We start from the raw sequence: 47,746 nt of genomic DNA on the forward strand, positions 1-47,746 counted from the left end.
CGGCCGCGGCTGGTATCGTTACGAAGACGGCAAGCGCAGCCCCGATCCGGACGTCGAGGCGATGGTGCGGGCTCATGCCGCCGCGACCGACCGACCCCAGAAGGACTTCACGCAGCAGGAGATCCAGGACCGGGTCGTCGCGGCGATGGTCAACGAGGGCGCTAAAATCCTGGCGGAGGGAATCGCGGCCCGCTCCTCCGACATCGATCTCGTGCTGGTCAACGGCTACGGTTTCCCGGCCTGGCGCGGCGGGCCGATGCAGCATGCCGACACCGTCGGCCTGCCGGCGGTGCTGGCCGTGGCCGAGGCGACGGCGGCGCGCGACGGGCAAGGCTTCGAGCTTTCATCGCTCCTCGCTGAACTTGCAGGGCGGGGCGGCCGCTTCTCCGATCGCGCGATCTGACATCGCCGATTTCTTCCTAGAGGATCAGCCATGAGCAAAGCCTATCTCGTCGACGGAGTGCGCACGCCGATCGGCCGCTATGGCGGCGCGCTGGCCGGCGTCCGGCCGGACGATCTCGCTGCGCAGGTGATCAGAGCCTTGCTCGCCAGGCATCCGGCGTTGCCGCCCTCGGCCCTAGACGAAGTCGTCTTCGGCTGCGCCAACCAGGCGGGCGAAGACAATCGCAATGTGGCCCGCATGGCCGTCCTGCTCGCGGGCCTGCCGGTCGAGGTGCCCGGCACGACGATCAACCGCCTGTGCGGCTCCGGCCTCGACGCCGTCGGCACTGCCGCGCGCGCGATCAAGGCGGGCGAGGCCGAGCTTGTGCTGGCCGGCGGCGTCGAGAGCATGAGCCGGGCCCCCTTCGTCATGGGCAAGGCGGAGACGGCGTTCCAGCGCGCCGCCGAGATCCATGACACGACGATCGGCTGGCGCTTCGTCAATCCGCTGATGAAGGCGCAGTACGGTGTCGATTCGATGCCGGAGACGGCGGAGAACGTCGCGGAGGAGTTCCAGGTCTCGCGCGAGGACCAGGATCGTTTCGCGCTGCTGTCGCAGACCCGCGCCGCGGCTGCCCAGAGGAGCGGACGCTTCGCCAGGGAGATCGCGCCGGTCTCCATTCCCCAGCGCAAGGGCGAGCCGATCCTCGTCGAGAAGGATGAACATCCGCGCGAGACCACCCTCGAGAAGCTCGCCGCGCTGCCGACGCCGTTCCGCGAGGGCGGGTCCGTCACCGCAGGCAATGCCTCGGGCGTCAATGACGGCGCGGCGGCGGTGCTGCTCGCTTCGGAAGCGGCACTGGAGCGTCACGGCCTGACGCCGCTCGCCGAGGTCGAGGGCCTGGCGACGGCCGGCGTCCCGCCACGGATCATGGGGATCGGCCCGGCTCCTGCGACGAAGAAGCTCTGCGAGCGCCTGGGCATCCGCCCGTCAGATTTCGACCTGATCGAGCTCAACGAAGCCTTCGCTGCCCAGGGGCTCGCATCGCTGCGTCTGCTCGGCCTGCCGGATGCGGCCGAGCACATCAACCCGAACGGAGGCGCCATCGCACTGGGGCATCCGCTCGGCATGTCCGGTGCACGCCTTGCACTCACCGCGGCGCTGGAACTGCGCGAGCGCGGCGGGATGCGCGCCTGCGCCACCATGTGCATCGGCGTCGGGCAAGGCATCGCCCTTGCCCTGAAGCGGGTCTGAAACTGCGAAAGCCGGCATCCCGTCGGGACGCCGGCTTTCCTCCTCTCCGCAGGTCCTGCGATCCGGTTCAGTCCATGGTGATGCCGGCCGACTTGATCACCTTGCGCCATTTCTCGGTTTCGGAGGTGATGAGCGCGCCGAATTCCGCCGCGGATATCGCGTGCGGGGTGAGGCCGGTCGGAGCGAGCTTGGCGACGAGCTCGGGGTTGGCGAGGCCGGCGTTCAGCTCCTTGCTCAGCGCCTCGATCACCGGTTGCGGCGTGCCTTTCGGAGCGGAAAGCCCGTAGAAGTTCGTCGCTTCATAGCCGGGCAGGATCTCGCCGATGGCGGGCAGATCAGGAAGGATCGTAAGCCGCCTGGCGCTGGTGACCGCGATGCCGCGCAACGTGCCTGCGCGGATATACTCGGCCGAGGAGGCCGAGGAGGCGAAGGAGGCCTGCACATGGCCGCCGATGAGATCGTTGATGACCGGGCCGCCGCCTTTGTACTGCAGGAATGGCAGGTCGATTCCTGTCATCGTCTGGAACAAAGCTGCCGACAGGTGCTGCGGACTGCCGATCCCTGGCAGCCCGACGCTCAGCTTGCTGGCATTGACCTTCGCGTAGGCGATGAACTCGGACAGCGTCTTCACCGGCACCGACGGATGGATGACGAGAACGTTGGGCAAGGTGCCAATTAGGCCGATCGGCTCCGAGTCGCGGATGAAGTCGAATTTCAGCTTCGGATAGAGCGTCGCGTTGACCGCGTTCGCCGTGCTGGCCAGCAGCAACGTGTGGCCATCGGGATCGGAGCGGAGTGCGGCTTCGGTGCCGATATTGGAGCCGCTTCCGGCGCGGTTCTCGACGAAGAACGAGCCGTTCAGTCGCTCGCCCAGCCATTGTCCGATGAAGCGGGCGATGATGTCGGTCGCGCCGCCGGCCGCATAGGGCGAGATCAGTTTGACTGGGCGTGATGGATAGGCCTGCGCGAGCGCCGCGACGGGCCGAAGCGCCGCTGCCGGCATGAGGCCGGCGGCAGCAAGTTGCAAAAGTCTCCTTCGCGAGATCGTGCTCATCGTTTCCTCCATGGTTTTTTGAGTTCTCATGCGGCTCCCGAAGAAGCCGCGGCTGCCGCCGCGCTGGCGGCGGTCGTCAGTCGTCCTGGAAGGCCTGTTCGCGCGTTCTGGAGAAGGACGGCAGCAGCACGAGCGTCAGCAGCACGGCGGCGAGGGCGAGCATCGCGGCGCTGATCGGGCGGCTGACCAGCACCGTCGGGTCACCCTTCGACAGCAGAAGGGCGCGCCGCAGGAACTCTTCCATCATCGGGCCGAGGATGAAGCCGAGCAGCAGGGGCGCCGGCTCGCAATCCAGCTTCTTGAAGACGTAGCCGACCACCCCGAACAGGGCCATCAGGTAGAGGTCGAAATGCGCATTGTTGAGGCTGTAGACGCCGATCGCGCAGAACACGACGATCATCGGGTAGAGATAGCGATAGGGGATGGTGATCATCCGCACCCAGATGCCGATCAGCGGCAGGTTGAGGACGAGCAGCATCAGATTGCCGAGCCACATCGAGGCGATCACGCCCCAGAACAGGGCCGGCTGCTCGGTCATCACCGATGGCCCGGGTTGGATGCCTTGGATGATCATCGCGCCGATCATCAGCGCCATGACCGGGTTGGAGGGGATGCCGAGCGTCAGCATCGGAATAAACGACATCTGGGCGCCGGCATTATTGGCGGCTTCCGGTGCGGCCACGCCCTCGATCGCGCCCTTGCCGAATTCGTGGCGGTTCCGGGAGACCTTCTTTTCCAGCGCATAGGCACCGAAGGAGGCAAGGGCGGCGCCGCCACCGGGCAGGATACCGAGAATAGAGCCGAGCGCCGTGCCCCGCAGCGTCGGCGCGACCATGCGGCGGAAATCCTCGCGCGTCGGGAAGAGCCCCGTGACCTTCTTGATCGTGACGTCGCGTGTCGCCTCGTTCTCGAGATTGGCGACGATCTCGCCAATGCCGAACATGCCCATCGCCACGATGACGAAGCCGATGCCATCCGAAAGTTCGGGCAGGCCGAAGGTGTAGCGCTGCGTGCTCGAATTCACGTCGGTCCCGATGAGCCCGAGCAGCAAGCCGAGCACGATCATGCCGAGCGCATGCAGGATCGAGCCATGCGCGAGCACGATCGACGCGATCAGGCCGAGCACCATCAGCGAGAAATACTCGGCCGGGCCGAATTGCAGCGCGATCTCGGCGAGCGGCGGCGCAAACAGGGCGATCAGCAGCGTGCAGACCGTGCCGGCGAAGAAGGAGGACAGCGCCGCAGTCGCCAGGGCCCGACCCGCCTTGCCCTGGCGAGCCATCTGATAGCCGTCGAGCGCGGTCACGACGGAAGAGGTCTCACCCGGCAGGTTGACCAGGATCGCCGTGGTCGAGCCGCCATACTGCGCGCCGTAGAAAATGCCGGCGAGCATGATCAGCGCCGTGACCGGCGGCATGACGAAGGTGGCCGGCAGCAGCATCGCGATGGTGGCGGCGGGGCCGAGCCCGGGCAGCACGCCGATGGCGGTGCCGAGGAACACGCCGACCAGTGCGTAGAGCAGGTTGACGGGCGTGATCGCGGTTTCGAGGCCGAGCCCCAGATTGGCGAAGAGTTCCATGTCCGTCTCGCCCTCAGCGCTGCCAGGAGGGTGGGACGAGCCCATCGAACCACGAGCCGAGGATCGGCATCGGGACGCCGAGCCCCTTCACGAACACGAGGATGCAGAAGACCGTCAGCGCGATGAGCGCCAGCGCCGAGCGCAGATCGTAGACCGTCTGACGCGAAGCGGTTGCCGAGATGACGACCAGCGCCGGCAAGGCGAATATCAGCCCCGCTGTGGGGACGAGCGCAGCGAAGGCGATGACCGCGAGCGTGATCGCGACGAGCGGCCTGAAGCCGATCCCCCCGACCCGCTCGCCATCGGTCCAGAAGGAACGCAGCAGCGAAAGGGCGCCGAAGGCGAACAGGATCCATCCCAGCACCAGCGGGAAATAGCCAGGCCCCATGCGCGATGCTGTGCCCAGCCGGTAGTCGCGCCCGAGCCAGAGAAAGCCTGCCGCGATTGCGAGATATAAAAATCCCGCCCAGAAATCCTTCTCGGCCCGGATCCTCATGCGGGTGACCTCCCGAATTCTCTTGCTCTCGCGCTGGTCAGGCTCGGGTTTCCCGATCCCTGTCCGATCCGCATTTCCGGTCAGGATATGGACAGGTGGGGCAGCATGCGCCTATTCAATTCCACTGAATGGAATTGGTGGAGGCGATGGCGCGCCAGGGATTCAGCGACCAGAACCGCTCTCTTGAGCGTGGCATCGCCATTCTCAGAGCGTTCCGCCCCGGCGTGAGCGAGCTCGGCAATGCCGAGATCGCGGAACGGACCGGCCTCGCCAAGGCGACCGTGAGCCGGCTGACGCAGACACTGCTCGGCGTCGGCATGCTGGAACGCCATCCGTCGCGACGCTCCTATCGCCTGGCGCCGGCCGTCCTCAGCTTCGCGCATGCGATGCGGCTTGGCTCGCCGATCCTGCCGGCGATCGCCCCATTGATGCGGCAGGAAGCGACGCGCCGGCGCGTCAATGTCGGGCTGGCCGCGGCCGACGGCGACATGATGGTCTACCTCGAATCCTTCCGCTACAGCCCGCGCAGCAGCTTCCGCACTGTCGTCTCGGGACAGCGCGTGCCGATCGAGCTGACCTCGCTCGGCCGAGCCTATTTGTGGGCTTTGCCCGAGCGGGAACAGCGCCGCGAACTGGGCGTGATCGCCGAACGCCGGAGCCGTGCCTGGCCGCAGCTCGAGGCGGACATCCAGGCATCTTTCGCAGAGCTGGAAGCCGATGGATTTTGTATCGTCCGCTGGCAGCCTGGCGTTGCTGCGGTCGCTGCTCCGGTCCTGCTGCCGGGCTTGGCGCCGCATGCTCTCAACATGAGCGTGGCGAGCTCGGAGCCGCTGCCACGGTTACAGCGCACGCTCGGTCCCTGGCTCCTTGACCTGAATAGGCGGTGTGTGGCGGAACTCGAGGCGAGCCTGCTCCCGGAGAATTGACCAGATCCAATAAATTCCACTGCGTGGAATAGAGTAGGCCCGTCCGCCATTGAAGGCGAATAGGGTCGCTTCCGCCAGAGGCGCAGTCGAACTGCGCCCGCTCCCGAACAGTCGGGGAATGGAGGAAGCGCAATGTCCCGCAGATTCAGCTCATCCATCTTGTCTTGCTGCGCCGTCGCACTGCTCGCGGCGATCGCCGCCGCTTCGCCGGCGCGCGCCGAATATCCCGAGAAGCCGGTTCGACTGATCGTACCGTTCGCGCCGGGCGGCGGAACGGACACGGTCGCGCGCAGTCTCGGCGCGCTGATGGCCAAGGAGCTCGGCCAGCCCGTGATCATCGAGAACAAGCCTGGCGCCAGCACCATCATCGGTTCGGAAGTCGTCGCCCACAGCCAGCCGGATGGCTACACGCTGCTGGTCGCGACGCTGGCGCATGCGGTCAATCCCAGCATGCAGCCGAAGATGCCTTACGACACCGACAAGGCCTTCGCCGCGGTGACGCTGATCGGCAGCTCCCACAACGTGCTGGTCGTCAAGCCCGACAGCCCGTTCAAGACGGTCAAGGACGTGCTCGACGCGGCCAAGGCCAAGCCGGCCCATTACAGCTTCGCCTCGCAAGGCGGCGGCACCTCGGCCCACCTCGCCGGCGAGATGCTGAAGAACCTCGCCAAGATCGACTTAGTCCATGTGCCCTATCGCGGCGCCGGCCCGGCGCTGACCGATCTGCTCGGCGGGCAGGTTGACATGATGTTTGCCACGAACGCTGCCGTCGCCGGTTTCATCGCCAACAAGCGTCTGCGGCCGATCGCGGTGAGCGCCCCGACGGGGCAATCGAAGATGCCGGGCGTGCCGACGATCGAGGAGAGCGTACCCGGTTATGTCGTCGACAGCTGGTATGCGCTCTATGCGCCCGCCGCGACGCCGCGGCCGGTGATCGACAAGATCATAGCGGCGGCGCGCGTCGCCGCGAAGGACGCCGGCTTCATCAAGCGCGCGACCGACGAGGGCATCACCTTGCGGATGAGTTCGCCCGAGGAGCTCGACACCTATGTGCGCGCCGACATGGCGCGCTGGAAGAAGATCGTCGTCGAAAACAAGATCGTCGCTGACTGAAAGCACCACTCCATGACAACCGACCTCATCCTGAAGAGCGTCGCCGATGGCGTCGCCACCCTGACGCTCAACCGGCCGGACAAGCGCAATGCCATGAGCGACGACATGCGGAGCGCCTTCATCGATCATCTCGAAGAGATCGCTGCGGATCGCTCGGTCAAGGCGCTCGTGCTGACCGGCGCCGGCAAGGGCTTCTGCGCCGGCGGCGACATCGCCGGGATGAAGCGGCGCATGGAGGCGCCGGCCGGCGAGGTCGCCTTCAATGGCTGGAGCCGCCAGCAGCGCGTGCACCATGCGGTCGGCCTCCTCGTGAACATGCCGAAGCCGACCATCGCTGCGGTCAACGGCGCGGCCGCAGGCCTCGGCGCCGACACCGCGCTGGCCTGCGATTTCGTGATCGCCAGTCCCGCTGCCAATTTCGCCTGGTCCTATATCCTGCGCGGTCTCATCCCGGACGGCGGCGGCATGTATTTCCTGCCGCGACGCGTCGGCCTGGCGCGGGCCAAGGAGCTGATCTTCACGGGACGGCGCGTGAATGCCGACGAGGCGCTGGCGCTCGGCATCGCCGATCGCGTCAGCGGTTCCGAAACGCTGCTCGACGAGGCGCAGGCCTGGGCGCGGGAGCTCTCGCAAGGCTCCGGCACGGCGCTGGCGCTCGGCAAGACGATCCTGAACCGCTCGCTGGAGAGCAGCGCCGAGGAGATCTTCCAGAGCGGCAGCCAGGCCCAGGGCATTTGCTACACGAGCAGAGAGCATCGCGAGTCCGTTCTCGCCTTCCTCGCCAAGATGGGAGCCTGAGCGATGAGCGCGATCGAGACCCTGTTCCGCCCGCGCAGCGTCGCCGTCGTCGGCGCCTCGACGGATGCCACAAAGACCTCCGGCCTGCCGATCCGCTTCCTGCGCCAGCAGGCCTTCGGCGGCGAAATCTATCCGGTCAATCCGCGTGTCGGCGAGATCGACGGGTTGCGCTGCTATGGCAGCGTCGACGCGCTGCCCTCGGAACCCGACGTCGCGATGGTCCTGCTCGGCGCGGCGCGAACCGTCGAGGCGGTCCGCGATCTCGCCGCCAAGGGCACGCGATACGCCATCGTGCTGGCGAGCGGGTTCGGCGAGTCGGGCGCGGATGGCAGGAGCCGGCAGGCGGAGCTGCTCGAAGCAGCCGGGCCCATGCGCATTCTCGGCCCGAACACGATCGGCCTCGTCAATGTCAGCGACGGCGTTCCGCTCTCGGCGAGCGGCGCCCTCGCCGCCGGTCAGTTCCAGAAGGGCCCCGTCGGGGTGGTCTCGCAGAGCGGCGGCATCCTCGGGGCGCTCCTGTCGCGCGCTGCGGCCCGCGGCATCGGCCTGTCCAAGCTCGTGGCCACCAGCAACGAGGCCGATCTGGAGATCGCCGACTTCATCGACTATCTCGCCGACGACGCCCGGACCTCGGTGATCGCGCTCTACATCGAGACGATCCGCAACCCCGAGACCTTCCGCCGTGCCGCCGCCAAGGCGCGCGCGGCCGGTAAGCCGATCGTCGCGCTCAAGATCGGCCGCTCGGACGCCGGAGCGCGCGCCGCCGCCTCCCATACCGGGGCAATGGCGGGCTCGGACCGGACCTATGACGCCTTCTTCCGTGACCTCGGCGTCATCCGCGCTCAGAGCTTCGGCGATCTCGTCGACGTGCCGGCCGCGCTGGCGACGCAGCCCGTGCTCAAGGGGCGGCGCGTTGCGGTACTCACCTCGACGGGCGGCGCGGGCACGCTGGTCGCCGACAGCCTCGGGCTAACCGGCTTCGATGCGCCGGTTCCCGACGAAGCGACGGTCGCTAGGCTCAAGCAGGCGATGCCGGAGGGCCATGGTGCGCTCGACGGCAATCCGGTCGACATCACGCTCGCGGGTCTGCAACCCGACGTGCTGAAGGGCTGCATCGGCGCGCTGCTGGAAAGTCCATCCTATGACGCGCTGGCCGTGATCGTCGGTTCTTCCAGCGTCGCCCAGCCCGAGCTGATCGGTGATGCGATCCGCGCCGCTTCGCCGAGCGGCAGCAAGCCGGTCCTCGCCTATGTCAGCCCGCACGCGCCGGAGGCGGCGGCGCGGCTGACCCGGCAGGGCGTCCCGGCGTTCAATACGCCGGAAGCCGTCGCGGCCGCGCTCTCGGCGCTCTGGGCTGCCGGGCAGCCCCCGGCGAAGGCCGAAGCGGCCACTGGGCGGCAGGTGGCGGAGGTTCCTGCCGACTGGCGCGGATCGCTCGACGAGAAGCGGGCCAAGGAGCTTTTCGCCCGCTTCGGCTTGCGCTGCGTGCGCGAGGTCGAGGTCAGTAACGCGGGCGAAGCAAGCGCCGCCGCCCGCAATTTCGGAGGCTCGGTCGTGCTCAAGATCCTGTCCTCGACGATCACGCACAAGAGCGATGTCGGAGGTGTTGCGGTGTCGCTCGATGCCGAGACCATCGGTCCTCGCCTGGAGCGGATGAGGCAGGAGGTCGAACGACGCGCCGGTGTCGCGCCCGAGGGCTATATCGTCCAGGAGATGGTGCCTCCCGGTGGGCTCGAGCTGATCCTGGGCTGCCATCGCGATGCGCTCGGTAGCGTCCTGCTCCTCGGCCTCGGCGGCGTGACGGCGGAGCTGATGAAGGACACGACGATCCGGTTGCTCGCGCCCGGCACCGTGCTGAGCCGGGAAGAGGCGCTCGCCATGGCGCAGGAGCTCAAGGGCTGGCCGCTGCTCGACGGCTATCGTGGCCGGCCGAAACTGGACGTCGATGCCCTGGTCTCGGCCATTGTCGACTTCTCCGCCATGGTCGCCCAGCTCGGCGAGCGGCTGTCGGAAGCCGAGATCAATCCGCTCTTTGTGTTGCCGCAAGGGAGCGGCGCCGTAGCGGCGGACGGTGTCGCCGTCCTCTCCGGCCGAGACTTTGCATGACAGGACCGAATGAGACCCTTGCAGCGGCGGGCTGGTCGCGGATCGAGGATGAGGGCTTCATCGGCCTGATCGGTCCGTTCTGGCAGCGAGATCAGGGAGGCGACCTCGAGCTCGCGCTCGCCACCGCCGAGAAGCATCGCAATCGATCCGGGATCGTGCAGGGGGGGCGACCTGGGCGGTTGGGCGCCTGCTCCACCTCGTGCAGGTGCACCTGCACGACGCGCATGGCCGCGCGACAGCCTCTTGCGCTTGGGCAGCCGATTGCTGAGATGGCCGTGCCAGCGCGCCGGGTTCTCCCAGGGCGATGCGATCAGCCCGCGCGCTTTTGCAGCATCGAGGACACGCTCGATCCGGCCGCGGATCCGCGAAGCGGTTTCCGGCTTGCTATGCCAAATCGGGACAGGGCCTTCAGAACCAGATCTGTCGTGATTTTGCGGATATCTTCGCGGACCTGCGTGACGGTGACGCCGGTGAGCAGGAACTGCAGTTGCTGTCCAACCTCGGCAGGCGAGAGACCGATCAGATTGAGGCGGTCCTGACCCACGAGAACGGGCTTGCTTCTGCCGCCGCGGCGTGGGCGTGTAGCGCCACTCGCGGGCAAGCAACGAAGGCGCCCGCCTCGACACTCACTCCCGCGGCAGGCTGCGGGCGCTGAAGTCACAGGATTGCTGCGCGATTGCCGCAACGCGCTCGGCCAGGGGCGACACATCGCCCTTGCGATGGACGGCGTAGTAACGCAGTGGCGGAATCGGCGGATCGGTCCTGATGATGCGCAGGTGGCCGCGGGCGATCTCCGGTGCGAAATAGCTGGCCGTCAGGAAGGTGACGCCCAGCCCGGCGGCGGCGAGGCCGGCCAGAACGTTCAGGCTGTTGCACTGCACGGCGCGGTTGATCTCCAGCCCATTCGCCACCGCCCAGTCGAGTACCAGCTTCTGCAGGCCCGAACCCTGGGTCTGCGTCAGGATCGGATAGCGTGCCATCTCCCGCAGCGGGATAATCTCCTCCGCCGGGCCGAAGCCGGGCGCAGCCACCCATTCCAGCTGGGCGGCGTCGAGCGGCAATCTGGAGAACTCCGCCGTCTGCGGCGGGTCGAGCCCAATGACGAGATCGAGCTCGTTGCCGCCGAGCTTGCCGAACAGGTCGACGCTGGCCGCGACCTCCGGAACCGGCACGACATTGGGGTAGTCGCGCTTCATCGCGACGATCAGCTTGGGCAGCCAGGTCAAGGCGACGAGCTCGGTGGTGCCGAAGCGGAACGGCCCCGAGAAGGTCGCCGCGCCGCCCGCCGCCTCGCGGAAACGCGGCTCCAGCGCCAGCATCTCGGCGGCGAGGGGCAGGCTCGCCTCGCCGGCCCGGGTCAGGCACAAGGCATGGCTGGCGCGATCGAAGAGCGGCCCGCCGATGACCGCCTCGAGTTCGATGATCCGTTTCGAGACGGTCGACTGGGCGAGGTGAAGATGACGCGCCGCCTCGGTGAAGCCGCCGAGCCTGGCGGTCCAGTAGAACGCCTCGATCTGCCTCAGGCTCGCCGGCATCGCTTCGCCTCCACCTGCCAGCTCTGCTAATGAAGAAAAGCGATGGCTGGCAAGAAATTAATTCGCTTTCTGTCATTCGGAACGTGTCACATAGTTTTCACAACGACGCCTGCCGGGACAGAATCTTCCATGCCGCTGATCGGTCATCGCAACAATCCGAGCGGCCCCGCCGTCCCCGGCACGATCCTCGACGGCTTCCGCGATGCCGCCGTCTCGATCATCTCCGACGTGATGAATCGCCTGCACGGCACGAAGGCCCTGCGGCCCTATCATCGCTCAGGCCGCCTCCTCGGTACGGCTGTCACGGTCAAGACCAGGCCCGGCGACAACCAGGTCCTGCACCGCGCCTACGAGCTGCTGCGTCACGGCGACGTCCTCGTCGTCGACGGCGGCGGCGACCTGACCCAGGCGCTTGTCGGCGAGATCATGATGAGCCGTGCGCGCCAGATGGGCATCGCCGGCTTCGTCATCGACGGTGCGATCCGCGACGTCGATGCGTTCCTGCGATCGGACTTCCCTTGCTATGCCCGTGGCGTGACGCATCGCGGCCCGTACAAGAGCGGGCCGGGCGAGATCAACGTGCCGATCGCGGTCGACGGCATGGTGGTGATGCCGGGTGATGTCGTGGTCGGGGACGCTGATGGGGTCGTCGCCTTCGACCGCGCCGACGCGGCCGAGCTCCTCGCGCTGGTCCGACAGCAGGAAGAGCGTGAGGCGAACGCGCTCGCCGCGATCGCCGAGGGCAAGGTCGACACGTTCTACATGGGCGCGGGAAAGGCCACGTCATGACGCTTGCTGCGATCCCGCTTTCCGCGCGCGTCAGCCGGATCAAGCCCTCGCCCAGCATGGTGGCGCGCATGCGCGCCCAGGAACTGAAGGCGCAGGGGCGGGACATCGTCGACCTCACCACCGGCGAGCCGGACTTCGACACGCCCGCCCATATCAAGCAGGCGACAACCGCCGCCATGGCGGCCGGCGAGACGCGCTATGCGCCGGTCAACGGCACGGTACGCTTGCGCAAGGCGATCATAGCCAAGCTCGAGCGCGAGAACGGCGTGACCTATGCCGCCGACGAGATCGTGGTCGGCAGCGGCGCCAAGCAGGTGATCTTCAACGCGCTGGCGGCGACGGTCGGGGAGGGTGACGAGGTCATCGTTCCCGCGCCCTATTGGGTGTCCTATCCCGACATGGTGCTGGCCTGCGACGGCACGCCGGTGATCGTCGCCTGCGGCGAGAATGCCGGCTTCAAGCTCACTGCCGATGCCCTCGAAGCGGCGATCACGCCGCGCACGCGCTGGCTGATCCTGAACACGCCGTCGAACCCGAGCGGCGCCTTCTATTCCGCCGCCGAGATGCAGGCGCTGACCGGGGTGCTGAAGCGCCACCCGCAGGTCGCCCTGATGACCGACGACATCTACGAGCACATCCGCTTCGACGGCGGCGCGCCGGTCTGCCCGGTCGCGCTTGCGCCTGAGCTGCGCGAGCGCACCCTGCTCGTCAACGGCGTCTCCAAGACCTATGCGATGACCGGCTTCCGGATCGGCTACGGCGCCGGGCCGAGGGCGCTGGTGAAGGCGATCAACATCATCCAGTCGCAGACGACTTCGGGCGCGGCCTCGATGTGCATGGCTGCGGCCGCCGCGGCGCTCGAAGGCGATCAGAGCTTCGTCGCGGAGGCGCGGACCGCCTATCGCCAGCGTCGCGACCGCGCCGTCGAATTGCTCGACGCGATCGATGGGATGAGCTGCCTGAAGCCGGATGGAGCCTTCTATGTCTATCCGAGCTGCGCCGGGCTGATCGGCCGACGGCGGCCGGATGGACGCGTGCTGCAAAGCGATCTCGATGTCGCGCTGTACTTCCTCGAGGAGGCCGGCGTCGCCGTCCTCGACGGCTCGGCCTATGGGCTCTCGCCCTATCTGCGCCTGTCGATCGCGACCTCGCTCGGCGCGATCGAGGACGCCTGCGCCCGCATCAAGACGGCCTGCGACGCACTGCAACGATCATAACGACAGGGGATGATGATGAAGCTCTTTTCGGTTCTCGGCCTCGCGGCCGCTCTCGCCGCCGGCATCTCCGGCGTCGCCCGGGCAGACCAGCTCGCCGACATCAAGGCACGCGGCAAGCTGATCTGCGGCACGCTCGGCACCTCCGAGCCGTTCTCCTTCCAGCATCCGCAGACCCGCGAGATCGTCGGCTACGACGTCGACATCTGCAAGAAGGTCGCGGATGCGATCGGCGTCCCGCTCGAACTGAAGACGATCGCCGTCGAGGCCCGCATTCCCGAGCTGCTGCAGGGCCGCGTCGACATCCTCGCCGCCAATCTCGGCTACACGCCGGAGCGCGCCCAGCAGATCGACTTCTCCTATTCCTATTTCGTCAGCCAGCAGAAGCTGCTGACCACCAAGGAGGCCGGCATCACCACCGCCGAAGGGCTCGCCGGCAAGAAGATCACCGCCATCAAGGGCTCCTCCTCCGAGCAGGGCGTGCGGCGGCTGATCCCGACCGCCGAGACCGTGACCTTCCAGGATACCTCGTCGGCCTTCCTGGCGCTGACGCAGGACAAGGTCGACGCCTTCTGCGCGTCGGAGCTGATCCTGGTGAAGCTCGCCAAGCAGTCCAAGGTGCCGATGGTCGTGATCGAGAAGTCGCTCTTCGTCGAGCCCTGGGGGCTCGGCCTGCGCAAGGGCGAGACCGCCTTCAAGACGCTGGTCAACGAGACCCTCGCCAAGGCGGCCGGCTCGGGCGAGATCGACAAGACCTTCTCGAAGTGGTTCGGGCCGGAGACAGCCTTCAACATCAAGCGCGACTACAAGATCGAAGAGATCAAGGGCTGAGCCGAGGGCGGACACCAGGAAGCCGGCCGATGGGTTATGTCTTCGATCTCGGCAGCGTGCTGAGCGGGAAATATCTCGACTGGTTCCTGATCGGCGTCGCCACCACGCTGGCGCTGACCGCGGCGGCCTGGTGCCTCGCCATGGCGATGGGGATCATCCTGACGCTCGTCCGGATGATCCCGTTCCCGCCGTTCGGCTGGTTCGTGGCTCTTTATGTCGAATATCATCGCAATGTCCCGCTGCTGGTCCAGATCTTCGTCTGGTATTTCGGCGTGCCCGCGCTGCTGCCACGGCCGGCCCGGCAGTGGATCAATGCCCATCACGGCGAATTCCTGCTGGCCATGATCGCGCTCGGCCTCGCCGCGGCGGCCTATGTCGCCGAGGATATCCGCAGCGGCATCCGCTCCATTCCGAAGGCCCAGTACGAGGCCGCCCGCTCGATCGGCTTCGGCTATCTCGGCGCCATGGGCTATGTCGTCCTGCCGCAGGCGATGCGCATCGCGGTGCCGCCGCTGATCAACCAGACGCTGCTGCTGTTCAAGAACACCAGCCTCGCCATGGCGATCGGCGTCGGCGAATTGACCTACCGCACCCGCGAGGTCGAGAGCTATACCTTCAAGACCTTCGAGGCCTTCGCGGTCGCGACCGCGATCTACCTCACCATCTCCTTCGGCATCATGGCGCTCGGCAGCTGGTCCGGGAACCGCCTCAAGCTCGAGACACGCTGATGCTCGAGATCCTGCAGAACAACTGGCTGCTCTTCCTCATCGGGCAGTATCCGCACGGACCGATCGGCGGTCTCGCCATGACGCTGTTCATGGCGTCGATCTCGCTGGCGCTGTGCTTTCCCTTCGCGATCGGCCTGGCGCTCGCCCGGCTCAGCCCCTATCGCTGGCTGCGGCTGCCGGCGACCGCGATCGTGCACACGGTCCGCGGCCTGCCGCTGATCATGTTCATCTTCTGGACCTATTTCTTCTCGCCGCTGATCATCGGCCGGGCCGTCGGCGGGGTCGAGACCCTGGTGATCGCGCTCGTCGTCTATGAAGCGGCCTATCTCTCCGAGATCATCCGGGCGGGCATCGAGGGCCTGCCGAAGGGCCAGGTCGAGGCGGCGACCTCGCTCGGCCTGCGCTACTGGCCGACGACGATCAAGATCGTGCTGCCGCAGGCGCTGCACAACATGCTGCCGAGCATGGTCAGCCAGTTCGTCTCGACCATCAAGGAGACCTCGCTCGGCTATGTCATCAGCGCCCATGAGCTGACCTTCGCCGCCGCGCAGGTCAACAATGTCCTGCTGACCCAGCCCTTCGAGGTCTACGGCATCCTGGCGCTGACCTATTTCGCCCTCTGCTTCGCGCTGACCTCGCTGGCGCGCTTCATCGAGCGGCGCATTTCGGCCGGCCGCGGCGGCACGCCCGGCGTCATGGTCGCGGCATGAGGCAGCCATGATCCGCTTCGAGAACGTCGAGAAATGGTTCGGGCCGCTGCAGGTGCTGGCCGATGTCTCCGGCGAGGTCCGGCGCGGCGAGGTCAAGGTGCTGGTCGGCCCGTCCGGCTCGGGCAAGTCGACCCTGATCCGCACCGTCACGCGGCTCGAGCGCATTCAGGGCGGGCGCGTGCTGGTCGGTGGTGCCGATATCGCGGCCCGCGGCCTCGACATCAACCGGCTGCGCCAGCGGGTCGGCTTCGTCTTCCAGGCCTATAACCTGTTCCCGCATCTCAGCGCGCTCGGCAACATCACGCTCGGCCTCACCAAGCTGCGCCGCATGTCCAGGGCGGCGGCGCGCGAGCGCGCCATGGAGGAACTCGCCCGCGTCGGCCTGACCGAGAAGGCGAACGAGATGCCCGGCATGCTGTCGGGCGGGCAGAGGCAGCGCGTCGCCATCGCCCGCTCGCTGGCGATGGACCCCGAGGTGATGCTCTTCGACGAGCCGACCTCGGCGCTCGACCCCGAAATGGTCGGCGAAGTGCTCGTGGCGATGAAGCGGCTCGCGGCCGGCGGCATGACCATGATCTGCGTGACCCACGAGATCGGCTTCGCGCGCGAAGTCGCCGACGAGATCTGGTTCATGGAAGCCGGCAAGGTGATCGAGCGCGGCAGGCCGGCCGAGCTGGCCAGCGCCTCGGCCCATCCGCGGCTCGCCGGCTTCCTGCACATGGTCGGCCATCACCGATAGGTCCGGCCGCCCGGCTATTGCCGCCCGAAGGGTAGGCCGGGACGATGCCCACGTCGGTACGGTCTGATGTCGGACTGCATCCTCGCCAGGGCAGGCCGGGACGAGAGAAGGATCCGGCCACCCGAGGCTGCATCCGCGGGCTCAAGTCATGTTGTCGCGCAGGAAGATTTCGATACGGATGCGCTCCTGGTCGGGCAGGATGGGTTCGCCCGTCGCCTGCGCCATCAGGACGCGCGCGGCCGAGCGCGCCTCATGGCCCGGGTCCTGGTTGATCACGGCGGCGACCGTCCCTGAGAGAAGGCCGCGCCGCGTCGCCTCGGTCAGCTCATGCGCGATGAAGACGAGCGGCCTGCCGGCGGCCTCGAGCGCCGCGACGATACCCTCGTTGCCGGCGCCGATATTGTAGAGCCCGATCAGGTCGGGATGGCCCGCGAGGAGCCCGGTCACCGCCGCCTCGTTGCGCTCGCTCCGGTCGCGCCCCTCCAGGGCCGGCAGCAGGGTCAGCCCGGGATAATCGCCGGAGAGCACTTGCTGGAAGCCGTAGAGCCGCTCGACATGGTCACGCAGCGACATCGAGCCGAGGATGACGCCGACCTTGCCGCTGCGGCCGCCGAGGAAGCGGCCCATCAGCGAGGCGCTGGTGCGGCCCGCCGCCGGATTGTCGATGCCGACATAATGGGCGCGGCGGGAGGTCGGGGCGTCCGAGACCAGGGTGACGACGGGAACGCCGCGCGCGACGAGGTCGTCGATGGCGGCGCGGACCTTGGGATGGTCGAGCGCCACGGTGGCGACGCCATGAAAATGCTCGGCGAGACCGGCGAGCCCGCTCGCCAGCGCCTCGGGATCGAAGACGTCGAGCTGCAGGATGTCGACGAAGGCGTTCTGCGGCTCGAGCCAGTCGCTGATCCGGCGCACCTGCTGCATCAGCCCGGCCATGAAGGCGTTGGTGCTGGAGGGCAGGATGAAGGCGAAGCGGAAGGACTGGCCGCGCGCCAGCCGCGCCGCGGCGGGATTGGCCCGGTAGTCGAGCTTGGCGATCGCGCGCCTGACGCTCTCGACGGTCTTGGCGCGGACACCTTCGCGCTGGTTCACGACGCGGTCGGCCGTGGCGAGCGAGACGCCGGCCTCGCGCGCCACATCCTCCAGCGTCGCCCTCCTGATCGGGGTCCGGATCCGATCCACCTCGTCCTCCACGAACTCTCCTCTCGTCTGCGCCACGGAATCGCCTTGCATCCTGTCTCGCGGCGCAGGCCTTGGCATTGCCGGGCAGCCTGAGTCCAGCCTCCCGGCGGGACTCGCCGCCGCGCCTCAGCGTGCAGCCCAGAGCAGGCCACGCGTCATGATCGAGCGGATCTCCGGCACGTCGAGCTCATAGGCGCGATGGCCGAGCGAGGAATAGAACACCCGTCCCTCGCCGTAGCGCTTGCGCCAGACCACGGGCATCACCACGCCCTCGATCCAGGGCGCATGCTCGCCGGTGAAGGTCGTGGTCGCCAGCACTTCGTTGGCCGGGTCGACATGCATGTAGTACTGCTCCGAGCGGTGCTCGAAGCTGGCGATGCCCTGCATCAGCGGATCGTCCGGGCGGGTGATGTCGACGGTGTAGTCGATGATCCCTCCGGGATGGGCCACCCACTGGCCACCGCACATGAACTGATAGTCGACGGAGTCGCGGAAGGCGTCGCACATGCCGCCATGATGGCCGGCGAGGCCGACGCCGCCGGCGACCGCCTCGCACAGGGCGAGCGCCTCCGGCTTCTCGATCTTCGACATCGTGTAGATCGGCACGATCAGCGAGTAGTTGCGGATCTCGGGATCGAGGAAGGCCGAAGTCGCGGTCTCGACGCGCACGTCGAAGCCTTCCGCCTTCAGCCAGCCCCGGATCATCGAGCTGCAGAGGTCGGGGTCATGGCCGCTCCAGCCGCCCCAGACGATCAGCGCAGTCCTTGTCATGTCGATCCTCGTTCAATCCAGAGTGCCGGTGGGCAGGCCGGGCGGCAGCATGGCCGGCCGCTCGACCGTGGTTGCGAGCGTGACGCGCCGTCCCTCGTCGGAGGCGGTCTGGAAGGCTTCCATCGCTTCGAGCACATGCAGCGCCAGCGCGCCGCTGGCCCGGTGCGGCCGGCCGGAGATCAGGCCCGCCGCCATGTCGGCGACGCCGATCGAGCGGAACTCGCCCTCGCTGTTGCCGTGGCTGAGGGTCTGCGCCTGCCAGTCGCCGCCGGCCTTGGCGACCAGGACCTCGCCGCCGAACCGGTTCGGGTCGGGCACGGACAGGCTGCCCTCGGAGCCGTAGATCTCGATCGGGCGGTGGCTGTGCTTGGGAACGTCGAAGCTCATCGTGATCGAGACGACCGCGCCGCAGACGAATTCGAGCACGCCGGTGACATGGGTCGCGACCTCGACCGGGATCAGCGTGCCGTTCATCGGCTGGCTGGTGACGAGACGCTCGGCCCTGGGCCGCGTCGCGAAGCCGACGACGGAGGCGATCGGCCCGAGCAGGTTGACCAGGTCGGTGATGTAATAAGGGCCCATGTCGAGCATCGGGCCGCCGCCGCGCAGATAGTAGAAGCCCGGCGCCGGGTGCCAGCGCTCATGGCCGGGGCAGCCGAAGAAGGCGTTGCCGGCGACGGCCTTGCCGATGGCCCCGTCGTCGATCAGCTTGCGGGCGGTTTGGTGGCCGCCGCCGAGGAAGGTGTCGGGCGCGGAGCCGACGCGCAGGCCCTGCTCCTGCGCGAGATCCATGACCTTGCGCGCCTCGGCGACATTGACGCCGAGCGGCTTCTCGGAGTGGACGTGCTTGCCGGCCCGCAGCGCCGCGAGGCTGACATCGGTATGGGCGAGGGGCACGGTCAGGTTGACGACGATCTCGACGTCGTCGCGCTTGAGCAGCTGGTCGACCCGCATCGCCGGCACGCCGAACTCGGCGCCGCGCGCTTCGGCCGGGGCGGTGCGCATGTCGGCGACGGCGCGCAATTCGATGGTCGAGAACTGCTGCATCGCCGTCATGTATTTCGTCGAGATGTTGCCGCATCCGATGATGCCGACGCCGATCTTTCGCATGGGACGCTCCTTGATAGCCGGATGGGCAGCCGCTCAGCCTTTCACCGCGCCGGCGGTCAGGCCGGCGACGATGTGCTTCTGGGCGAAGAGGAAGAGGATGATGGTGGGCAGGATGGTGAGGGTGATGAAGGCCAGCACCAGGTGCCACTCGGTCGAGTACTCGCCCTGGTAGACCATGATGCCGAGCGGCCAGGGATAGAGGCTGTCGCTGTTCAGCATCACCAGCGGGATCAGATAGGCGTTCCAGCTGTGCACGAAGGTGATGGTGCCGACCGTCGCCAGGATCGGGCGCGACAGCGGCAGCGTCACGTAGCGGAAGAACTTGGGATAGGAGCAGCCGTCGACGAGGGCGGCCTCCAGCAGCTCGGTCGGCAGGTCCTTGAAGAAGCGCCGCAGCAGGAGGATGCTCATCGCCAGCGCGAAGGCGACCTGGGGCAGGACGACGCCGAGATGGCTGTCGAGCAGGCCGAGATCGCGCACCTTGATGAACATCGGGAGGATCGCGGTGGCGGCCGGGAAGAGCAGGCCCATCGTCAGGTAGTTCAGCAGCATGTCGCGCCCGAAGAAGTGCAGATGGGCGAAGACGAAGGCGGCCATGGCGGCGCAGATCAGCGTCAGCAGCACGGTCAGCGTGGCGATGGCGAAGGAGTTGCCGAGGAGCTGCCAGTAACGCCGCGAGAGCAGGATGTCGGCGTAGTTGCTCCACTCCCAGACGCTCGGCAGCCCGAACGGGTTGACGCGCAGTTCGCCGAGCGATTTGAAGCCGCCGAGGACCGTGGCGATGAGCGGCGTCATCACGAACAGGACGATGGCGGCGAGATAGAGCGCCTTGCCGATCGCGACGGCGCCGAAGCCGTCATCGCTGAAGGTGGCGGTGGAGGCGGGCTCACTCATCGCGCATGATCCAGCGCTTGTAGGTGAAGGCGAAGACCACGCAGATCAGGAACAGGATGACGCCGACGGCGCTGCCGAAGCCGACGCGCATGCGCGTGATCCCGAAGGTGTAGAGGAAGCTCACCATGGTGTGCGACGAGTCCGAGGGGCCGCCGCGCGTCAGCGGCATCACCAGGTCGAAGAGCTGCAGCGAGCCGACGATGGCGAAGAAGACCGAGAGGCGGATGGTCGGCGCCAGGGCCGGGATGACCACATAGCGCAGGCTCTGCCAGCGGCTGGCGCCGTCGATCCTGGCGGCCTCCAGCATGGAGCGGTCGATGGTCTGCAGCGCCGCGATGAACAGCATCATGTGGAAGCCGAAATACTTCCAGACCACGACGACGAGGATGGCGGCGAAAGCCGTCTGCGGACTGGCGAGGAGATGCGGCGCTTCGGCTCCGAAGCTCTTGTAGAGCGCGGCCAGGAGACCGTAATCGCCGTCATAGACGAAGCTGAAGATCAGGCCGGTGGCGATCTCCGCCAGGATATAGGGCAGGAAGAACACCATCCGCAGCGCCACCGCGCCGCGGAAGCGGTCGGCCAGGATGATCGCCAGCGAGAGCGCCAGCGGCAGCTGGATCAGCAGCGAGACGGCGATGATCAGCAGGTTGTTCTTGAAGGCTGTGCCGAAGGCGCGGTTGTCGAAGACGAAGCGGTAGTTGTCGAGGCCGATCCAGTTGGTCGGCGCACCGAAGCCGTTCCAGTTGAAGCCCGAATACCAGGCGGCCTCGCCGACCGGCAGCACGACGAACAGCGTGAACAGCAGCAGCGCCGGCGGCAGGAACAGCAGGATGGTCGAGAGCTTGCCGACATCGGCGACTCTGCGTCCGGCGAGAGCAGCCATGATCACCTCGCGCGATGACGGGATGGCAGGGGAGGTCGGTCGGCGGCGGGAGACCGCCGCCTGATGATCCGATCGGCCGGGAATCTGCCTAACGGGTCGTCGTTGTTTGCGTCAGTTACCCTGGCGGAACGCGTCCTGGATCGCCTTGGCCGCCTGTTTCGGCGTCATCGTGCCGGCGGCGATCTCGGTGGTGGCATCATTGACGACGCGGCCGACGGAGGGGCCGAGATCCTGGTCGTAGAAGTTCTGGTGATAGGTCGAGTTGGCGATGTTCTGGGCGATGTTGCGCATGAAGGCGCTGCCGAGGCCGGCTTCGGCGCCCTTGTAGACCGGCACGATGAAGTTGCCGGCGGCGAGGCGCTTCTGCGGCTCGGCGCTGACGAAGTGCTTCAGGAAGGCGACCGCCTCCTTCGGCGCGCCCTTGGTGACGAGCCAGCCATTGATGCCGCCCAGCGTATCGCTCGGCAGACCCTTGCCGCCGGGAACGCTCGGGAAGCTGATCCAGGCGAGCTTGTCGTCCGGCACGCCCGTCTTGTCGACCGCGAAGACCTTCTGGGTGTGGTAGAAACTGGAGATGGCGAGCAGCATCGCCGCCTTGCCGTCGCCGAAATGGCCGATGGCCTGCTGGCTCTTGAAGCCGAGAAATCCGTTCTGGAAGGGCTGGAGATCGACGAGCTGCTTGAACAGCTCGCCCGACTTCTGGAAGGTCTCGCCCTCGAAGCCGCCATCCTGCCCCTTGAGTGCCGCCTGCATCGCCGCCTTGCCGCCGAGGCGCACGGCCAGGTGGGTCCAGTAGAAATGCACCGGCCATTTGTCGGCGCCGCCGACCGCGAGCGGCGTGATGCCGGCGGCCTTGAGCTTCTTCACCGCATCGAGGAAGTCGTCATAGCGCACGATCTTGCCGGCATCGACGCCGGCCTTCGCCAGCAGGTCCTTGTTCGCCATGAAGCCGACCTGCGAGACGCCGTAGGGCACGCCATAGATCTTGCCGTCGAGCGTGAAGGCGTCGACCGCGCTCCCGGACAGATTGTCCTTGTATCCCTGCATGGCCGCGGTGACGTCCTCGAGGACGCCGGCCTCGACCTGCGACTTCAGCACGCCGCCAGCCCAGCTGTAGATGATATGCGGCCGATCCCTGGACTGCAGCAGCGTCGGCGCCTTGGCCTTGTAGGCCTCGTTCTCGAGATACTGCATCTCGACTTTCACGCCTGGGGTCTTCGCCTCGAACTCGCGGGCAACCTCCTCCCAGATCTTCACCACGACAGGGTTGGCCTCGATGTGCAGCCATTTGACCGTGGTCTGGGCGAGGGCGCCGCCGCCGGTGAAGGCAAGCGCGGCAATGCCGGCGAGCAGGCGCTTGAAACGAGCCATGGCTTCCTCCTGGGGTTCGGCCTCTGGCGGGCCGTCGTTTGCGGAGACCGTAACCTCAGGATTTGAGGTGCGCAACTCAAATGCTGATGCTATTCGAATCCCTGGAACTCCGCGATACGTGCGCGGCAGAGATGAAGGAGGCGGTCTTGGCGGGTGCGATTTATCCCGATCTCGCGGGCAAGGTGGTGCTGGTCACGGGTGGCGGTTCGGGGATCGGCGAAGCGATCGTCCGGGCTTTCGCCGGGCAGGGCTCGAAGGTCGGCTTCATCGACCTGAAGGAAGACGAGTCCCGAGCCACCGCGGCAGATCTCGCCGCCGGCGGGGCGAGCGTGCATTTCGAGCGTGCGGACCTGACCGACATCGCCGCGCTGCGCCAGGCGATCGCCGCGATCCGCACGGCGCTCGGCCCGGTCGACATCCTGATCAACAACGCCGCGCACGACCAGCGCCATGACGCGCTGGAGATCACGCCCGAATACTGGGACGAGCGCATGGCGGTGAACCTGAAGCACCAGTTCTTCGCGGCGCAGGCGGTGCTGCCCGACATGATCGCGCGGAAAGGCGGCGCGATCGTCAATTTCGGCTCGACCTCCTGGATGATCGGCCAGGGCGGGATGCCGGCCTATACCGCGGCCAAGTCGGCCGTGCTCGGGCTGACGCGCTCGCTGGCGCGAGATTTCGGCGTGCACAACATCCGGGTCAACGCGATCGCGCCGGGCTGGATCATGACGCCGCGCCAGATCGAGCTGTGGCTCACGCCGGAAAGCGAGGCTGAATTGATGCGCCGGCAATGCCTGAAGCGGCGGCTGGTGCCCGAGGACATCGCCCGCGCGACGCTGTTCTTCGCGTCGGAGGAAGCGGGAGCCTGCACCAACCAGCACTACGTCGTCGACGGCGGCTGGGTTTGAATTCGGGCATTCCGCCGGAGCGGCCCGCCGCCGCGACCGGCGGTCTTCCTTGCGAGGAACGCTCATAAGCGCCGCTGGGCGAAGCGTGAGCGCAGGACGGCATGGCTGCGGTCCCCGGACATGCGGCGGCCCAGCATCAGGCGGAGCCTGACCGGTGCGCCGGGCCGGGAGCGGAACCTGCGCGATTGCCTGAAAGCGGACGCGGACCTTCTCCGGTCGGAGACGAGCATCGCGAACGGCACGAACGGACTGAGCTGTTGCGACGCACTTCCTCTGCGGCGCATCCGGCGCTATGCAGGGAGCGGGGGAGCATTCGTGTCGCACAGGCCCAAGCCGCGCTGGAGATCATGGACCGCGATGCTCGCGGCCTATCTGCTCGTGGCTCAGGCGCTGTTCGCCGGCTTCGCGGCCGGCGCCTATGCGAACGGTCTCTCGCTCGACCGGACGCTGGCGCTGTCGCACTGCGCACCGGGCGGCGATATTCCGGGCGGTGGCGATCATGACAGGTCGCAGGCGCATGCCGGCATGAGCTGCTGCACCGCCGGCTGCCCGATGCTGACCGGAGCCGATCCGGCGCTGCCGGATTTCCAGGTCCTGCCGCTGCGGCCGGCCGACCGGGTCGCCTTCTCCCGCAGGCTCGACCGGCCGGTCGGCTTCCTCTCCGGCCATTCGCCGGGCAATCCGCGCGCGCCGCCCGCGGGCATCTGAGCCGCCGTCCGGCGCCTGCCGGCGTCCGCGACGGCTGATTCAGCCTGCCGCTGGCTGTCGTGACGGGCCCGGACCCGCCCGACGCCATGGCGGCGCGGATTCCGACACCATGCCCTTCCCTGCCTCGCCCGCCGCGCGGGCTCGCTCGCGCTCGTCGCGCTCCGCTGCGCGGCGGGCCGTCGCCAGCGCCGCGGCGCGCGGCGCGCCTTTCAGGCCGGCCGGCGCCAGCCGCGGCCGTTTCCCGCCATCATTTCACGGAGACCACCATGCATAAGCTCATGTCGATCGCGCTCGGCGCGATCTCCCTGTCGCTGTCGGCAATCGCCGCGCTCGCGGCGCCGACCGAGATCACGGACGCGCTCGGCCGCAAGGTCACCGTCGACCTGCCGGTCAAGCGCGTCGCGGTGAATTTCAACTTCGAGGAATTTACGGCCGTGGCCGGCGTCGACGGCTGGCGGAAGGTCGTCGGCATCTCGCGCGCGCCCTGGGAGGGCTGGCGGCCGCTGATCTTCAACCGCTACAAGGCGGTGATCCCGAACCTCGCCGCGATGCCGGACATCGGGCACAGCGAGGACGGCAGCTTCAGCGCCGAGAAGGTGATCGGGCTGAAGCCCGACGTGCTGCTGATCGCCGACTGGACCTACAAGTCGGCGCAATCGCAGGTCGCCCAGATCGAGGGCGCCGGGATCCCGGTCGTCGTCATCGACTACAACGCGCAGCTGCTCGAGCGGCACCTCGCCTCGACGCGTGCGCTCGGCAAGGTGACCGGGCAGGAGGCGCGGGCCGAAGAGCTCGCGACGCTCTACAAGAGCCGGTACGACGACATCCTGGCCCGCGTCGCCAAGGCCAAGGCGGCGGGCGTGCCGGCCAGGAAGGTCTATGTCGAGCTCGGCCAGGCCGGCGCCGACACCATCGGCAATACCTACAACAACACGATGTGGGGCAAGATCATCACCACGCTGGGGGCGGAGAACATCGCCGCCGGCAAGATCCCCGGGCCCTGGGGTCCGTTGAACGCCGAAGCCGTCATCGCCGAGAACCCGGACATGGTGATCTTCGCCTCCTCGTCCTGGGTCGGCAAGCCGAAGGCGGTCCGCACCGGCTACGACATCCCGGCCGACGAGACCCGCGCCAGCCTGAAGCCCTATGTCGAGCGGGCGGGCTGGGCCGAGCTCAAGGCGGTCAGGGCCGGGGAGATCAACGCGATCGAGCACGGGCTGTGCCGCACGCTCTATGATTTCGTCGCGATGCAATACATCGCCAAGCGGCTCTATCCGGAGCAGTTCGCGGACATCGATCCGGTCGCGAGCTTCAAGGCCTATCACGAGAAGTACCTGCCGCTCGCCTTCAACGGTACCTGGATGCTGGCGCTGAAGCCATGAGCGCGACCCTGTCGGCGGTCTCCGGAGGCGGCGTCGAAGCCGTCTATGCGCGGCTGGCGCGCAAGCGCCGCGCCGTGCTTCTCGCGGGGCTGGCGGCGCTCGCCGTCAGCCTCGTCTTCGACGTGGCGACGGGCCCGGCGATGCTGCCGGTCCCGGCGGTGGCGCGCTCGGTCCTCGGCCTGGCGCAGGACCGGACGATCGACGCGATCGTCTGGTCTATCCGGCTGCCGATCGCCTTCGTGGCGCTCGCGGTCGGGGCCGCGCTCGGATTGTCCGGGGGCATCATGCAGACCATCCTGAACAACCCGCTGGCGTCGAGCTATACGCTCGGCGTCTCGGCCGGGGCGGGCTTCGGCGCGGCGCTGGTGATCGTGCTCGGCGTCGCCATGCCCCTGCCGGAGCCCTGGGCGATCCCGGCCATGGCCTTCCTCTTCGCCTGCCTCGCCTGTGCCGGTGTCTACGCCATCGGCAGCCTGCGCGGCTCCTCGCCCGAAATGCTGGTGCTCGGCGGCATCGCGCTGCTCTTCCTGTTCCAGGCGCTGCTGGCGCTGCTGCAGTTCGTCGCCTCGCCGGAGGCGCTCCAGCAGATCGTGTTCTGGCTGTTCGGCTCGCTGCAGAAGGCGAGCTGGTCGAAGCTCTGGATCATCGTCGCGGTGCTCGCCGTCGCCTTGCCGCTGCTGCTCGCCGACGCCTGGCGGCTGACGGCGCTGAAGCTCGGCGACGAGCGGGCGAAAGGGCTCGGCGTCGACGTGCCGCGGCTGCGCATGCGCGCCTTCGCCGTCATCTCGGCGCTGACCGGCGTCGCCGTCGCCTTCGTCGGCACGATCGGCTTCGTCGGGCTGGTGGCTCCGCATCTCGCGCGGATGCTCGTCGGCGAGGACCAGCGCGGCCTGCTGCCGGCCTCCGGCGTGTTCGGGGCGCTGCTGCTGTCGCTCGCCTCGATCGCCAGCAAGACGGTGATGCCGGGAGCGATCGTGCCGATCGGCATCGTCACCTCGCTGATCGGCGTGCCCTTCTTCGTCTGGCTCGTCCTGCGCAGCCGGAGGGCATTCTGGTGAGACTCACGATCGAGGATCTGTCAGTCCGCTATGGCGGGACGACGGCGCTCGCGGGCCTCGGCCTGTCGGCGATGCCGGGCGAGGTGCTCGGCGTGATCGGCCCCAACGGCTCCGGCAAGTCGTCGCTGGTCAAGGCCGTCGCGGGCCTCGTCGCCCATGGCGGCCGGATCCTGCGCGGGGCCGATGACGGCGCGGCGGCCCGGATCGGCTACATGCCGCAGGACACGTCCACCCGCGCGGCGCTCACGGTCCTGGAAGCCGTGCTGCTCGGGCGGCTCGGAAGCCTCGGGCTGCGGGTGAAGCCGGACGATCTCGCAATGGCCCGTGCGGTCCTGGACGAGCTGGATCTCGGCCGGCTCGCCGGGCGCTATCTCGGCGAGCTCAGCGGCGGCCAGCGGCAGCTCGTCTTCCTGGCGCAGGCGCTGGCGGCGGAGCCGAAGCTGCTGCTGCTCGACGAGCCGATCAGCGCGCTCGACATCCGCCATCAGCTCGGGGTGATGCAGACCGTCCGCCGCCTGACGCATGAGCGCCGCCTGACGACGGTCGTGGTCCTGCACGATCTCAACATCGCGGCGCGCTTCGCCGACCGGATCGCCGTGATCTGCGCGGGACGGCTGATCCGCCACGGCCGGCCGGCGGAGGTGATCGAGCCGGAGACGGTCGCCACGGTCTTCGGCGTCGAGGCTGCGATGTCCGCGGCGCCCGACGGCTCGCTCGTCGTCACGCCGCTGCGCGCGGTGACGGCCGCCGCGCCGATGGATGGCGGAGCGCCGGAAGCCGCTCCGCACCGTCCGCCCGCTGCGCCACCGCCCGGCGCCGTAATCCGGAATGGCCGGTGACGCCGTCTCATGCGCGATTGACCGGACGGGCGGCCGATCTAGCGTGAGAGCTTCAGCAGGCACTCCGTCGAGGGCCAATGCGGATGACCATCGCGCTCGTCATCGCCGTGCCGGCCTATCTCCTGGTCGCGAGCCTGGTCGCGCTGAATTGCGTGCTCGAAGCGGAGCGCCCCGCCTTCACCGCCACGGATGCAGCCATCGTCGCGCTGATCAGCGCGGCGTGGCCGGCCGCAGGCCTTCTGCTGCTGTCGATGCAGGCGGTCCGGGGATTGCTGCGGGGAAGACGTCCGGTCGTGCGCGCAGCGCCATGGAGGCCCTTCCGGTCAGGCTGACCGGAAGGGCCTCCAGATCTTGCTTCGTTCCCCGAAAGCAGCGTGATCCAGTTCCGGCGGCGCTCAGAAATGCGCTTTCGGCTGGAGCTTCAGCGTGGTGCGCGTCGTGTCGGCCATCTTCGACAGCAGCCAATCGGGATTGGCGAGGTTGAAGTAGGTCTTCAGCAGAAGGCGCCAGAACAGGCGCTCGGCCTGCGATGACGGCCCGTGCTGCGCGTAGATCCTGGCGCATTCGGCCGTCGTGCGCGCGCCGTGAATCGCGCTGTTGTTGACGCCCGTCCGCCGGAAACAGGCGATCGGCCGGGCGATCCGGCCATAGGGCTCCTTCGCCAGCGCCCGACAGAACATGTCGTAATCGCCGGCGTCCTTGTAGGCGATGTCGAATCCACCCAGCTCCTCGTAGAAGGACCGCGAGAAATAGGTCGCCATGTGCATGATCGGGTTCCAGCCCAGGCAGACGAGCATGGCGGGCGTCATCCAGTTCGGCGGGGCGGCGAGCCCGCCGAGGCCGTGCCCGCGCGAATCGATCCACCGGATGGCGCCGACGACCCAGCGCCGCCGGCTGGTGCGGTAGGTGTCGACGACGGCGGCCGCGGCGCCGGGGAGCATCACGTCGTCGGCGCCGAGAAAGCCCAGCAATTCACCCGAGGAATTGAAGGAGCCCTTGTTGATGGCGTCGAAGATGCCGCTGTCCTTGCCCTGCATGACGCGCAGCCCGTAGCTCCGCGCCAGCTCGACGGTCCCGTCCGTGCTGCCGCCATCGACGATGACGTGCTCGATCTCGAGTCCGCGCGTCGCATTGCGACGCGCGGACTCGATGCATTCCCTGAGGTAATCGACGGCGTTCAGCGTCGGGGTCACGATTGTCAGGATCATTTGTGCAGCTCCGTCGCCGAGGTCGTCCGATCAGGCCAGCCTCGCCGAGGCGACCATGTCCGGCCGCGCGGCGATGATCGGTGCCGAGGGCGTGGGCGCGATTTCTGAGTCTTCGACCACCGGAATCCGCGTCACCGAATTCTGCATCGCCCACATCGCCGCCTGCGTGCGGTTCCTGACGCGCACCTTGCGCAGGATCGCCTTGACATGGACCTTCACGGTGGCTTCGGCGATCTCGAGCTTGCGCGCGATCACCTTGTTGGACTCGCCCAGCATGAGTCCTTCGAGAATGCTGACCTCGCGGGCCGAAAGCCCCTGGAACGGCGAGCCGTCGGCCCGGCGCTGCACGCCCTGGAGCAGGCGCTGCGGCTCGACCGCGACCTCGGAGAGCTGCGACAGGAGATCCGGCGGAAACACGGCGCCGTTGGCGACGACGACCTCGAGCGAGGTGATGAGGTCCTGCGCCGAGACGGACTCGACCAGGTAGCCGACCGCACCGAGCTGCATGGCGCGGCGCATCAGGTCGCGACTGTCGCGGAGGGCGAGGGCGACGATCTTGGCGCTCTTGAACTGCCGGCGGATGTCGCCGACGATCGAGCAGGACGTATCGTCGATCACGACGATGAAGAGATCGGGCGCCTTCTGGCTGCTCTCGTATTTCTGGAAGTCGAAGCTGGTGGATCTCTGGCTTACCCGGAAGCGCGCTCCGTCCAGAAGCTGGGTAATCCCCTCGCGAAGCAGGGCATTGTCGCTCAGCACGGCGGTCTCGATAATGTCAGCCATTGTTACTCCCCTTTACTCGAAACAAGACTGATGTCGCGAATGCAACAGAAGGTACAGGCTATCGATGAGGTGATGTTTTTAGTGTGCGGACTGCGAAGCAGGCCGCGTCGGCTAATCATTTGTGGGCATCGCCATCCGAACAGGGGCGCCGCAACCCTCTGCCCGATGGTTAATAATTAGTTCATTCGGATGTGTTCGTCGTGTCGGGAAAAATACGGTCCTGTCGGGAAAACCCTTACAGGACGAATAATAAATCGGCGCGCGAGGGCTTACAGCCACCTGCATTACCTTGCGTTAGTGGGCTGAATCGACCTTGAGGATGCGGATGAGGTCTTTCGCGAGCACCGCCGCTTCCGTGCGGTTCCGCACGTTGAGCGTCCGCATCAAGGCCGAGACGTGGATCTTCGCGGTCGGCTCCGCAATATGGAGCGCCTGGGCGATTTCCCGGTTGGAGAGCCCGTCCGCCAGCAGCGCCAGGACGTCCTTCTGCCGGCGGGTCAGCCCGAACGGATCCTGTTGCGAGCCGACGCGGCGCTGCGACGTCTCGCGCGAGCGATGGCCTTCCGCCGTCGAGCCGAACGGGGTGAGGCCGCGCGGAATGGCGAGGCGCCCGGCCAGGACATCGTGGACCGCCTCGACGATCTCGTCATCCCGCTGCAGCTTCGAGATGAAGCCGTGGAAGCCCTCGGCGACGTAATGGAGGACGTGGTCGAAGGTGCCGTTTCCGGAGATGGCGACATAGCGCGTCGTCGTGGAGGCGCGCTTGAACTCCCAGATGATCTGCGGGCCGCTGGCTCCGGTCAGGCTGAGGCTGACCAGCGCGAGATGGATCGGCTGCTCTTCCATCAGGCTGCGCATCAGGCCGTCGAAATCCTCGACCTCGATGAATTCGGCGTCGGGCAGCGCCGCCTGGAGGATGGTGCGCAACCCCGTGCGATACAGAGCATGTTCGTCGGCAACGAGGATTTTCACCATGTTCGCGCCGCCGGTCTGGTCGCCCCTGCCATTGGGGGACGTGGCCGCACGTCGCGCTCCGCCTGATCGCAGGCGGTACCCGAGCCCAGGCTCCTGATCCCCGAGCATTGTGGTAGCGGGAACGGTCCTTCAAGTCGCCACGCTCTTCGGGAGATGCCGCCGCACGACGTGTGGCCATTATTGTTCCGGTCTCGCCAAGCTGAGTACTCCGCACAGACCCAAACGCAGCAGATCGGCGCGCCGATGGCTTAGCCAGAACCGTCAGACATCGACGAGCCAGCCGTTGCTGGCTCCGTATCTGATGATGTCGAGGCGCGAATGCAGCATCAGCTTCTTGCAGGCCCTGTAGCGATAGGTCTCGACCGATTTGATGCCGAGGCCGATGCGCCGGGCGATCTCCTTGTTGGAATGGCCGACGGCGGCGAGGCGCAGGACCTGCGTCTCACGATAGGTCAGCGCGCCGTTCCCCGCCGCGGGCGCCGCGCCGGCGGACGAGGACAGCTTGCGGATCCATTCCGAGCGGAAATCTTCCAGGTCGGAATCGATATAGACGCCGCCGCTCAGCACGGTCCTGATCGCCTGCGCGACTTTCTCGCCGGCCGATGCCTTGAGGACATAGCCCCGAACGCCGGCCCTCAGGGCCTTCTGGACGTAGCTCGGTTCTTCGTAATGCGTCAGCATCACGATGCGCGTGTCGGGCGCCTGCTCGAGAATGCGCTCGGCCAGCGTCTGCCCGCTCATGCCGGGAAGGCCCATGTCGAGCACGACGACCTCGGGACGCCGGTCGCGGACGAGCGCGAGCGCTTCCGATCCGCAAGTCGCAAGCCCGGCCAGTTCCAGATCGGGCAGGCCGAGCACGAGCGCCTGCATGCCGGCCAGCACCACGGGATGGTCGTCGACCAGGATGATGCGCGCCGTCATGACGGCAGGCTCCGCTGCGGCGCGCAGACCAGCGGCGCGACGGCCGTGACGATCGTGCCCTTGTCGAGGCGCGGCCCCACCTCCAGCGTCCCGCCGATCTCCTCCATGCGCCGGCGCATGCCGCGCAGACCGATACCGGCGTCGCCGTGCCTTTCGGCCCCGACGGCTTCGAGCCGGATGCCGGCGCCGTCGTCGGCCATCGTCAGCGCGAGCGATTCCCGGGCGAAGTCGAGCGTGATATCGATCTTCCTCGCGCCGAGCGCATGCTTGACGATATTGGTCAGAGCTTCCTGAGCCACCCGATAGAGCGCGCATTCGACGGCGGCCGGCAGGAGCTCCGGTTCGAGGCCCTTCGTCCTGAAGCAGAGGTCGATCCGGCCATCCGCCGCGAAGGATGCAGCCATGGCCTCGATCGCCCGGACGAAGCCGAGCTCCTCGACGAGGTGCGGCCGGCCGCTGGTGACGGCATGGTGGATCTTGCGCCCGATCCCGCCGATGTGCGCGACGATGGCGCCGAGCCGCGCTTTCGCCGGGCCTTCCGCGTCGTGCTGCATGGTTCTGAGTTCCGCCAGGGCGAGCGCCATCTCGTGCCCGACATGGTCGTGGAGATCGCGGGCGATGCGCTCGCGCTCGTCGGCGCGGATATGGTTGACCTTGTCCCGGAGCTCGTGGGTTCGCGCCTCCACGATGCGCAGCGCTTCGGCGACGTAGCAATACTGCTCGACCAGCCTGAGGCGGTCGCTGCGCAACTCCTCGCATTGCTGCATGGCAAGGCGCCGCTGCCGCTCCGCAGCGAGGCGCTTCATCCGCTCCGCTGCCGCCGAGAACCGCGCATCCCTGGCGGGGTGCAGGCGCAGCAGCAATGTGGCGGGGCGGCTCCGGCGCCGCGGGACCAGGGCATGGCCGACGCAGCGATAGTCGGCGGCGCCGCCCGGCCCGTCGAAACGGACCTGTTCGATCAGCGGCAGGCGCGAGCCCGAGCAGGCGACGAGGAAAGCCCGCAGCGAGTCCGCCCGGCTCCTGCAGATGTCGAACAGCGACGGCGCCATGCCGCTGCAATCGAGAACCCGGCTCGCGACGCGGTTGAGCGCATGGATGCTACCGTCGCTCGCCGCGATGACCGACGGCTCGAGATTGGTCTCGAGGTCTAGCTCATGCCGAAGCTGCAGATGCATCATCGCGGAAGTATTCCCTTGTGTCCGGCTCCAGTGCCGTCCGCCTGAGGTGAACGACCACGCGGCAGTCGGAATCTCCCCTGGCGATGGTCCGCTCGAGGTCGACAGCCGCGTATCCGACCGCGTTCGCGGTCATCCGGCCGAAGATGTTCGAGGTCAGCATGCAGAGGGAGGGGTGGTTCGATGCGGCCTTCCCCAAGGGGCAGGCGCGGTTCCCGAATACCAGCCGGTCTTCGTCCTGCTCGGTCAGCGAGAACCCCCCGCCGGCGCGGTTCTTCAGGTCGATCAGCACCGCGACGAGCTGATTGCGATTGAGATGCTGGACGTTCAGCGCCGCCTTGTACTGCTTCTCGATGTCGGCTCCCAGGCGCGCGGCGATGCTGCTGACATAGGCGCACGCATCCTCGGGGCCGGCGATGGTCTCCAGCAACTCCGCCATGCCGGCGACCAGGGCGTCCGAGAGGACGTGATCGTCGAAATCGATGTCGAGCGAGCTGATATTCGGCATAGTGGTAGCGGATGAAGTCACGATGGCTAGCCCTCCTGACTGGATCGCTGTCCCAAGCCGGGACGTCCGGTGATGCGTTCGTGGAGACTCTGTTACTGTCCGGGCGAGCAGCTTCCTTTCGTGAACAAGTGTTCCATCTGGCTTAATCTCTGTGCGCGACTGCGTTCCTGTGCATCAGAATTGGGCGGCGGAGCTGTATTCGAACACATTTGAAAATTTTAAGCCCGTCTGAACTCGCCTATAATTATAGCAATGAGACTTTTTCAGATCGAAACGATGGCATTGCCAGCATTCCATAATTTTCTAAAATTTTAATTATATCTAAAAAGTTTAGTTTTGGCCTCCCTTACGGCAGCTCAAGCGCCGTCGATGACCTGAAGTCGGCAACGCATGAAACGCATGCGGGAGAGATAAGACGAAACGGCAAAAATCAAGCGCTTATCGAATTCCTCACCGGGCCAAATCGAACGCGACCTCCTATACCCAAACGAGCATCCTTTCGCGAAGATAACATATTTTTGGAACTTGTCTGCTCGAAATTGAATAAACCTGTCCCAAAAAGGATTTTCATTGTTTCGACTCGCATGAAAGTTGTGCTGATCGTGCCGATTGGGCTGCGCCCGGCCATGAAGATACCAAGTTGCCGCTCAAGGGAACCAGCGTATCGGATGGCACTCGACCTGGATTTCTGGTAGCTTTTGAATGACGCCTCAGATTTAAAGTATTTAGCTAAAATTCACGCGTTAATTCCAGATACAAATCTATTGGATTCGAATTCGCGGAGAGGGCCGCGGCGACACCTCTCCGGCTTCGAGCGCTCATGGTTCCTTTCGGAACCAAATCTGATCTGGGCCGGATATTCGAAGTCATAATGTCGTGATCGTGGCGCCATTCCGCCGCTCATCGGTGCAGCGCGGCCGATCATGCAGGGCTCGCCGTCGGTTCCCGCCCCCCGTCACGAGACCAGCGGCCGCCTGCGATCCATTCGCCGATGCCGCATCAGAGCGATCAGTTTCCGAAGCCGCTGCCAGGCGAAGGGCAGGAAGCCCCGCTCGGCATGGTCGCCGGGCGTGAGCAGCACGAGGCCGGGATCGACCAGCATCGTCCCGCCGGTCAGGGCGGCGAGGCGACGATTGAAGACCAGGTGCTCGCAAATGTCGGCGCCGGCTTCGAGATAGCTGCCGAGACGGTAGATCTCGGCCCGGTAGAGGCAGAGGCCGTTGAAGGCCGAGGCGCAGGCGATCTCGCGATCGGCCGTCAGGGCGCGCTGCTGCGGATAGATCCGCGACCGGAAGAAGCGATAATAACTGACGATGTCGCGCCGATTCTTCGCAAGGTCGTCGAGCAGCGTCTCGAAGGAGCGATGCTCGTCCTGGAACGCCAGGAGATCGTAATAGTGCGGGCGGGAGGTCGCAGATACGCCGAAGACGCCGTTCCGATCGAGTTTCGCCGCCGCGGCGAGCAAGGCCGGGACCGTGGGCGGCCTGGCGATGGCGTTGTCGATGTCGATGACGCAGACGAAGCGGGCTTCGATGCCGGACGCTTCGAGTTCGGTCTTGAGCCGCTCGCGGCCCAGCGCCATGCGCCGGAGCCGCGCGGGTTCCTCCGCCATGAACGCGGTCGGGACGAGGACGATCTCGCCGTGCGCCGCGGCGCTCCGAAGCAGCGCGTCGGTTCCGTCGCGCGAGCCGTTCTCGCCGACGAAGGCCGCGACGCTCAGGCCGCTCCGCCGCAGTGCGCCGAGCAGGTCGAGGAAGCGCGGCACCGTGCCGGCGCAATCCCTGGCCAGGGCCAGAAAGGCGAAATCCCGCGCCGGGGCGCCGTCAGCGCTCACCGTCCCTCGGTCCTGACGGCGATCAGCGACTTCGCCAGGAAGAAGACGTCCTCCGTCAGAATCTCCGCATCGGGAAAAAGTCCGGCGAGCTGGGCGCGATCGAGCATGGAGGTGCCTTCGACGATCCGCATGGCCTGGTCGAGCGAGGCCGCCTTGGCGTAGAAGCCGCGCGCCTTGCTCGACACCAGGCGCCGCTGCAGGGGCTGCGGCAGCCAGTGCATCATCGGAGCGTTGCTGTGCGGATCGAGCGGAAACCAGAAATTCGGCGTCTGCACGTAGTAGTTCGGAGCCAGGCGCCTGATCTCGGCAGCGACCCGCTTCATGTCCGCCCATTGGCCGACATGTTCGATCAGCGAGTTGGAATGGACGAAGTCGAAGCTCAGATCGTCGAACCCGCTGACGTCGCGCGCATCGCCCTGGACGACATGGAAGCGCGGATCGGGAGACGGCTCCCTTGCTTCGATGTTCAGGAGCCAGATGTCGATTCCCGAAGCCGGCAGGTCGAACCGCCAGTAGTCGGCGTCCCCGCCGAGGTCGAGGATGCGGCACGATCCGCGGGTCCTCATCACGGCGTCGATGATCGGGCGGACATAGGTCTTGAACCGCTCCTCGCGGAACTGCGACCGGCGGAACGATCGCGGAATCATGTTCATGAGCTCTCGGCCTCGCGACGCCATGCGGATTGTGAGGGCGGATCTTACCTGCAAACCCGCCGCTCGCGGCCCGGTCCGAGGACTAGGCACCAGGGCTTGCGGACTAAGCCGATCTGGGCATTCGCGCCCGGAGCGGCGCGACATCCCGGTCGATCGCCGGGGCCTCCCGGCCCCTTGGCCTAGTCGGGCGGCACGATCCGGCCATTGGCCTCCTGGCCGAGGCTGCGGAACCTGTCGTAGGAGACCGGCTCGTGGCCCCAGATGAAGAGGGGCGCCTCGGTCGGCCGGCGCAGCACATAGGTATTGCGATCGAACAGGTTTCCGCCCGTCTCGATGATCCCGAAGTTCGGATGTGAAGCCGGGACATCGCTGGCTCCGCCCGACAGGCCGGTCTCGCCCTCATAGACGATCTCGTTGTCATGGACCGCATTGCGTGCCGTCCGGTAGAATTGTTGTTTCGCGCCGTTCCCCCGTCTGGGCTGGTCGACCCGTTCGCGGCCCTGGTCGACGATGACGATCCCGCGGCCGCCCTCGGCGACGGTGACCTTGTTGCCGTAGACGCGTACGCCTTCGGAGGCGGCGATCTGGATGCCGGCGCCCCAGACCCAGAAGCTGCCCTGCTGGCCGCCGCGCCCGGTCCCGTTCAGGCGAACGGTGTTGTTGCGGATCACGGCGTCGAAGCTGATCTCATAGAAGATGCCGGCGTCTGAATTGCGCTCGACGAGGTTGTTCTCGAACAGGACGTTGCGGCAGTCGACATCGCACCAGAGGCCCGAGCCGTAATTGTCGTGCACATGGTTGCCGCGCAGCGTCAGGCGCTCGACCTTGCCTGCCTTGACCCCCCCGGCCTCCCAGCCGGCGTCGAAGCCATAGGTGTTGTTCTCGTGGATCTCGTTGTCCTCGATCACGACGTCGGTTCCGTTCGGCGAAATCCCGAGCTGCCCGTTACGGTGCACCTTGTTGCGGCGGACGATGCTCCTGTCGCCGGTCGCGATCCCCGATCCGCTGTTGAGGCGGACCTCGTTGCCCTCGATCAGCCAGTCGGTGGCGCGGGGGTTCTCGTCGCCGAAGATCGCGCCCTGCTGTGCGGGGGTCGCATATTTCTCGACGATCAGGCCCCTGACCGTGATGCCGCGGGCTCCGGCATTGTCGAAGGCGTAGAGCTGGCGCGTCCGTTCCAGGGTGCGGCCGCGCGGATCGTCGGCGAGATGGCTGAGGCCGGTCGCGGGATCGGAGAAGACGCGGCCGGGCGCCAGATCGGCGCGGTCGGCAACCGGCTCCAGCGGCTCGCCGTCCAGGAAGAAGCGGTGCGGATCGTTGCAGCGGGCGCGATGGGGCAGGCAGGTGCCGAACGGCCTGATCCCGGGCTTCGGGGACGCCGTCACCCAGAAGGCGCCCTGCCGGCGAATGTCGGTGACCAGCTCGGCGCCGTTCAGGATGGCGCCGGGCTGGCCGACGAAGGATTGCCTGTCCTTGGGGGCGACCGTCTGGGCCCGGTGGAGGCCGGCCGCGATGCAGAAGGCCGCTCCCGGCGGGGCCCTGTCGACGAGGGCCTGGATGGACGCGCCGACCGGAACCAGGATAGCGCCGGCCGGGCAGGGGGCATTCGCCGCCGCGTCCGAGGCGGGGCCGCCGAGCAGCCCCGCTACCGCGATGAGAGCTGCCCCGACGAGGCGCGCGCCGTTGCGTGGCACCCGCGCGAAGCGCGCCGGCGCCTCGACGAGATGCCAGGCGCGGTAGACCATCAGCGAGCCGAAGCCGATGCCGAACAGGATCCAGAAGGGAATGCCGAGCATCGGCCCCTCGAGCGCGACGTCGAAGGAGGCGTCGATGACGATCGAGGCGAAATAGCAGAGCAGGAAGACGAAATAGCGCGCCCAGTCGAGATCGCCGCGCCGCCAGGCGAGATGGGCGGCCCGCAGCATCGCGACGGACCAGCTGCCGATGGTCAGGAGCCAGAGCGCCAGCCCCGGCACGCCGCCGCGGGCGAGATAGGTCATGTGGACGCTGTGGGGACTGCGCAGCGTCGGCCCGCCGCGTTCGAGGCCGACCACGAACCCGTCCGCCTCCGCCAGGTTGATGCCGAAGCCCTTGCCGGTCCAGAAATAGGGGCCGTGGACGGTGTAGTCGCGGATCGCCTGCCACCAGCCCAGCCGCCACTGCTTGGTTCCGTCGAGATTGTTGGCGTCGCTCGATCCCGCAATGCTGGCGAGATTCTCGATGACGGCGGCGGCGCTGATCGGCCGCTCGCCACGCGGCAGGTCGATCTCGAAGTCGACCGCATAGGCCATGAGCAGGACGAGCATGAGCCCGGCGGCGATCGCGGCGAGGCGGCCGACCTGTCCGGTCAGGATCATGGCCAGCACCAATGGGAGCAGCAGGGAGAGCATGCCGCCGCGGCTCTGGCTGGCGACGAGCAGGGCGGCGCCGAGGGCGACGACGAGCCAGGTCCGGCTGACCTTGCACAGGCCGACGAGGACGAGCACGAGCGCGCCGCAGAGATGCGCGGCGAGCTCGCCCGAGCGCACCGAGATGATCTCGACATTATGGCCGGGGAGCTTCGGGATCGAGGCGCCGAAGAAGCGGGCGATGAGATAGAGGACGATCGCGATCGGAATCAGCACCCGCGCGTGCACCCTGAAATAGCCGACGATCTGGGCGATGCGGGCCGGGCGTTCGACGAGCAGGGCCGCGACGATGAAGGCGAAGCCGGCATAGAGCGCGACCGCTCCGTCGCGCAGCGCATCGACGCCATAGGCGCCGACGCCCTGCAGCGTCCGCAGGAGGACCCAGGCCATGAGGAGGGCCGCGCTGACCGCAGGCACGGTGGTCAGCAGCGTCGTCACGCAGCCCGAGGCGAAGAAGGCGAGCAGGCCCAGCGCGAAGAGAATCTCGCCCATGAAGAGCGGAGGCATTCCGAGATAGGCGAAGCTCTTCCCGAGGACGACATAGCCGGCGAAGCCGAGGGCGAGGACCGGCAGGTAGCGGTCGGTCGCCCGCCGGTCGGCCGCGACGCTCGCCGGTATCCGTGACATCCCGTTCACCGTCCGCCCTCGCTCCGTGCGGCGACCTCCGTCGCACGACAAGGGTAGCGCCCGGCGGTGCCCGGGCGGGGTGGGCATCAGAGGTAGCCAGGCCGGCGAGGTCGGCGGCCCCCCTCCTTTTGGGCAGCCCCTATGCCCAGCGCGGCCGGAGGGGGCGCGACGCTAGAGTCCGGCGTGGACGATGCGGCGGGGCGATCGCCAGCTGGGGCGCGGGAATGCAGAGCGGGGGCGAGATCGGCCGGATGCCCGGCCAGCGGGAGCGGGGCGGCGCAGGCAGGACCTGGACGGGCCTGAGGGCGCGGCTCCGCGCCATGCGCGGCCCGGCCCTGTCCTTCGGCGACCAGGCCCTGTCCAGCGCCTGCAACTTCCTGACCACCATCCTGCTCGCGCGGGCGCTCGGCCTCGAGGCCTTCGGGGTCTACACCATGGTCTGGCTCGCGCTCTATTTCGCGATGAGCCTTCAGCTCGGACTCATCGTCAGCCCGATGATGAGCATCGGCACCAAAGAGCAGGGGGCCGAGGCCGAGGCCTACTACACCGTCGTCTTCCTGCATCAGGCCGGATATGTCGTCGTCGCGGCCGTGGCGATCTTCGCGGTCCTGACAGTCGCCGCGGGCGCGGCCGCCCCGCTCGCCGAGGTCGCCCTGCCGGGAGCGATGGCGGCGGCCAGCTATCTGACGCAGGATTTCCTGCGGCGCTATCTGTTCGCCCGCCGCCAGCCGGCCGGCATCCTCCTGATCGACGCGGTCAACCAGATTCTCAAGCTCGGCGCGCTCGCCGCCCTCTGGCAGGCCGGGGTGATCGACGTGGCGAATGCGCTGTGGGCCGTGGCCGGCGCGGCGGCGATATCGACGCTCTGCGGCCTCGGCATGTCCGGGCCTCTCCTGTGGCGGCGGCGGATCCTGACCAGCGTCACCGGACGGCAATGGCGCTCGGCGCGGTGGCTCGTGCTCACCGGCTCGGTGCAATGGGTGCTCAGCTATAGCGGGCTCCTGGTGACGGCGGGCCTGCTCGGGCCGAAGGTGCTCGGCGCGCTCAGGGCGGCGCAGAGCCTGCTCGCCGTCCTCAACGTGGTGCGCGAGGCGCTGGAGAACATCGTTCCGCCCCTGGCCGGGAAGGCTTTCGCGCAAGGCGGCATGCCCGGCCTGCACCGGACGCTCGCCGGCGCCATGCTGTTCGCCGGCCTGGCCGGCGCCGCCGCCGTCATCGGCCTCGGGCTGTTCGGTCCATGGCTGCTGCAGCTGCTCTACGGCGGCGAGATCCTCGAGTTCGACTGGGTGATCGTCTGGTATTCGCTCGCCTTCCCGATGGCGCTGATGAGCCTCGTCCTCGGCTGCGCCTTTCGGGCGCTCGAGCTCACGCGGCCGGTCTTCCTCGCGGCGCTCGTCGGCGGCTGCCTCAATCTGCTGCTGGTCTATCCGGCGGCGCTCGTCTTCGGCGTCGCCGGGCTGATCGCGGTGACGCTCCTGTCCGAACTCGCGGCCCTGGTCGTGCTGGCGCTGCTCGCCCTGCGGGTTCCGGGGCTGCTGGCAAGCGCGCCGGATACGCCAGCCGGCGGTCGCATCGCGACGGCGCCCTCGCCATGATGCCGCTGCCGCCTTCCGAGGTGCATCTCTGGTGCTGCCGCGTCGATCTTCATGCCGGCGAGGCGGCCGAGCGGCTGGGAATGCTGTCGACGGAGGAACGGGCCCGGGCCGACCGCTTCCACGATCCCAAGACGCGGATCGCGTTCGTGGCGGCGCGCAACTGGCTCCGGCGCGTCCTCGCGCTCTACATCCAGATCCCGCCGCCGCAGCTGCGCTTCGGCGAGACGGCCTTCGGCAAGCCGTTCCTCGCGAACGCGCAGGGCGGACGCACCGTCGCCTTCAATCTCAGCCATTCCGGCGAGCTCGCGATCGTCGCGGTGGCCGAGGGCATGGCGGTCGGCGTCGACATCGAACGGATCCGGCCGGTCTCGGCCGATCTGCTGGCCGGCTGCCTGGCGCCGCGGGAGTTGGCGATGCTGGCGGCCCTGACGCCGGCGCTGCGCGAGGAATCCTTCATCCGCTGCTGGACGCGCAAGGAAGCCTGCCTGAAGGCGATCGGCGTCGGTCTCAACGGCTCGCCGTCGAGCTTCGAAGTCTCGTTCGACCCGCGCAGGGCGCGGCTGCTGGCGGTCGAATCGGATCCGGCCGAGGCCGATTTCTGGCAACTCGCCGATTTGGAGCCGGCGCCCGGCTATTGCGGCACGCTGGCGGTGCGCCAGCGCGGCTGGTCGCCGGTCTGGATGGCGCGGCCATAGCGCTCGCGCGGCCTCCTTCCGTCAGTGGCGGTCCTGGCGCGTGGCCTCGATGATCCGCTCGGCCATGGTCCGCGAGCCGGCTTCGGAGAACGCGCCTTCATGACCTTCGCCGTCGACGGCGAAGCAGGGCGTGTCCGGCGCGAGATGGCCCGCCCAGCCCAATGTGGCGTCCGGGGGCCAGCCGGGCGGGATCGCGCCACTCCTGAAGACCAGGACACGCCCCTCGTAGCGTGGCAGCGCATAGCGCTGGACCAGCGCCTCGAGCTCGTCGGTCGTGCGCCAGAAATCGGCCTCGTCGGCCGCTTCCTCGGCCGGCCGCCAGAAGAGCAGGCGCTTCGCCTGCCGGACCGCGGCGGTCGATTGCAGCCAGAACGACATCCGCGTCACGAAGCTGCGCGGCCCGGCACGCCAGAACCGGCGGGCGAAGCGGGCCGCGCGCTTCAGCCTGAACCGCAGGCGCGCGAGGTAAGGCTGCCGCAGAAAATAACCCGGTGCCCAGCAGTCGATCAGCACGACCAGATCGACCTGCCTGCCGCTCGCGGCCAGCTGGCGTGCGACTTCCAGGGCGATCACCCCGGAGCGGCAGAAGCCGGCGAGCCGGTAACCGCCCTCGGGCCTGGTCGCGACGATCGCCTCGCAATAGGCGGCCGCGAGCTGCTCGATCGAGGTCGGAGCCGCGCCGTTCACCAGCGGATCGAGCAGCTGCAGCGCGGCGAAGGGCTGATCCGGGCCGAGCTCGTGGGACAGCGGCCGGTACAGACGCAGATTATGGGCGGTGTGGTTGAGGGCGAACAGGGTCGGCTGCGAGCCGGCCTGCTGCAGCCAGGTCCGGCGCAGCGCCGTCGCGTCGATCACGGGCGGGGGGGCGGGCGTCGCCGGCAGCCAGAGCGGCGAGGCGATCGGCAGCGAGGCTGGCGCCGGCCGCGGCAGGCGCGCCGTCGGATCGGCGACGAGCCTCTCGGCCAGGCTCTCGAACTGCGCCGCCAGCTCGCTCGCGGTCCCTTCATCGTAGAGGTCGCGATGATATTCGCAGGTCAGGCGCCAGCCTTCCTCGCGCTCGACCAGGATGAAGTTGAGATCGTAGAGGGCGCCCGGCAGGGGCGAGGGGATGCCAGACAGCTGGAAGCTGTCATTGGCGAGCTCGCCGATGAAGGCGCGCTGGACGATGAAGTTGATCGAGACCGGCGGCCGGCCGGCATCGTCGCTGCCGGGCAGCAGCGGGACGAGCCGGTCGAACGGCCATTGGTGATGGTCGACGGCGTCCTCGAACGTGTCGCGGGCTGCCTGGCAGAGATCGAGGAAGCTCTGCTCGTCCGAGAGCCTGGTCCGCAGCACCAGCGTGTTGACGAAGGGGCCGACGATCCCTTCCAGCTCGACATCGTCGCGGTTCGCGAACTGCGTGCTCAGCACGATGTCGGAGGCGCCGGTGCGTTGCCGGAGCAGCGTCAGGAGGACGGCGTAAGCCGCCGAAAAGAAGGTCGTCCCCTCCCGGCGCGCGAGATCGGCGAGCCCGGCGGTCACCGGGCGGGGCAGCAATCGCGACAGCGAGGCGCCGCTCGTGCTGCGCGTCGCGGGGCGCGGGCGGTCGGGCGGCACCTCGACGATCGGCAGCCCCGCGAGCTTGCCCAGCCAATAGGCTTCTTCGCGCGCGAGCGCCTCGCTGGCCATGCCGTCGCGGCTTCCCTCGGCGAAGTCGGAATATTGCAGCGGAAGCTCGGGCAGGACCGGCTCCCGGCCACGGCCGAGCGCCTGATAGGCCGCGACGAAATCCTTGGCGACGAGGCCCATCGACCAGCCGTCGCTGACGATGTGGTGGGCGACGACCAGGATCACGGCCTCGGCGCGGCTCTTGCGCAGCAGCGTCGCCCGCAACAGCGGAGCCTCGTCGAGGTCGAAGCGCGTGCACGCCTCGCTCTGGGCGATGCGATCGGCCTCCCTGGTCCGGTCCGCCTCCGGCAGGCCGGAGAGGTCGATCTCCGGCAGCTTGAAGGGAACATGCTCGCTGATCGCCTGGACGGGGCGGCCATCCTCCAGCCGGATCGCCGTGCGCAGCGATTCGTGCCGGTCCAGGATCGCCTGGAAGGCCTCCTGCGCGAGCGCGGCGTCCAGGTGCCCGCGGATCCGCCATTTGACCGCGATGTTGAGCGCCGGCGTGCCCGGGTCCCGGCTATCGATCTCCCAATAGCGCTCCTGCGCCGACGAGCATCTCGCCGTCGTCGCGATGCGATCCGGCTCGCGGGGGTGCGGTTCCGGTTCGCGCGTGAACTGGTTCGCCATGGCTTCGTTCACCCTCTCTCACGCTGCGAGACGGCATTCGGGACATTCGCCTGTCCGCCATCGCGCGCGTTCCGCCAGGGCCGCTTCCAGAAGGTCGCGGCCGGAGTGGCGGCCTCGGCGGCAGGCTCGTCCGGCAGCGCCGCCGCAACGGCGGCGATCGTCCGGTTGCGGAAGAAGTCGCGGGCCGCGAGCTTGAGGCCCTCGCGGCGGGCGCGGCTGGTGATCTGGAAGATGCTGAGCGAGTCGGCGCCGAGGTCGAACAGGTCGTCGTCGACGCCGACATCCTCGCGCCGCAGCACCTCGCTCCAGATCCGGACCAGCGTCTCCTCGACGGGGGTGCGCGGCATGGCCCTGGCGACCGTCTGGTCGGCTTTCGGCGCTGCGCCGGCGGCATCCGGCGCCGGCAGCGCGGCGCGGTCGAGCTTTCCGCTCGGGTTCAGCGGCAGGGCCGGCAGGCCGACCCAGGCGGTCGGGACCATGTAGTCAGGCAGTTCCTGCGCCAGCGCGGTGCGCAGCTCGGCCGGGGGCGGGCTGTCCACGCCGGTGACGTAATAGCAGACCAGCCGCGGCTCGCCCGGCACGTCCTCGCGCAGGATCACGGCCGAGACGATGCCGGTCTTGCGCGCCAGCACGGCCTCGATCTCGCCCGGCTCGATGCGGAAGCCGCGCAGCTTGACCTGATGGTCGAGCCGCCCGAGATGCAGGATGCGGCCGTCCGGGAGGTACTTGGCACGGTCGCCGGTGCGGTAGGCCCTGGCGCTGCGGGCGGGGTCGACCGGGTTGGCGACGAAACTCCTGGCGGTGAGCTTCGGGTTGTTGGCGTAGCCGCGGGCCAGGCCGGCGCCGGCGATCAGCAATTCGCCGGGGATGCCGACGCCGACCGGCGCGTCGTTGCCGTCGACGATGTAGAACTGCGTGTTGGCGATCGGCTGGCCGATGGTGACGACCTCGTCCTCCGGCCGGATGCGGGCGACCGAGGACCAGATCGTGGTCTCGGTCGGCCCGTACATGTTCCAGAGCTCGCCACCGCCCTCGAGCAGCCTGCGCGCGAGTTCGAGCGGCAGCGCCTCGCCGCCGCAGAGCATGCGCAGGCCGGGCCGCGAACGGAAGCCGGCTTCGAGCAGCAGGCGCCAGGTCATCGGCGTCGCCTGCAGGACGGTCGCGCCGCTCTGCTCGAGCCGCGCCAGCAGCTCGGCCCCGTCCTTCGCCTCGTCCGCGGTCGCGATCGCGACCCGGCCGCCCTGGACGAGCGGCAGCAGCAGCTCCAGCGCGGCGATGTCGAAGGTCACCGTCGTGATGGCGAGCAGGGTGTCCGTGCCCGAGAAGCCCGGTTCGCGCGCCATCGCGAAGAGCAGGTTGGACAGCCCGCCATGGGTGACCTCGACGCCCTTCGGCGCCCCGGTCGAGCCCGAGGTGTAGATCACATAGGCGAGATGCTCCGGCGTGACCGCCGCCGTCCTGATCCCGGCCAGATTGATCGTGGTCTGGTCGACGTCGATGAGCACCAGCCCCTCGTCGGGCTCCAGGACGGCCGGGTCGAGCGGGCCGGCGACCAGGAGCGCGACAGCCTCCGAATCCCGCAGGATCCGCTGGATGCGCGCCTTCGGCATCACCGGATCGAGCGGCACATAGGGGAAGCCGGCCTTGAGGGCGCCGAGCATGCCGGCGACGAGGGCCGGCGAGCGTTCGATCAACAGGCCGACGCGGCTTTCCGGCGCATCGATGCGGGCCGTCAGCTCGGCGGCGATGCGGTCGGCCCAGGCGTTCAGGGCGGCATAGGAGAGCTGGCGGTCGCCGCAGGACACGGCGATCGCCTCCGGCTGCTGCTGAACCTGTCGCTCGAAGGCCGGAATCGTGCCGGCGTCGAGCTGGAACGCGACCTCGGTGTCGTTGATGTCGCCGACCAGCCGCTGCCGTTCCTCGCCCTCGATCAGGGGCATCGCGCCGATGAGGATATCGGGATTGGCGACGAAGGCGGCGAGCAGCGTGCGGTAATGGCCGAGCCAGCGGTCGATCGTCGCCTCGTCGAAGAGGTCGGCGCCATAGCAGCAGTCGATGCGCAGGCCGTCATCGGATTCACCGATGTTGACGTAGAGATCGAAGGTCGAGAAGGCCTTGGGGTTCGGTTCGACGCTTGCGTCGATGCCCGGCCCGAAATCGAGATTCCCGGCCAGCCGCTCGAGGTTGAACTGAACCTCGACCAGCGGCAGCCGCCCCGACACCGGCGGGACGCGCAGCCGCTTCAGCAGCGCCCCGAGCGTGAAGCTCTGGTGTTCGTAGGCGTCCAGAACGAGGCGCCCGACCTTGTCGAGATGGGCGGAGAACGGCTCCGCCGGGTCGATGCCGCCGCGGATCGGCAGGAAGTTGACGCAATGGCCGACGGGCGTGGGGCCTTCGAGCAGGGATTGTCCGGCGGCGGGAACGCCGATGACGAGGTCGCGCTGTCCGGAGAGCCGCAGCAGCAGAACCTGAAAGGCGGCGAAGAGCGTGGCGAACAGGGTCCGTCGGCGGCGGGCGCCGGCCGCTTTCACATTGCGATAGAGTTCGGCGTCGATGAAGCTGGTGCGCGTGCCGCCGCGGAAGCTGCGCTGCGCCTGCCGCGGCCGGTCGGTCGGCAGTTCCAGAGGCGCGGGACGCTCTGCGAACATCCCGACCCAGTAGGCCGCGGCCTCCTCCGTGCGCGGGTCCTGGCGGGTCGCCGCGGCATAGTCGGCGAAGGGCATCGGCGCCGGCAGGGCGCCCGTGCCGGCGCGATAGGCCGTCGCGACCTCGTCGAGCAGGATATTCGTCGACCAGCCGTCGCAGACGATGTGATGCGCCGAGAGGATCAGCACGTGCCGGCTTTCGCCGAGGCGGAGAATCTCGGCCTCCGCGACCGGTCCCTGCACCAGATCGTGCGGCCGGTTCGCATAGGCCTCGATCCTGGCGCGCAGCGCGGCCTGCGGGTCGGGCTCGCCGCGCAGGTCGCCGATGGCGACCGGGAAGGCCTCCGAGGGTGAGATCCGCATCGTCTCGCCGGCGGCGGAGAAACGTGCCTGCAGGATCGCATGCCGGGAGGCGACCTGCCTGACCGCCTCGGCGAGACGAAGCGCGTCGACCTCGCCGTCGAGCGTCAGGCTGACGGATTCGTTGAAGGCGGCGCTCGCCTCCGGGCCGGTCTGGTCCGAGAGCCAGATTTCGGTCTGGGCCTCGGTCAGCGGAAGCTCGATCGGCGCAGGCGCGGCGGAGCTGTCCGTCACGGGCTCGGCCGTCGTTCCCGGCAGCATCCCGTCGCGGCGCATCAGCGCGAGGCTGTCCTCGAAGGCGGCGACGATCGCCGCGATCTCGGCCTCGCCGTGCTCGGTCGTCAGGAAGCAGGGATAGTGCTCCTGGATGAAGATGCCGCGCGCGCGCAGATGGTAATGCAGCAGGCTGCCGAGCCGGTGGTCGCGCGCCGGCTCGAAATAGAAGACGCTGCCATAGCTCTCGATCGGCACATCCCAGCCGGCCTTGGCGAAGACGCGCCGCAGGGCTTCGACGAGCTGGCGCATGCGCTGCGTCAGCGCCTCGGTCAGGGCCGGGCCTTCCGCCTTGACGTGCTTCAGCACGGCGACCGTGGCCGCGAGCACCAGCGGATGCCGGACGAAGGTCCCGGCGAAGAAGGTGACGCCGACCTCGGGCACGCTGTCGTCGCCGAAGCGCCAGGCGCCGCCGTCGAGCGCATCCATGAAGCGGGCCTGGCCGGCCAGCAGGCCGACCGGCAGACCGCCGCCGACGACCTTGCCATAGGTGGCGAGGTCCGGCTCGATGCCGAGCAGGGCCTGCACTCCGGCCGGATGGACGCGGAAGCCGGTGACGACCTCGTCGAAGACCAGGGCCGTGCCCGAGCGTTCGGTGATCGTCCGCAGCTCCCGGAGGAAGTCGGCGGGGAGATAGCCCGGCCGGCGGCTCTGGACCGGCTCGACCAGCACGGCGGCGAGCTCGTGCGCGTGCTCGCGCAGCCAAGCGAGGCTCTCGTCGGTCCCGTAGTCGAGCACGGTCATGCGCCCGACGGCGTCTGCAGGGATGCCGGGGGCGGCCGGCACGGAGCGGCGCTGCTCGCCGGCCCCGACGCCGCGGACCAGGACCTCGTCGAACTGGCCGTGATAGGCGCCGGAAAAGGCCACGATCCGATCGCGGCCGGTGACGGTGCGGGCGACGCGCATCGCCGCCATCACCGCTTCGGAGCCGGTGTTGCAGAAGGCGACGCGGGCGTGGCCGGTCAGTTCGCAGAACAGGCGCGCGGCTTCGTGCGCCAGCGGCGATTGCGGGCCGATGGCGAAGCCGTCCTTCAGCTGGGCCTCGACCCCCTCGACGACGAAGTCGGGCGCGTGGCCGAAGGCGGTCTGGCCGTAGCCGTTGACGAGGTCGATGTAGGCGTTGCCGTCGACATCCCAGATCCGGGCGCCCTTCGCGCGCGCGGCGACGATCGGATAGACCATCTCCTTCCAGTCGGCGGCGAAGCCTGACACGGTGCGGGGGTCGGCCAGGACCGGGCGATGCTCGTCCGCGAGGCGCTTCGACGTCGCGGTCCTGGCGACATAGAGGCTCGTCAGCCTTGCGATATGGGCGCGCTGAGCGTCGCTGAGGGTTTCACCGCCCGTGCGGATCAGCGGCTTGAAGCGCGCCGTCGAACCGGCTGCGGCGCCGGCCGCGGACGCGGACGCGGGCGCCGGTCGGGGCGGGGCCGCCGGCGGCGGCGCCAGCGC

42 protein-coding genes (1 of these 42 cut by a window edge) are annotated in these 47,746 nt (G+C 68.1%); 20 read left to right on the forward strand and 22 right to left on the reverse strand.

Annotated elements, in window-relative coordinates:
• Both CS1GBM4_RS08175 and pcaF read left to right on the forward strand, forming a co-directional pair.
• Positions 1-403, forward strand: partial view of a 3-hydroxyacyl-CoA dehydrogenase NAD-binding domain-containing protein gene (locus CS1GBM4_RS08175; protein ID WP_186418203.1) — the end only. It extends 1,670 nt beyond the left edge of the window; the window shows 403 of its 2,073 coding nt (coding positions 1,671-2,073); its start codon lies off the left edge, out of view; its stop codon occupies positions 401-403.
• Between the two features lie 30 nt (positions 404-433).
• The gene (gene pcaF, locus CS1GBM4_RS08180; RefSeq protein WP_186418204.1) at positions 434-1,636 is read left to right on the forward strand and encodes a 3-oxoadipyl-CoA thiolase; all 1,203 of its coding nucleotides are present in this window, start codon (positions 434-436) and stop codon (positions 1,634-1,636) included.
• A gap of 67 nt (positions 1,637-1,703) precedes the next feature.
• Here the strand turns inward: pcaF and CS1GBM4_RS08185 are convergent, their stop codons facing one another.
• From CS1GBM4_RS08185 to CS1GBM4_RS08195, 3 genes are all read right to left on the reverse strand, one after another.
• Entirely contained in the window at positions 1,704-2,690 is a 987-nt protein-coding gene (locus CS1GBM4_RS08185) for a tripartite tricarboxylate transporter substrate binding protein (RefSeq protein ID WP_186418205.1), read from the reverse strand.
• Positions 2,691-2,766: 76 nt separating this feature from the next.
• The gene (locus CS1GBM4_RS08190; protein WP_186418206.1) at positions 2,767-4,269 is read right to left on the reverse strand and encodes a tripartite tricarboxylate transporter permease; all 1,503 of its coding nucleotides are present in this window, start codon (positions 4,267-4,269) and stop codon (positions 2,767-2,769) included.
• A gap of 13 nt (positions 4,270-4,282) precedes the next feature.
• Positions 4,283-4,765 (reverse strand): tripartite tricarboxylate transporter TctB family protein, encoded by a 483-nt coding sequence (locus CS1GBM4_RS08195; RefSeq protein ID WP_186418207.1) that lies wholly within the window; start codon positions 4,763-4,765, stop codon positions 4,283-4,285.
• Between the two features lie 128 nt (positions 4,766-4,893).
• Here CS1GBM4_RS08195 and CS1GBM4_RS08200 point away from each other — a divergent pair, with 128 nt between their 5' ends.
• The 4 genes from CS1GBM4_RS08200 to CS1GBM4_RS08215 all read left to right on the forward strand — a co-directional run bounded on the left by CS1GBM4_RS08200 (position 4,894) and on the right by CS1GBM4_RS08215 (position 9,708).
• A complete protein-coding gene (locus CS1GBM4_RS08200) occupies positions 4,894-5,691 on the forward strand; it encodes an IclR family transcriptional regulator (protein ID WP_244607121.1) in 798 nt (265 codons plus the stop codon).
• Positions 5,692-5,850: 159 nt separating this feature from the next.
• Entirely contained in the window at positions 5,851-6,804 is a 954-nt protein-coding gene (locus tag CS1GBM4_RS08205) for a tripartite tricarboxylate transporter substrate binding protein (RefSeq protein ID WP_244607122.1), read from the forward strand.
• 12 nt (positions 6,805-6,816) lie between these two features.
• Positions 6,817-7,602, forward strand: a complete 786-nt coding sequence (locus tag CS1GBM4_RS08210; RefSeq protein ID WP_186418209.1) for an enoyl-CoA hydratase-related protein — start codon at positions 6,817-6,819, stop codon at positions 7,600-7,602.
• A gap of 3 nt (positions 7,603-7,605) precedes the next feature.
• On the forward strand, positions 7,606-9,708 hold the full coding sequence (locus tag CS1GBM4_RS08215; protein WP_186418210.1) for an acetate--CoA ligase family protein: 2,103 nt from the start codon (positions 7,606-7,608) through the stop codon (positions 9,706-9,708).
• Between the two features lie 310 nt (positions 9,709-10,018).
• On the opposite strand, the gene CS1GBM4_RS24820 is transcribed toward CS1GBM4_RS08215, so the two are convergent.
• On the reverse strand, positions 10,019-10,252 hold the full coding sequence (locus tag CS1GBM4_RS24820) for a hypothetical protein (RefSeq protein WP_348522316.1): 234 nt from the start codon (positions 10,250-10,252) through the stop codon (positions 10,019-10,021).
• 82 nt (positions 10,253-10,334) lie between these two features.
• Complete coding sequence (locus tag CS1GBM4_RS08225; protein ID WP_186418211.1) at positions 10,335-11,243, reverse strand: LysR family transcriptional regulator; 909 nt, start codon at positions 11,241-11,243, stop codon at positions 10,335-10,337.
• 129 nt (positions 11,244-11,372) lie between these two features.
• On the opposite strand from CS1GBM4_RS08225, the gene CS1GBM4_RS08230 reads away from it, so the two are divergent.
• From CS1GBM4_RS08230 to CS1GBM4_RS08255, 6 genes are read left to right on the forward strand one after another with little or no spacing between them, the layout of a single operon-like run.
• Positions 11,373-12,032, forward strand: coding sequence for an RraA family protein (locus CS1GBM4_RS08230; RefSeq protein ID WP_186418255.1), 660 nt, complete (start codon positions 11,373-11,375; stop codon positions 12,030-12,032).
• Entirely contained in the window at positions 12,029-13,249 is a 1,221-nt protein-coding gene (locus tag CS1GBM4_RS08235) for an aspartate transaminase (RefSeq protein WP_186418212.1), read from the forward strand. The genes CS1GBM4_RS08230 and CS1GBM4_RS08235 overlap by 4 nt, the downstream gene beginning before the upstream one ends.
• A 15-nt stretch (positions 13,250-13,264) precedes the next feature.
• Positions 13,265-14,077, forward strand: coding sequence for an ABC transporter substrate-binding protein (locus CS1GBM4_RS08240; protein WP_186418213.1), 813 nt, complete (start codon positions 13,265-13,267; stop codon positions 14,075-14,077).
• 29 nt (positions 14,078-14,106) lie between these two features.
• Positions 14,107-14,805, forward strand: coding sequence for an amino acid ABC transporter permease (locus tag CS1GBM4_RS08245; RefSeq protein WP_186418214.1), 699 nt, complete (start codon positions 14,107-14,109; stop codon positions 14,803-14,805).
• Entirely contained in the window at positions 14,805-15,515 is a 711-nt protein-coding gene (locus tag CS1GBM4_RS08250) for an amino acid ABC transporter permease (RefSeq protein WP_186418215.1), read from the forward strand. Before CS1GBM4_RS08245 ends, CS1GBM4_RS08250 begins: the two co-directional genes overlap by 1 nt.
• 7 nt (positions 15,516-15,522) lie before the next feature.
• Complete coding sequence (locus tag CS1GBM4_RS08255; RefSeq protein ID WP_186418216.1) at positions 15,523-16,254, forward strand: amino acid ABC transporter ATP-binding protein; 732 nt, start codon at positions 15,523-15,525, stop codon at positions 16,252-16,254.
• A 141-nt stretch (positions 16,255-16,395) separates the two neighbouring features.
• On the opposite strand, the gene CS1GBM4_RS08260 is transcribed toward CS1GBM4_RS08255, so the two are convergent.
• The 6 genes from CS1GBM4_RS08260 to CS1GBM4_RS08285 all read right to left on the reverse strand — a co-directional run bounded on the left by CS1GBM4_RS08260 (position 16,396) and on the right by CS1GBM4_RS08285 (position 22,465).
• A complete protein-coding gene (locus CS1GBM4_RS08260) occupies positions 16,396-17,436 on the reverse strand; it encodes a LacI family DNA-binding transcriptional regulator (protein ID WP_244607123.1) in 1,041 nt (346 codons plus the stop codon).
• Between the two features lie 126 nt (positions 17,437-17,562).
• Complete coding sequence (locus tag CS1GBM4_RS08265) at positions 17,563-18,207, reverse strand: ThuA domain-containing protein (protein ID WP_186418218.1); 645 nt, start codon at positions 18,205-18,207, stop codon at positions 17,563-17,565.
• Positions 18,208-18,219: 12 nt separating this feature from the next.
• On the reverse strand, positions 18,220-19,317 hold the full coding sequence (locus tag CS1GBM4_RS08270) for a Gfo/Idh/MocA family oxidoreductase (RefSeq protein ID WP_186418219.1): 1,098 nt from the start codon (positions 19,315-19,317) through the stop codon (positions 18,220-18,222).
• Between the two features lie 33 nt (positions 19,318-19,350).
• The gene (locus tag CS1GBM4_RS08275) at positions 19,351-20,211 is read right to left on the reverse strand and encodes a carbohydrate ABC transporter permease (protein ID WP_186418220.1); all 861 of its coding nucleotides are present in this window, start codon (positions 20,209-20,211) and stop codon (positions 19,351-19,353) included.
• Positions 20,204-21,094: a sugar ABC transporter permease gene (locus tag CS1GBM4_RS08280; protein WP_186418221.1), complete on the reverse strand. Its 891-nt coding sequence runs from the start codon at positions 21,092-21,094 to the stop codon at positions 20,204-20,206. The genes CS1GBM4_RS08275 and CS1GBM4_RS08280 overlap by 8 nt, the downstream gene beginning before the upstream one ends.
• A gap of 111 nt (positions 21,095-21,205) precedes the next feature.
• Positions 21,206-22,465, reverse strand: a complete 1,260-nt coding sequence (locus CS1GBM4_RS08285) for an extracellular solute-binding protein (protein WP_186418222.1) — start codon at positions 22,463-22,465, stop codon at positions 21,206-21,208.
• A gap of 131 nt (positions 22,466-22,596) precedes the next feature.
• On the opposite strand from CS1GBM4_RS08285, the gene CS1GBM4_RS08290 reads away from it, so the two are divergent.
• The 6 genes from CS1GBM4_RS08290 (at position 22,597) to CS1GBM4_RS08315 (ending at position 27,692) form a co-directional block, all read left to right on the forward strand.
• Positions 22,597-23,373, forward strand: a complete 777-nt coding sequence (locus CS1GBM4_RS08290; protein ID WP_186418223.1) for an SDR family oxidoreductase — start codon at positions 22,597-22,599, stop codon at positions 23,371-23,373.
• 315 nt (positions 23,374-23,688) lie between these two features.
• Positions 23,689-24,081, forward strand: a complete 393-nt coding sequence (locus CS1GBM4_RS08295; RefSeq protein WP_186418224.1) for a hypothetical protein — start codon at positions 23,689-23,691, stop codon at positions 24,079-24,081.
• A 266-nt stretch (positions 24,082-24,347) separates the two neighbouring features.
• Complete coding sequence (locus CS1GBM4_RS08300; RefSeq protein WP_186418225.1) at positions 24,348-25,463, forward strand: ABC transporter substrate-binding protein; 1,116 nt, start codon at positions 24,348-24,350, stop codon at positions 25,461-25,463.
• Positions 25,460-26,521: an iron ABC transporter permease gene (locus tag CS1GBM4_RS08305; RefSeq protein WP_186418226.1), complete on the forward strand. Its 1,062-nt coding sequence runs from the start codon at positions 25,460-25,462 to the stop codon at positions 26,519-26,521. The genes CS1GBM4_RS08300 and CS1GBM4_RS08305 overlap by 4 nt, the downstream gene beginning before the upstream one ends.
• Entirely contained in the window at positions 26,518-27,360 is an 843-nt protein-coding gene (locus tag CS1GBM4_RS08310; protein ID WP_186418227.1) for an ABC transporter ATP-binding protein, read from the forward strand. The genes CS1GBM4_RS08305 and CS1GBM4_RS08310 overlap by 4 nt, the downstream gene beginning before the upstream one ends.
• A gap of 83 nt (positions 27,361-27,443) precedes the next feature.
• Complete coding sequence (locus tag CS1GBM4_RS08315) at positions 27,444-27,692, forward strand: hypothetical protein (protein ID WP_186418228.1); 249 nt, start codon at positions 27,444-27,446, stop codon at positions 27,690-27,692.
• 63 nt (positions 27,693-27,755) lie between these two features.
• Here CS1GBM4_RS08315 and CS1GBM4_RS08320 read toward each other — a convergent pair whose 3' ends face one another.
• From CS1GBM4_RS08320 to CS1GBM4_RS08360, 9 genes are all read right to left on the reverse strand, one after another.
• Positions 27,756-28,568, reverse strand: a complete 813-nt coding sequence (locus tag CS1GBM4_RS08320) for a glycosyltransferase family 2 protein (protein ID WP_186418229.1) — start codon at positions 28,566-28,568, stop codon at positions 27,756-27,758.
• A 30-nt stretch (positions 28,569-28,598) separates the two neighbouring features.
• On the reverse strand, positions 28,599-29,351 hold the full coding sequence (locus tag CS1GBM4_RS08325) for a response regulator transcription factor (RefSeq protein WP_186418230.1): 753 nt from the start codon (positions 29,349-29,351) through the stop codon (positions 28,599-28,601).
• A 294-nt stretch (positions 29,352-29,645) separates the two neighbouring features.
• Entirely contained in the window at positions 29,646-30,326 is a 681-nt protein-coding gene (locus CS1GBM4_RS08330) for a response regulator transcription factor (protein ID WP_186418231.1), read from the reverse strand.
• Between the two features lie 261 nt (positions 30,327-30,587).
• The gene (locus CS1GBM4_RS08335; RefSeq protein ID WP_186418232.1) at positions 30,588-31,247 is read right to left on the reverse strand and encodes a response regulator transcription factor; all 660 of its coding nucleotides are present in this window, start codon (positions 31,245-31,247) and stop codon (positions 30,588-30,590) included.
• Positions 31,244-32,425: an ATP-binding protein gene (locus CS1GBM4_RS08340; RefSeq protein ID WP_186418233.1), complete on the reverse strand. Its 1,182-nt coding sequence runs from the start codon at positions 32,423-32,425 to the stop codon at positions 31,244-31,246. Before CS1GBM4_RS08340 ends, CS1GBM4_RS08335 begins: the two co-directional genes overlap by 4 nt.
• Complete coding sequence (locus tag CS1GBM4_RS08345) at positions 32,400-32,951, reverse strand: methanogen output domain 1-containing protein (RefSeq protein WP_186418234.1); 552 nt, start codon at positions 32,949-32,951, stop codon at positions 32,400-32,402. Before CS1GBM4_RS08345 ends, CS1GBM4_RS08340 begins: the two co-directional genes overlap by 26 nt.
• Positions 32,952-33,885: 934 nt before the next feature.
• A complete protein-coding gene (locus CS1GBM4_RS08350; RefSeq protein WP_186418235.1) occupies positions 33,886-34,764 on the reverse strand; it encodes a glycosyltransferase family 2 protein in 879 nt (292 codons plus the stop codon).
• Positions 34,761-35,411, reverse strand: coding sequence for a methyltransferase domain-containing protein (locus tag CS1GBM4_RS08355; protein WP_244607124.1), 651 nt, complete (start codon positions 35,409-35,411; stop codon positions 34,761-34,763). The genes CS1GBM4_RS08350 and CS1GBM4_RS08355 overlap by 4 nt, the downstream gene beginning before the upstream one ends.
• 185 nt (positions 35,412-35,596) lie before the next feature.
• Entirely contained in the window at positions 35,597-38,452 is a 2,856-nt protein-coding gene (locus CS1GBM4_RS08360; RefSeq protein ID WP_186418236.1) for a right-handed parallel beta-helix repeat-containing protein, read from the reverse strand.
• Positions 38,453-38,703: 251 nt separating this feature from the next.
• On the opposite strand from CS1GBM4_RS08360, the gene CS1GBM4_RS08365 reads away from it, so the two are divergent.
• Complete coding sequence (locus tag CS1GBM4_RS08365; protein WP_186418237.1) at positions 38,704-40,047, forward strand: lipopolysaccharide biosynthesis protein; 1,344 nt, start codon at positions 38,704-38,706, stop codon at positions 40,045-40,047.
• Positions 40,047-40,742 carry a 4'-phosphopantetheinyl transferase superfamily protein gene (locus CS1GBM4_RS08370; protein WP_186418238.1) on the forward strand — a complete coding sequence of 232 codons (696 nt, stop codon included), beginning with the start codon at positions 40,047-40,049 and terminating at the stop codon, positions 40,740-40,742. Before CS1GBM4_RS08365 ends, CS1GBM4_RS08370 begins: the two co-directional genes overlap by 1 nt.
• Before the next feature lie 21 nt (positions 40,743-40,763).
• Here CS1GBM4_RS08370 and CS1GBM4_RS08375 read toward each other — a convergent pair whose 3' ends face one another.
• Both CS1GBM4_RS08375 and CS1GBM4_RS08380 read right to left on the reverse strand, forming a co-directional pair.
• Positions 40,764-43,019 carry a condensation domain-containing protein gene (locus CS1GBM4_RS08375; RefSeq protein WP_186418239.1) on the reverse strand — a complete coding sequence of 752 codons (2,256 nt, stop codon included), beginning with the start codon at positions 43,017-43,019 and terminating at the stop codon, positions 40,764-40,766.
• Positions 43,020-43,027: 8 nt separating this feature from the next.
• Entirely contained in the window at positions 43,028-47,509 is a 4,482-nt protein-coding gene (locus CS1GBM4_RS08380; protein ID WP_210201552.1) for a non-ribosomal peptide synthetase, read from the reverse strand.
• Positions 47,510-47,746 lie beyond the last annotated feature (237 nt).

Source organism: Allobosea sp. CS1GBMeth4 (assembly GCF_900185715.1).
Lineage (GTDB): Bacteria > Pseudomonadota > Alphaproteobacteria > Rhizobiales > Beijerinckiaceae > Allobosea.

What these genes read in the sequence shown, in the direction of transcription:
- CS1GBM4_RS08225 (WP_186418211.1), bottom strand. Translation starts at nt 11,243, where the DNA reads ATGCCGGCGAGCCTGAGGCAGATCGAGGCGTTCTACTGGACCGCCAGG.
- CS1GBM4_RS08360 (WP_186418236.1), bottom strand. Translation starts at nt 38,452, where the DNA reads ATGTCACGGATACCGGCGAGCGTCGCGGCCGACCGGCGGGCGACCGAC.
- CS1GBM4_RS08375 (WP_186418239.1), bottom strand. Translation starts at nt 43,019, where the DNA reads ATGGCGAACCAGTTCACGCGCGAACCGGAACCGCACCCCCGCGAGCCG.
- CS1GBM4_RS08305 (WP_186418226.1), top strand. Translation starts at nt 25,460, where the DNA reads ATGAGCGCGACCCTGTCGGCGGTCTCCGGAGGCGGCGTCGAAGCCGTC.
- CS1GBM4_RS08270 (WP_186418219.1), bottom strand. Translation starts at nt 19,317, where the DNA reads ATGCGAAAGATCGGCGTCGGCATCATCGGATGCGGCAACATCTCGACG.
- CS1GBM4_RS08255 (WP_186418216.1), top strand. Translation starts at nt 15,523, where the DNA reads ATGATCCGCTTCGAGAACGTCGAGAAATGGTTCGGGCCGCTGCAGGTG.
- CS1GBM4_RS08265 (WP_186418218.1), bottom strand. Translation starts at nt 18,207, where the DNA reads ATGACAAGGACTGCGCTGATCGTCTGGGGCGGCTGGAGCGGCCATGAC.
- CS1GBM4_RS08275 (WP_186418220.1), bottom strand. Translation starts at nt 20,211, where the DNA reads ATGAGTGAGCCCGCCTCCACCGCCACCTTCAGCGATGACGGCTTCGGC.
- CS1GBM4_RS08195 (WP_186418207.1), bottom strand. Translation starts at nt 4,765, where the DNA reads ATGAGGATCCGGGCCGAGAAGGATTTCTGGGCGGGATTTTTATATCTC.
- CS1GBM4_RS08300 (WP_186418225.1), top strand. Translation starts at nt 24,348, where the DNA reads ATGCATAAGCTCATGTCGATCGCGCTCGGCGCGATCTCCCTGTCGCTG.
- CS1GBM4_RS08335 (WP_186418232.1), bottom strand. Translation starts at nt 31,247, where the DNA reads ATGACGGCGCGCATCATCCTGGTCGACGACCATCCCGTGGTGCTGGCC.
- CS1GBM4_RS08185 (WP_186418205.1), bottom strand. Translation starts at nt 2,690, where the DNA reads ATGAGCACGATCTCGCGAAGGAGACTTTTGCAACTTGCTGCCGCCGGC.
- CS1GBM4_RS08355 (WP_244607124.1), bottom strand. Translation starts at nt 35,411, where the DNA reads ATGATTCCGCGATCGTTCCGCCGGTCGCAGTTCCGCGAGGAGCGGTTC.
- CS1GBM4_RS08215 (WP_186418210.1), top strand. Translation starts at nt 7,606, where the DNA reads ATGAGCGCGATCGAGACCCTGTTCCGCCCGCGCAGCGTCGCCGTCGTC.
- CS1GBM4_RS08190 (WP_186418206.1), bottom strand. Translation starts at nt 4,269, where the DNA reads ATGGAACTCTTCGCCAATCTGGGGCTCGGCCTCGAAACCGCGATCACG.
- CS1GBM4_RS08200 (WP_244607121.1), top strand. Translation starts at nt 4,894, where the DNA reads ATGGAATTGGTGGAGGCGATGGCGCGCCAGGGATTCAGCGACCAGAAC.
- CS1GBM4_RS08280 (WP_186418221.1), bottom strand. Translation starts at nt 21,094, where the DNA reads ATGGCTGCTCTCGCCGGACGCAGAGTCGCCGATGTCGGCAAGCTCTCG.
- CS1GBM4_RS08210 (WP_186418209.1), top strand. Translation starts at nt 6,817, where the DNA reads ATGACAACCGACCTCATCCTGAAGAGCGTCGCCGATGGCGTCGCCACC.
- pcaF (WP_186418204.1), top strand. Translation starts at nt 434, where the DNA reads ATGAGCAAAGCCTATCTCGTCGACGGAGTGCGCACGCCGATCGGCCGC.
- CS1GBM4_RS08325 (WP_186418230.1), bottom strand. Translation starts at nt 29,351, where the DNA reads ATGGCTGACATTATCGAGACCGCCGTGCTGAGCGACAATGCCCTGCTT.
- CS1GBM4_RS08245 (WP_186418214.1), top strand. Translation starts at nt 14,107, where the DNA reads ATGGGTTATGTCTTCGATCTCGGCAGCGTGCTGAGCGGGAAATATCTC.
- CS1GBM4_RS08235 (WP_186418212.1), top strand. Translation starts at nt 12,029, where the DNA reads ATGACGCTTGCTGCGATCCCGCTTTCCGCGCGCGTCAGCCGGATCAAG.
- CS1GBM4_RS08285 (WP_186418222.1), bottom strand. Translation starts at nt 22,465, where the DNA reads ATGGCTCGTTTCAAGCGCCTGCTCGCCGGCATTGCCGCGCTTGCCTTC.
- CS1GBM4_RS08250 (WP_186418215.1), top strand. Translation starts at nt 14,805, where the DNA reads ATGCTCGAGATCCTGCAGAACAACTGGCTGCTCTTCCTCATCGGGCAG.
- CS1GBM4_RS08370 (WP_186418238.1), top strand. Translation starts at nt 40,047, where the DNA reads ATGCCGCTGCCGCCTTCCGAGGTGCATCTCTGGTGCTGCCGCGTCGAT.
- CS1GBM4_RS08230 (WP_186418255.1), top strand. Translation starts at nt 11,373, where the DNA reads ATGCCGCTGATCGGTCATCGCAACAATCCGAGCGGCCCCGCCGTCCCC.
- CS1GBM4_RS08240 (WP_186418213.1), top strand. Translation starts at nt 13,265, where the DNA reads ATGAAGCTCTTTTCGGTTCTCGGCCTCGCGGCCGCTCTCGCCGCCGGC.
- CS1GBM4_RS08365 (WP_186418237.1), top strand. Translation starts at nt 38,704, where the DNA reads ATGCCCGGCCAGCGGGAGCGGGGCGGCGCAGGCAGGACCTGGACGGGC.
- CS1GBM4_RS08320 (WP_186418229.1), bottom strand. Translation starts at nt 28,568, where the DNA reads ATGATCCTGACAATCGTGACCCCGACGCTGAACGCCGTCGATTACCTC.
- CS1GBM4_RS08330 (WP_186418231.1), bottom strand. Translation starts at nt 30,326, where the DNA reads ATGGTGAAAATCCTCGTTGCCGACGAACATGCTCTGTATCGCACGGGG.
- CS1GBM4_RS08315 (WP_186418228.1), top strand. Translation starts at nt 27,444, where the DNA reads ATGACCATCGCGCTCGTCATCGCCGTGCCGGCCTATCTCCTGGTCGCG.
- CS1GBM4_RS08340 (WP_186418233.1), bottom strand. Translation starts at nt 32,425, where the DNA reads ATGATGCATCTGCAGCTTCGGCATGAGCTAGACCTCGAGACCAATCTC.
- CS1GBM4_RS08290 (WP_186418223.1), top strand. Translation starts at nt 22,597, where the DNA reads ATGAAGGAGGCGGTCTTGGCGGGTGCGATTTATCCCGATCTCGCGGGC.